General features: G+C 40.2%; 52 protein-coding genes and 2 tRNA genes (2 of these 54 running past the window's edge). 28 read left to right on the plus strand and 26 right to left on the minus strand.

The window, feature by feature from the left end; all coding sequences use genetic code 11:
• Positions 1–573: the 5' end (the start) of a DUF885 domain-containing protein gene (locus tag BMZ55_RS06490; protein ID WP_089819635.1), read on the minus strand. It extends 1,221 nt beyond the left edge of the window; only the first 573 of its 1,794 coding nucleotides appear in the window; its start codon is at positions 571–573; the stop codon falls past the left edge of the window.
• 168 nt (positions 574–741) lie between these two features.
• Here BMZ55_RS06490 and BMZ55_RS06495 point away from each other — a divergent pair, with 168 nt between their 5' ends.
• From BMZ55_RS06495 to BMZ55_RS06530, 8 genes are all read left to right on the plus strand, one after another.
• Positions 742–1,203 carry a hypothetical protein gene (locus BMZ55_RS06495; protein ID WP_089819636.1) on the plus strand — a complete coding sequence of 154 codons (462 nt, stop codon included), beginning with the start codon at positions 742–744 and terminating at the stop codon, positions 1,201–1,203.
• Between the two features lie 91 nt (positions 1,204–1,294).
• Positions 1,295–1,975 (plus strand): MotA/TolQ/ExbB proton channel family protein, encoded by a 681-nt coding sequence (locus BMZ55_RS06500; RefSeq protein WP_089819637.1) that lies wholly within the window; start codon positions 1,295–1,297, stop codon positions 1,973–1,975.
• Entirely contained in the window at positions 1,975–2,373 is a 399-nt protein-coding gene (locus BMZ55_RS06505) for an ExbD/TolR family protein (protein ID WP_089819638.1), read from the plus strand. The genes BMZ55_RS06500 and BMZ55_RS06505 overlap by 1 nt, the downstream gene beginning before the upstream one ends.
• Positions 2,374–2,405: 32 nt before the next feature.
• The gene (locus BMZ55_RS06510) at positions 2,406–3,239 is read left to right on the plus strand and encodes a ferric siderophore ABC transporter substrate-binding protein (RefSeq protein ID WP_089819919.1); all 834 of its coding nucleotides are present in this window, start codon (positions 2,406–2,408) and stop codon (positions 3,237–3,239) included.
• 27 nt (positions 3,240–3,266) lie between these two features.
• Positions 3,267–4,505 (plus strand): bifunctional folylpolyglutamate synthase/dihydrofolate synthase, encoded by a 1,239-nt coding sequence (locus BMZ55_RS06515; protein ID WP_089819639.1) that lies wholly within the window; start codon positions 3,267–3,269, stop codon positions 4,503–4,505.
• A gap of 52 nt (positions 4,506–4,557) precedes the next feature.
• A tRNA-Val gene (locus tag BMZ55_RS06520) sits at positions 4,558–4,632 on the plus strand.
• A 38-nt stretch (positions 4,633–4,670) separates the two neighbouring features.
• Positions 4,671–4,745, plus strand: a tRNA-Val gene (locus tag BMZ55_RS06525).
• A 178-nt stretch (positions 4,746–4,923) separates the two neighbouring features.
• A complete protein-coding gene (locus BMZ55_RS06530) occupies positions 4,924–6,459 on the plus strand; it encodes a YifB family Mg chelatase-like AAA ATPase (RefSeq protein WP_089819640.1) in 1,536 nt (511 codons plus the stop codon).
• Between the two features lie 46 nt (positions 6,460–6,505).
• Here the strand turns inward: BMZ55_RS06530 and BMZ55_RS06535 are convergent, their stop codons facing one another.
• On the minus strand, positions 6,506–7,282 hold the full coding sequence (locus tag BMZ55_RS06535; protein WP_089819641.1) for a DUF4382 domain-containing protein: 777 nt from the start codon (positions 7,280–7,282) through the stop codon (positions 6,506–6,508).
• A 146-nt stretch (positions 7,283–7,428) separates the two neighbouring features.
• The gene (locus BMZ55_RS06540) at positions 7,429–8,538 is read right to left on the minus strand and encodes a DUF3078 domain-containing protein (protein WP_089819642.1); all 1,110 of its coding nucleotides are present in this window, start codon (positions 8,536–8,538) and stop codon (positions 7,429–7,431) included.
• Between the two features lie 147 nt (positions 8,539–8,685).
• On the opposite strand from BMZ55_RS06540, the gene BMZ55_RS06545 reads away from it, so the two are divergent.
• From BMZ55_RS06545 to gdhA, 3 genes are all read left to right on the plus strand, one after another.
• Positions 8,686–9,456, plus strand: coding sequence for a rhomboid family intramembrane serine protease (locus BMZ55_RS06545; RefSeq protein ID WP_089819643.1), 771 nt, complete (start codon positions 8,686–8,688; stop codon positions 9,454–9,456).
• A 29-nt stretch (positions 9,457–9,485) separates the two neighbouring features.
• Positions 9,486–10,595: a DNA-processing protein DprA gene (dprA, locus tag BMZ55_RS06550; protein ID WP_089819644.1), complete on the plus strand. Its 1,110-nt coding sequence runs from the start codon at positions 9,486–9,488 to the stop codon at positions 10,593–10,595.
• Positions 10,596–10,778: 183 nt separating this feature from the next.
• Entirely contained in the window at positions 10,779–12,137 is a 1,359-nt protein-coding gene (gene gdhA / locus BMZ55_RS06555; RefSeq protein WP_089819645.1) for an NADP-specific glutamate dehydrogenase, read from the plus strand.
• Positions 12,138–12,293: 156 nt separating this feature from the next.
• Here gdhA and BMZ55_RS06560 read toward each other — a convergent pair whose 3' ends face one another.
• Positions 12,294–12,788, minus strand: a complete 495-nt coding sequence (locus tag BMZ55_RS06560; RefSeq protein WP_089819646.1) for a YkgJ family cysteine cluster protein — start codon at positions 12,786–12,788, stop codon at positions 12,294–12,296.
• 215 nt (positions 12,789–13,003) lie between these two features.
• Here BMZ55_RS06560 and BMZ55_RS06565 point away from each other — a divergent pair, with 215 nt between their 5' ends.
• Positions 13,004–13,387, plus strand: a complete 384-nt coding sequence (locus BMZ55_RS06565; protein ID WP_039342238.1) for a group III truncated hemoglobin — start codon at positions 13,004–13,006, stop codon at positions 13,385–13,387.
• Positions 13,388–13,528: 141 nt separating this feature from the next.
• Here BMZ55_RS06565 and BMZ55_RS06570 read toward each other — a convergent pair whose 3' ends face one another.
• Entirely contained in the window at positions 13,529–14,449 is a 921-nt protein-coding gene (locus tag BMZ55_RS06570; RefSeq protein ID WP_089819647.1) for a glutaminase, read from the minus strand.
• A 40-nt stretch (positions 14,450–14,489) separates the two neighbouring features.
• A complete protein-coding gene (hflX, locus tag BMZ55_RS06575; protein WP_089819648.1) occupies positions 14,490–15,716 on the minus strand; it encodes a GTPase HflX in 1,227 nt (408 codons plus the stop codon).
• A gap of 153 nt (positions 15,717–15,869) precedes the next feature.
• On the opposite strand from hflX, the gene BMZ55_RS06580 reads away from it, so the two are divergent.
• A complete protein-coding gene (locus BMZ55_RS06580; protein WP_089819649.1) occupies positions 15,870–16,379 on the plus strand; it encodes a GNAT family N-acetyltransferase in 510 nt (169 codons plus the stop codon).
• Between the two features lie 49 nt (positions 16,380–16,428).
• Here BMZ55_RS06580 and hemE read toward each other — a convergent pair whose 3' ends face one another.
• Genes hemE through hemA form a run of 4 tightly spaced genes read right to left on the minus strand, consistent with a single transcriptional unit; the run spans position 16,429 to position 20,384 of the window.
• A complete protein-coding gene (gene hemE / locus BMZ55_RS06585; RefSeq protein ID WP_089819650.1) occupies positions 16,429–17,457 on the minus strand; it encodes a uroporphyrinogen decarboxylase in 1,029 nt (342 codons plus the stop codon).
• 23 nt (positions 17,458–17,480) lie between these two features.
• A complete protein-coding gene (locus tag BMZ55_RS06590) occupies positions 17,481–18,179 on the minus strand; it encodes a uroporphyrinogen-III synthase (protein WP_089819651.1) in 699 nt (232 codons plus the stop codon).
• Between the two features lie 29 nt (positions 18,180–18,208).
• Positions 18,209–19,123, minus strand: a complete 915-nt coding sequence (gene hemC, locus BMZ55_RS06595) for a hydroxymethylbilane synthase (protein WP_089819652.1) — start codon at positions 19,121–19,123, stop codon at positions 18,209–18,211.
• Positions 19,110–20,384, minus strand: coding sequence for a glutamyl-tRNA reductase (gene hemA, locus BMZ55_RS06600; RefSeq protein WP_089819653.1), 1,275 nt, complete (start codon positions 20,382–20,384; stop codon positions 19,110–19,112). The genes hemC and hemA overlap by 14 nt, the downstream gene beginning before the upstream one ends.
• A 249-nt stretch (positions 20,385–20,633) precedes the next feature.
• Here hemA and BMZ55_RS06610 point away from each other — a divergent pair, with 249 nt between their 5' ends.
• The 5 genes from BMZ55_RS06610 to rodA are packed head-to-tail and all read left to right on the plus strand — an operon-like array spanning position 20,634 to position 26,272.
• Positions 20,634–21,659 (plus strand): rod shape-determining protein, encoded by a 1,026-nt coding sequence (locus tag BMZ55_RS06610; protein WP_039342263.1) that lies wholly within the window; start codon positions 20,634–20,636, stop codon positions 21,657–21,659.
• Positions 21,660–21,682: 23 nt separating this feature from the next.
• Positions 21,683–22,534 carry a rod shape-determining protein MreC gene (gene mreC / locus BMZ55_RS06615; protein WP_089819655.1) on the plus strand — a complete coding sequence of 284 codons (852 nt, stop codon included), beginning with the start codon at positions 21,683–21,685 and terminating at the stop codon, positions 22,532–22,534.
• Positions 22,531–23,037 carry a rod shape-determining protein MreD gene (locus BMZ55_RS06620; protein WP_089819656.1) on the plus strand — a complete coding sequence of 169 codons (507 nt, stop codon included), beginning with the start codon at positions 22,531–22,533 and terminating at the stop codon, positions 23,035–23,037. The genes mreC and BMZ55_RS06620 overlap by 4 nt, the downstream gene beginning before the upstream one ends.
• A complete protein-coding gene (locus BMZ55_RS06625; protein ID WP_089819657.1) occupies positions 23,034–25,046 on the plus strand; it encodes a penicillin-binding transpeptidase domain-containing protein in 2,013 nt (670 codons plus the stop codon). The genes BMZ55_RS06620 and BMZ55_RS06625 overlap by 4 nt, the downstream gene beginning before the upstream one ends.
• A complete protein-coding gene (gene rodA / locus BMZ55_RS06630; RefSeq protein ID WP_089819658.1) occupies positions 25,043–26,272 on the plus strand; it encodes a rod shape-determining protein RodA in 1,230 nt (409 codons plus the stop codon). The genes BMZ55_RS06625 and rodA overlap by 4 nt, the downstream gene beginning before the upstream one ends.
• A gap of 646 nt (positions 26,273–26,918) precedes the next feature.
• On the opposite strand, the gene BMZ55_RS06635 is transcribed toward rodA, so the two are convergent.
• Positions 26,919–27,611, minus strand: a complete 693-nt coding sequence (locus tag BMZ55_RS06635) for a C40 family peptidase (RefSeq protein ID WP_089819659.1) — start codon at positions 27,609–27,611, stop codon at positions 26,919–26,921.
• A gap of 330 nt (positions 27,612–27,941) precedes the next feature.
• Positions 27,942–30,140: a glutamine synthetase III family protein gene (locus tag BMZ55_RS06640; RefSeq protein WP_089819660.1), complete on the minus strand. Its 2,199-nt coding sequence runs from the start codon at positions 30,138–30,140 to the stop codon at positions 27,942–27,944.
• A 246-nt stretch (positions 30,141–30,386) separates the two neighbouring features.
• Here BMZ55_RS06640 and BMZ55_RS06645 point away from each other — a divergent pair, with 246 nt between their 5' ends.
• From BMZ55_RS06645 to BMZ55_RS06660, 4 genes are all read left to right on the plus strand, one after another.
• Complete coding sequence (locus BMZ55_RS06645) at positions 30,387–32,063, plus strand: DUF6909 family protein (protein ID WP_089819661.1); 1,677 nt, start codon at positions 30,387–30,389, stop codon at positions 32,061–32,063.
• Between the two features lie 121 nt (positions 32,064–32,184).
• Positions 32,185–34,029, plus strand: coding sequence for a M1 family metallopeptidase (locus BMZ55_RS06650; protein WP_089819662.1), 1,845 nt, complete (start codon positions 32,185–32,187; stop codon positions 34,027–34,029).
• A 59-nt stretch (positions 34,030–34,088) separates the two neighbouring features.
• On the plus strand, positions 34,089–34,847 hold the full coding sequence (locus BMZ55_RS06655; RefSeq protein WP_089819663.1) for a type III pantothenate kinase: 759 nt from the start codon (positions 34,089–34,091) through the stop codon (positions 34,845–34,847).
• A 10-nt stretch (positions 34,848–34,857) separates the two neighbouring features.
• On the plus strand, positions 34,858–35,808 hold the full coding sequence (locus BMZ55_RS06660) for a hypothetical protein (RefSeq protein ID WP_089819664.1): 951 nt from the start codon (positions 34,858–34,860) through the stop codon (positions 35,806–35,808).
• A 2-nt stretch (positions 35,809–35,810) separates the two neighbouring features.
• Here the strand turns inward: BMZ55_RS06660 and BMZ55_RS06665 are convergent, their stop codons facing one another.
• The 7 genes from BMZ55_RS06665 to BMZ55_RS06695 all read right to left on the minus strand — a co-directional run bounded on the left by BMZ55_RS06665 (position 35,811) and on the right by BMZ55_RS06695 (position 42,203).
• Complete coding sequence (locus tag BMZ55_RS06665) at positions 35,811–36,245, minus strand: nucleoside deaminase (protein ID WP_089819665.1); 435 nt, start codon at positions 36,243–36,245, stop codon at positions 35,811–35,813.
• A 66-nt stretch (positions 36,246–36,311) separates the two neighbouring features.
• A complete protein-coding gene (locus BMZ55_RS06670) occupies positions 36,312–36,851 on the minus strand; it encodes a hypothetical protein (RefSeq protein ID WP_089819666.1) in 540 nt (179 codons plus the stop codon).
• Positions 36,852–36,914: 63 nt separating this feature from the next.
• Positions 36,915–37,508, minus strand: coding sequence for a hypothetical protein (locus BMZ55_RS06675; RefSeq protein WP_233701913.1), 594 nt, complete (start codon positions 37,506–37,508; stop codon positions 36,915–36,917).
• A gap of 167 nt (positions 37,509–37,675) precedes the next feature.
• The gene (locus BMZ55_RS06680) at positions 37,676–38,320 is read right to left on the minus strand and encodes a 50S ribosomal protein L25/general stress protein Ctc (protein WP_039342298.1); all 645 of its coding nucleotides are present in this window, start codon (positions 38,318–38,320) and stop codon (positions 37,676–37,678) included.
• 47 nt (positions 38,321–38,367) lie between these two features.
• Positions 38,368–39,306, minus strand: a complete 939-nt coding sequence (locus BMZ55_RS06685; protein WP_039342301.1) for a ribose-phosphate diphosphokinase — start codon at positions 39,304–39,306, stop codon at positions 38,368–38,370.
• Between the two features lie 95 nt (positions 39,307–39,401).
• Positions 39,402–40,952, minus strand: coding sequence for an SGNH/GDSL hydrolase family protein (locus BMZ55_RS06690; protein WP_089819667.1), 1,551 nt, complete (start codon positions 40,950–40,952; stop codon positions 39,402–39,404).
• 12 nt (positions 40,953–40,964) lie between these two features.
• Positions 40,965–42,203 (minus strand): OmpP1/FadL family transporter, encoded by a 1,239-nt coding sequence (locus tag BMZ55_RS06695; protein ID WP_089819668.1) that lies wholly within the window; start codon positions 42,201–42,203, stop codon positions 40,965–40,967.
• A gap of 389 nt (positions 42,204–42,592) precedes the next feature.
• Here BMZ55_RS06695 and ricT point away from each other — a divergent pair, with 389 nt between their 5' ends.
• From ricT to BMZ55_RS06720, 5 genes are all read left to right on the plus strand, one after another.
• Complete coding sequence (gene ricT / locus BMZ55_RS06700; RefSeq protein WP_089819669.1) at positions 42,593–43,894, plus strand: PSP1 domain-containing protein; 1,302 nt, start codon at positions 42,593–42,595, stop codon at positions 43,892–43,894.
• Positions 43,895–43,898: 4 nt separating this feature from the next.
• Positions 43,899–44,351 (plus strand): gliding motility lipoprotein GldH, encoded by a 453-nt coding sequence (locus tag BMZ55_RS06705; RefSeq protein WP_233701914.1) that lies wholly within the window; start codon positions 43,899–43,901, stop codon positions 44,349–44,351.
• Positions 44,352–44,359: 8 nt separating this feature from the next.
• Entirely contained in the window at positions 44,360–46,735 is a 2,376-nt protein-coding gene (locus BMZ55_RS06710) for a penicillin-binding protein 1A (RefSeq protein WP_089819671.1), read from the plus strand.
• A 63-nt stretch (positions 46,736–46,798) separates the two neighbouring features.
• Entirely contained in the window at positions 46,799–48,343 is a 1,545-nt protein-coding gene (locus tag BMZ55_RS06715; protein WP_089819672.1) for a protein adenylyltransferase SelO, read from the plus strand.
• A gap of 32 nt (positions 48,344–48,375) precedes the next feature.
• Positions 48,376–49,650 carry a DUF6080 domain-containing protein gene (locus BMZ55_RS06720; RefSeq protein WP_089819673.1) on the plus strand — a complete coding sequence of 425 codons (1,275 nt, stop codon included), beginning with the start codon at positions 48,376–48,378 and terminating at the stop codon, positions 49,648–49,650.
• Between the two features lie 58 nt (positions 49,651–49,708).
• Here BMZ55_RS06720 and BMZ55_RS06725 read toward each other — a convergent pair whose 3' ends face one another.
• The 6 genes from BMZ55_RS06725 to BMZ55_RS06745 form a co-directional block, all read right to left on the minus strand.
• Positions 49,709–51,079 (minus strand): tetratricopeptide repeat protein, encoded by a 1,371-nt coding sequence (locus BMZ55_RS06725; protein ID WP_089819674.1) that lies wholly within the window; start codon positions 51,077–51,079, stop codon positions 49,709–49,711.
• Positions 51,080–51,177: 98 nt separating this feature from the next.
• Positions 51,178–52,560, minus strand: coding sequence for a phosphoglucosamine mutase (gene glmM, locus BMZ55_RS06730; RefSeq protein ID WP_089819675.1), 1,383 nt, complete (start codon positions 52,558–52,560; stop codon positions 51,178–51,180).
• A 149-nt stretch (positions 52,561–52,709) separates the two neighbouring features.
• Entirely contained in the window at positions 52,710–52,862 is a 153-nt protein-coding gene (locus BMZ55_RS11325) for a hypothetical protein (RefSeq protein ID WP_177179789.1), read from the minus strand.
• On the minus strand, positions 52,862–54,892 hold the full coding sequence (feoB, locus tag BMZ55_RS06735) for a ferrous iron transport protein B (RefSeq protein ID WP_089819676.1): 2,031 nt from the start codon (positions 54,890–54,892) through the stop codon (positions 52,862–52,864). The genes BMZ55_RS11325 and feoB overlap by 1 nt, the downstream gene beginning before the upstream one ends.
• Before the next feature lie 36 nt (positions 54,893–54,928).
• Positions 54,929–55,135 carry a FeoA family protein gene (locus BMZ55_RS06740; RefSeq protein WP_052252105.1) on the minus strand — a complete coding sequence of 69 codons (207 nt, stop codon included), beginning with the start codon at positions 55,133–55,135 and terminating at the stop codon, positions 54,929–54,931.
• A 186-nt stretch (positions 55,136–55,321) separates the two neighbouring features.
• Positions 55,322–56,212 carry a GLPGLI family protein gene (locus BMZ55_RS06745; protein WP_089819677.1) on the minus strand — a complete coding sequence of 297 codons (891 nt, stop codon included), beginning with the start codon at positions 56,210–56,212 and terminating at the stop codon, positions 55,322–55,324.
• 115 nt (positions 56,213–56,327) lie between these two features.
• Here BMZ55_RS06745 and BMZ55_RS06750 point away from each other — a divergent pair, with 115 nt between their 5' ends.
• Entirely contained in the window at positions 56,328–56,825 is a 498-nt protein-coding gene (locus BMZ55_RS06750; protein WP_089819678.1) for a DinB family protein, read from the plus strand.
• Between the two features lie 45 nt (positions 56,826–56,870).
• Here BMZ55_RS06750 and BMZ55_RS06755 read toward each other — a convergent pair whose 3' ends face one another.
• Positions 56,871–57,671, minus strand: the 3' portion of a protein-coding gene (locus tag BMZ55_RS06755) for a TonB-dependent receptor (RefSeq protein ID WP_089819679.1). It continues 1,911 nt past the right edge of the window; only the last 801 of its 2,712 coding nucleotides appear in the window; the start codon falls outside the window, past its right edge; the stop codon is at positions 56,871–56,873.

Raw genomic sequence — 57,671 nt, forward strand, 5'->3', positions numbered from 1 at the left:
AGATTTTGGTAAAACGATGCCGTTTTTCATTCCGGTGCGGAAATTTTCAGTCGCTGTTCCCATCCATTCCGGGAATTTTTCCATTCTTTTCAACCAGTCTTCGTAATCCTTCACGGTTTTAAAGGGCTGACTTCCTTCACCACTTCCCAACAGGGGAAAGTCCAAAGGCAAACCACTGAACTGCGTGAACGGAATATATTCCGGATGATAAGCGTAGCGTTCAATTTTATCCTTTAAAGTATAATCCAAAACATCGTAAACTGTTTTATCATTGTCATTCAAACCGTCATAATCCACTTTTTTCAGCTGGTTTTGAACCGAAGCGTAAAATGAAATTTCTCCGGAAATAAAATCTTTATCAATATTATTCGGTAGCTGATCATTATACCTTGGATCGCCTTGTGCTGTGGCTTCGAGCGGATACAGTTTCAGATATTGTTCGTAATAATTTGCGGCGATAGAATCAATTGAAACCGGTGTGACTTTAGTTAAAGGCGAATCGGTTTTTTTGCATGCTACAGCACCGAATAAATAAGTGATAGAGAAAAGAATGACGTAAAAAGAATTTTTCATCTAAAATGGATTTTGTTATGCTAAATTAATGTTTTTGAATAAAGATTCGAACAATAAAATGCGTCGTGGAAGGCAAAACGAAAAAAAACTTTAAAAATTTTGCGCAATCGTGCAATTTTTTATCTTTGTTCACTAAGTTTTATAAACATTAACACTTTTTTTTTAGCAATGAAAGGGATTTTGAAAATCTACCACCCGGATGAAACCCTGAAATATCACATCCAAAGCACCTATTGCAAAGCCGTTTACAGCAACGCCGAACATCTTTTGGAAGTGGAAATTATTACAGACGATTCTTTGGACCACGTAGATGACGATTCGCTGCAATATCATTTTCCGCAGATCGCGCTCAACATTTCAGATTTTCCCGTGGCGGATAGCGAGTTGAATGGCAAATGCCTTAGCGTAGAAGACAGCGATGAGGAATCCTACACGGCAGTAGACCTTTTCGATGACGATGACGCTTACCTTTCTAATAGCAAACTTTCTTTCCAGAATAATGCTGAAGGCGTACTGGAGCTTTTCTGGGAAGGAAACATCGATGATTTTTATACCGGAAGTTCAGAATCCATTCCTTTTAAACTGAAGTGCAATTTCAAGCCGGATGAAATTGTTGTTGACGAAGATTAAGTCCTAATTTCCAGACCGTTTTCTGTTTTTTCACGTTAATCCGTAATATTACGGTAATTTTGCCGTTCCATTTTTAACCTAAAATAAACTCATGTTTTTACAAACTCCCACACCAATCACCACAACCACTACAGAAAAGCACGTTTTTTCACTTTGGGAAATTCTATTTGGCGGCGGCATGCTGGGAAATATCATTATGATTGCGATATTTTTACTGGGAATTTTAGCACTTTATATCTTCCTTGAAAGGTATTTTTTCATTAAAAGAGCCTCGAAACAAACGCCGAACTTTTTAGAAAACATCAAAGATTTCGTGCAGGAAGGTAAAATTACCACCGCGATTGATTATTGCAAAACTTTAGATTCTCCCGAAGCACGGATGATTGAAAAAGGTTTGGCCCGAATCGGCCGCCCGATATCCGATATTTCAAACGCAATGCAAAATCAGGGGCAGCTGGAAGTTTCAAAACTCGAAAAAAACCTCAATATTTTAGCTTCAGCTTCCGGTGCAGCACCAATGCTCGGGTTCTTAGGAACGGTTGTCGGTATGATTATGGCGTTTTTCGAAATTTCAAATGTTACCGGCGCGGTAAGCCCGAAACTTTTGGCCTCCGGAATTTATACTGCGATGGCAACCACCGCAGTTGGTTTATTTGTCGGTATTCCTGCCTATTTTTTCTATAATATTTTGGTGACCAATGTGGACCGTTTGGTTTTGAAAATTCAAACACATGTGAATGAATTTCTGGACACGTTAAATACGCCGCTATAATGGAGTTAAAAAGAAGAAACCGGGTAAATGCCGAGTTCAGCATGGCTTCGATGACAGATATTATCTTTCTGTTACTCATCTTTTTCATGATTACGAGCTCTGCCATCAGCCAAAGTTCCATTGAAGTGAAACTGCCGAGCGCAGACACCACCAGCGCGAGCGTACAAGATCCGGCCGTAGTTACAATTAAAGAAGACGGCAACTATTTTGTTAATGATAAACGCATTGAAAAAAGCGAACTGGAGCAATATTTGGTAAATACCTTAAAAGGTGAAGAAAATCCCTCTTTCACCATCCGTGCAGACGAAAATACAAAACACAAAGATGTGGTATTCGTAATGGGAATTGCGGAAATGCACCGGTTTAATTTAGCAATTGCTACCATCCAGGAAAACTAGACGATCACTTCTTGCAGAAAGAATTCCGTATTATGAATTACATTCTTCAACATAAAAAAAACGAACAGAAAGACCGCACGAAAAGCCTGATTATCACTTTTCTCTTGTCAGTGCTGGTTTTTTTGCTTATTTTCTTTTATTCCTTTACCAAAGAAATTCAGAAACCTGCCGAGTTTACCACTATGCTCATCAATTTTGGTGATAATCAAAACGGTGCGCAGCTGGAAGAACCTGCAAATCAGGAAGGAAGTTTAGCCGCAGCAGCAGAAGTAGAGCAACCGCAACCTGCGGAAGAAGTAGCAAAACCTGTGGTTCCGGAAAAAATTATCACCGGAAACAATCCTGTGGTGAAAGCGCCAAAAGCAGAAAAAACGGCCAAAACACCGGTAAAAACTGAAACTAAAAAAACAACACCTACAAAAAATTCCGCGACAAAAACCACTACACCAAACGCAAAAACCGGAACCGGAGACGGCAAAGGAACGGCTGCAATTGGAAATCTTTTGAAAGGCCGCGGCACCAAAACCGGCACGCAGGGAACAGACGGAACAACAGGAAATTCCGGTGATCCTCTTGGCGGTGACGGAAACGGCGACAGCAAAATAGGAATTGACCGCCAATTGGTTGGTTTTATTCCCGGAACAATGGGTCGCGGTGGCGCGCAGCCTTCGCATAGCTGTAGCGCAAGTGGCACCATTAACATAGCGTACACTGTAGACAAAGCCGGAAACGTGGTTTCCGCAAGACGCAGCGGTGGTGTTTCAGATGCTTGCGTGGTTTCAACTTCAGTAAGCTGGGTGAAACGTTATGTAAAAGCAGAACGAGCTACGTCCTCCTCCACCGGAACCTACAGCATTACCTTCTAAAACCGCGAAATTTCAAAAATTTCTCACATGACAAACCAGGAATATCAGGAAGCGATCGACTGGCTTTTTGCACAGTTGCCAAATTACCAAAAGGACGGTAAAACTGCCTATAAACCCGGGTTTGACAATATAAAAAAGCTGTGCGAGATCTTCGGGAATCCGCAGGAAAAACTGAAAATGATTCACATTGGCGGCACCAACGGCAAAGGTTCTACCAGCAATATGCTCGCTTCTGTTTTGCAGGAAAGCGGCTACAAAACGGGACTTTACAACTCGCCGCACCTCATCGATTTTACGGAAAGAATTAAAATAAACGGCGAAAACTGCGACAAAAATTTCGTATTTAATTTTATTAAAAAAATGCGCGATTTGCCGGCAGAATTTCAACCTTCGTTTTTTGAATTTACCACAGTGATGGCTTTCGAATATTTTTACCAGAACCAGGTGGATTTCGCCATTATTGAAGTGGGTTTGGGCGGCCGACTGGATTCCACAAATATAATTAAGCCTATGCTCAGCGCAATTACCAACGTGGCGCTGGATCATCAGGAACTTTTGGGCGAAACTTTGGAGGAAATTGCGGGCGAAAAAGCAGGAATTATCAAGCCACATATCCCAATAGTTTCTGGTGATGAAAATGATGTGGTGAAAAACATCATTAAAGAAAAAGCAGCAACTGAAAATGCACCATTCATTGATGCCACTGAGATAAAAACCAATATAAAATCTGATCTGGAAGGAAATTACCAGTCAAAGAATATTCGGGTTGTTTTGGCATTAGTTCAGGAATTGGAAAAACTTGGAATTTCAATTTCAGACGAAAACGTAAAAAAAGGTCTTTTAAATGTTCAAAAAAATACAAACTTTATCGGCCGATGGTTTAAATTTTCCGAAGATCCGCTAATCATTTGCGATACCGCGCATAATCTTGCGGGTTTAGAGCTTGCTTTTGAGCAACTTAACGAAATTCCGGGCTTTAAGCACCTAATTTTTGGTTTTGTCGCGGAGAAGAAAATTGAAGATGTTTTGAAAATTTTGCCCCGTAATGCGGCAAATTATTTCATTAAACCAAATAACAACCGCGGTAGACACCCGAAGGATTATGAAGAATTGCTGAAAAAATTTAAAATTAATTATAAAATTTTTGATCATCTGCAGGATGCCTATCTTTTTGCGAGACAGGAACTTAAAAAAGACGAAATGATTTTTGTCGGCGGCAGCAACTTTGTAGTGGGAGAATTTTTAGAAAATAATTTGGAGAAATAAAAAAACATTGTATATTTGCCGAACCAAAATTTGAGAAATCAATGACGGTATCGGGCTCTTAGCTCAGTTGGTTCAGAGCATCTGGTTTACACCCAGAGGGTCGGGGGTTCGAATCCCTCAGGGCCCACAAAAAAACTTCAGCTTGTCTGAGGTTTTTTTATTTTCGGGCGGTTAGCTCAGTTGGTTTAGAGCGTTGCGTTGACATCGCAGAGGTCGCTGGTTCGAACCCAGTACCGCCCACACTTACAAAGAAATCCCCTGCTGTTTGGCAGGATTTTTCGTTTTTGCTGATGAAAACGGCTTTCTTTTAAACCTGAAAAATCAGCCCTTTTAGCGGCATACTTTTCCTTTTTAACAATCTGAAAATCATTATTTTTGTTTTATAATATTTTACTAATTTTATCCAAAATCACAAAGGATGTTAGTAAAGATTTACGGCAGCGCCATCCACGGTGTTTCTGCGCAAACCATTATTATTGAGGTGAATGTAGATACCGGCGGTATTGGTTATCACCTGGTGGGTCTGCCCGATAACGCGATTAAAGAAAGCAGCTATCGTATTTCTGCGGCGCTAAAAAATATTGGTTTTAAAATTCCGGGTAAAAAAATCACCATCAATATGGCGCCAGCGGATCTTCGGAAAGAAGGTTCAGCCTACGACCTCAGTATCGCGCTGGGGATTCTTGCCGCTTCCGAGCAGATTAAAGCTGAAAACATCGGTGATTACATCATTATTGGAGAACTTTCGTTGGACGGTGGTTTATTGCCGATTAAAGGGGTTTTGCCCATCGCCATTAAAGCCAAAGAAGAGGGTTTCCGCGGGATTATTTTACCGAAACTGAATATCCGTGAAGCCGCAATCGTCAGTGATTTAGAAGTCTACGGCGTTGATAATATTAAAGAAGTTGTCGATTTTTTTAATGATGGAAAACCGCTGGAAAGAACAACCATCGATATCCGGAAAGAATTTCAGGAGAAAATACACTTTTTTCCCAATGATTTTTCGGAGGTGAAAGGTCAGGAAACCGCAAAACGTGCGATGGAAGTTGCGGCAGCGGGCGGACATAATATTATTCTCATCGGACCGCCGGGCAGCGGAAAAACCATGCTTGCAAAACGTGTCCCGACAATTTTGCCGCCTTTGACTTTACGTGAAGCTTTAGAAACCACAAAAATCCATTCGGTAGCCGGTAAAATCGGTACAGAAACTTCATTAATGACAGTTAGGCCGTTTCGCAGCCCACATCACACGATTTCGGATGTCGCGCTAGTCGGTGGCGGCAGTTATCCGCAGCCGGGCGAAATTTCTTTAGCACATAACGGCGTGCTTTTTCTGGACGAAATGCCGGAATTTAAAAGAACCGTGCTGGAAGTCATGCGCCAGCCGCTGGAAGACCGCGAAGTCACTATTTCCCGCGCCAAATTCACTGTAAATTATCCTGCCAGTTTTATGCTCGTCGCCAGCATGAATCCCAGTCCGAGCGGCTTTTTTCCGGATGATCCGAACAACACTTCGTCGCACTTTGAAATGCAGCGGTATATGAATAAACTTTCCGGGCCGTTGCTGGACCGTATCGATATTCACATTGAAGTTCAAAAAGTGGAATTCGACCAGCTTGCAGACCGCCGAAAAGGTGAACAAAGCAATGACATCAGAAAACGCGTTTTACTCGCGCGTGAAATCCAAAGCAGCCGCTATAAAGACTCAGAAATTCATTACAACGCGCAAATGGGACCAAAAGAAATTGAGAAGTTTTGCGAACTCGACGAAGCTTCACAGCAGCTTATAAAAACTGCGATGGATAAACTGAATCTTTCCGCGCGCGCTTACGACCGGATTTTAAAAGTCGCACGTACTATCGCTGATCTCGAAAGCATCGAAAAATTAAATCCTGCACACATTTCCGAAGCAATACAATACCGAAGCCTGGACCGAGAGTTTTGGAATACATAAAAATTGCCTGCTTAAGCAGGCAATTTTTTTACTTTTGGAGAAGCATTTATTTTATTAAAGTCTTAGTGCCAAGGTCTAATACTTTTCCAAAAGTCACCGTTACATCCTGTGTAACATCTTTATAATTCGTGGTGTCTAAAGCGTCGTACATCAGTTTATAATTGCCTTCCGGAATACCACGCAACATAAAATATCCGTTTGCTTCCGGAATCGCAGTCATAATTTCTTCGTTGGTTGACGCGTTCAAAAGTTTAACCGTAGTTTGTGCTTCCGCCGGCGCTACATAACCTTTGATCTGACCATCGGTTTCTTTACTGAAAATTCTGATTACAGGTTTCAGTAAATAATTACCGTTTCCTTGTTTTACCACAGATTTGTCAGCATCAAAATCTAACCAGATTTCATAAGCGCCGTCTGGTTGTAATGTCTGATTCCAGTTTAATTTAATTCCAGATTGCTGCGCAGAAGGAGTTGTCAACGGATAACGTACACCATCAACGGTTACGTAGTTTTCTGTACCTAAAATCATTCGCATCTGCGTAACAGCGCCAGCCGGTAAAACGGTTTCACCTAAAAGTACATCTACGCCGTTATTTAAATCCAAAAGGTTATAGATTCCTATTTTAGCCATGTTTAACGTGGACCATTCAGCATCGGATTTTCCAAGTTCCAGTTTCTGGATGTCAACTTCTACCTTGTCGTATTTCGCCGGAGCGTCGGTTAGGTGCACTTTTAAAGATGCATTTCCATCAGAAGTCCCGTCGTTCTGGCAGGATGTGAATGCCAGAAGCGTTGCGCTAAGCGCCAGAAATAGATTTTTCATTTGTTTTATGTTTTTATTAAACGATCATTTAAGATTTAAGTAATCGAATTATTTTTCAAACGAAAAAAGTGCCGAAATATTTTTTTCGCCCTTAAAAGCGCAGATTTTTGGATTTTTCCAGCTGAAGTTTAATGCCTTGAGAAGTGCTAATTAGAAACAAATGGCTTGATTTGCTTTTTGTTACGTTCTTTAAATTCGTAACCAAGATTGTACGAAAAACCAACACCTAAAGTCTGCTTCATTTGCAGTTTCTGCAGTTGGTCGTGATCATAAATTAAATCCAAGCTGATGACCGTTGTAATAAACTTGTTGAATTTAATATTTAAAGCACCGTTGTACGCAATATCCACGCGCTCCGGATGCGAAACATAATTGCTGAAGAAATTGACCTGGTTCACCAAATTGATGTCTTTGTATATTTTCAAACGGTAAAGCACATTCACCAAGGCACCGAGTTCCGCACGTGCCGACTGACCATCACGTTCCAAACCATATCTGCCGGCTTTCTGCAAAAGCGGATCATTAACAAAGGTAAATTTGCCGTTTACAGGCCGAAAAATTACCTGAAAGTTTTCGCCCGGATTATACAAAATTCCGAGCCCGGCGTACAGATATCCGGGTGACATAAACCTGGAAATTCGGTCTGCAAAAGTTGGATTCGGCGTTGCAGAATAATTATATCCGGCTGCAAACTGCGACAGAAACTGAAAACCCGTAGAAAGGTAGAAATTTTTCCCAACATCGTAACCGTAATTGCTCATGATGTTTATGTAATCTTCGGTTTTCCGCGAAGCTTCATCTTGCGAAGCCACAAAACCATAACCAAGCTGAATATTATTGTCTAAAAAGTGTCGGCGGTTTTTGTAGCTGAGGTTGTAGTTGATTTTCCCGATAATTCCGATGTTGTTGTTTCCTCCGGAATTCCAGTTCGAATAGGAAGACTGGTTGAAAACCAAATTATTCTGGCCGTAATAAAACCATTTTATCGGATCTTTCAGTTGAAGAAGATTGTACGGGGTCACCGGAATCTCCTCATTTTCGGGAATTATCGCGGTTTTGTCTTGGATGACCAAAGTATCTTTAAACTTTACTTCAAATTTTTCGAATTTTGGGTCCGCTAAGCTGTCGAGATCCAAAGCGCGGGCTTTCCAGCGGTTTTGCGAAATAGAGTCGATTTCTGCGAGAATACTTTTTTCCTCTTGCGAAAAAGCAGTTACGGCAAGAAACAGCGACACGAGTACCAATAATTTTCTCATAGTCAGCAAAAATAAGACAACTATTTAAAATTAAAAACCGGAAATCCAAAACTTGGCATTATTTGGCCGATTTTTTTTACTTTTAGAAAAGTATTAGCCATATTTTCTTCAATTATTTTTTGGTCAAAGTTTTGACAAAAACACCGAATGTCTGATAAAACCCTAAACTTTTCCGCTGTCCTGTATGCCGCACTGATGGTCGCTGCGATGTGGTTTGGTTTTCTGCTGCAGAATTTGGGGTGGTTCAGCGGATGTTCCGGCGCCATTATTCCCTTAAGTCCATACGGCTTGAAAGGAATTTTTCTTTCACCTTTTTTACACGGCGGTTTGGAGCATATTTTCGGAAATTCTGTGCCTATTTTTGTGCTTATTTTTCTGCTTTTTCAATTCTATCCGTTTATCGCTAAAAAAGTTTTTATTGTCGGCTGGGTTCTTACCGGCTTTTTAGTTTGGCTCCTGCCGCCGATCGACATTTTTACCGGTGAATATAATCAGGTTTGCATAATCGGTGCCAGCGGAATTGTATATGTTCTGGCTTTTTTTCTGTTTTTCAGCGGCGTTTTCCGCTGGAATATGAAATTCCTCACTGTTTCCATGGTGGTTGCGCTGTATTACGGAAGTTTAATTTGGGGCGTTTTGCCGGAAGAATTATTTTCTCACCTTGAGGAACCGAGCAGAATTTCGTGGCAGTCGCATTTATCGGGCGCGGTTGTCGGAATTATCATGGCTTTTGTTTTCCGGAAGAACGGTGAGCGTAAACTGAAATTTATCTGGGAATTTCCAAATTATTATAGCGAAAAAGACGATAAACTCTGGCAGGAATACAAAGAGAATCACCCCGATGATTTTCTGGAACTACCTCAAAAAAAGAAAGATACCGTCTGGAATCACCTGGATAAAATCCGCCGGAATGAATAATTTTTGATATTTTTATAAAAATTTTTCGCATGCATTCCGAAGAGGTTTTATATTCCATCGCGCTGCGCAGGTGCCCGCTTATTGGCGATGTCATTTTTCAGAAGCTGATAAACGAAGCTGGCTCTGCGAAGCAGGTTTGGGAACTGTCAAAATCCGGTTTGCGGAACATTTTCGGTATCGGCAAAAAAATAGCGCTTGAAATCGGAAATAAAGAGCATTTGCATTTCGCGGGACAGGAAATTAAATTTTGCGAAAAACATGATATTAAAATTAACCTCCGCCATTTAGGAGACTTACCTCAACTTTTAAATTCCTGTGATGACGCACCCGCCATTCTTTACCAAAAAGGAAATTTAGCAAAAACCGCAAATTTCGTGAGCATTGTCGGAACGCGGAATATTTCTGCTTATGGAAAAAGCTTTATCCACGAATTTTTCCATCAAATCAAAGCGCAAAGTGTAGCAACAGTAAGCGGTTTAGCATTAGGTGTAGATTCTGAAGTTCATGAAATTTCGCTACAAAACTCTCTGCCGACCGTCGCGGTTTTAGCGCACGGTTTTCACACCCTTTATCCGGCAAAAAACCGCCGATTAGCCGAAAGAATTTTAGCTGAAGGTGGAATGCTTTTAACTGAATTCAATTCTTCACAAAAACCCGACCGTGAAAACTTCATTCAGCGGAACCGCGTCATTGCAGGCTTGTCGCCGGCAACAATTGTGGTAGAGACCGCATTTGGCGGCGGTTCCATAAGTACCGCAACTTTTGCTAATAATTATAACCGCGACGTTTACGCGCTTCCCGGTAGAATTGACGAAAAATACAGCCAGGGTTGCAACCAGCTAATATTTCAAAATAAAGCTACCGCAATTTCCACCATTTCCGGTCTCATTACAGAACTTGGTTACAACAGGGAAAAAGAAAAAACCGGCGAACTTTTTCCGTCTTCGGAAATTAGGTTGCTTTTGCCCCAAAATCAGCAGGATATTTTAGATCAACTTCACAAGTCGATTCCGCTTTCTCTGGATGAAATTTCCGAAAACCTAAAATTGCCTTCTTATAAAATTTTGCCTGATTTGCTCCAACTGGAAATTTCAGGATACATTCGTGCACTTTCCGGCAGACAATATTTGCTTTTGTAGTTTTTTACCGTTTATAAGAATTTACAATTCACAGCATTACATTGGTTTTTCCGCACCTAAAAAACACTTTCTTTACCGCTAATTTAGGGATTTTAGGGTTTATATGAATTTCTGAAAAGATGAAATTTTGTAGCTAAAGTTTTTAAAAAAAAATTAAATTTGTTTGTAAAATAACACCTTTTTATGGAACAATATAATGTAGAACAAAAAATCCAGGACTTCATCGCAGACATAGAAGCAAGAAATCCAAACGAACCAGAATTTCTTCAAGCCGTAAAAGAAGTAGCTGTTACCGTGATCCCATTTATTGCCGCTCATAGCCAATATGACGGTAAAAAACTTCTGGAAAGAATGGCGGAGCCGGAAAGAACAATCATCTTCCGTGTGCCATGGGTTGACGATTCCGGAGAAATTCAGGTGAACAGAGGATTTAGAATTCAGATGAATTCTGCTATTGGACCATACAAAGGTGGTATCCGTTTTCACCCAACTGTAAATCTTTCCGTTCTTAAATTTTTGGCCTTCGAGCAGACTTTTAAAAACTCGCTGACTACATTGCCAATGGGCGGTGGAAAAGGTGGCGCAGATTTCGATCCGCAGGGCAAAAGCGATATGGAAATCATGAGATTCTGCCAGGCTTTCATGACAGAACTTTGCAAACACATCGGCCCTGAAACCGATGTACCAGCTGGTGATATTGGTGTTGGCGCGCGTGAAATCGGTTATTTGTTCGGACAGTATAAAAAAATCAGAAATGAATTTACAGGTGTTCTTACCGGAAAAGGTCTTGCCTACGGTGGTTCCCTCATCAGACCGGAAGCTACAGGCTACGGTGTGGTGTATTTCTGCGAGCAAATGCTGAAAACAATCGGTCAGGATATTAAAGGGAAAACTTTCGCAGTTTCAGGTTTCGGAAACGTGGCTTGGGGCGTGGTGAAAAAAGTAACTGAACTGGGCGGAAAAGTTTTAACTATCAGCGGACCAGATGGTTACATCTACGATGAAGACGGGATTTCCGGTGATAAAATCGATTATTTGCTGCAACTTCGCGCTTCCGGAAACAACAGGGCAGAAGATTACGCAACCAAATACCCAAGTGCTAAATTCTTCGCTGGCAAACGTCCGTGGGAAGTGAAATGTGACGTTGCAATCCCGGCTGCTACACAAAACGAACTGTTTTTAGAAGATGCTGAAATGCTTGTCGCAAACGGAGTGATCTGTGTAACCGAAGCGGCAAACATGCCTTCAACTCTTGACGCAATCAATTATTTCCTTGACAATAAAGTTTTATTCTCTCCAGGAAAAGCTTCTAATGCTGGTGGTGTTGCCACGTCCGGTTTGGAAATGACGCAAAACTCAATTAGATTGAACTGGTCTTCCGAAGAAGTTGATATGAGATTAAAAGAAATCATGATCGGAATCCACAAAGCGTGCAGTGATTATGGTAAAGATAAAGATGGCTACGTAAATTACGTAAAAGGCGCTAACATCGCCGGATTTGTAAAAGTAGCTGAAGCAATGCTTGCGCAAGGTGTTGTCTAAATAAAATAAAATCCGGTTTTTGCCGGCTTTTTTCGTAAACCTGTCCCGGGGAAATGGGAGAAAAAGTAAAGTGAAAGGATAAAAAGCATTGAATTTTCAATGCTTTTTATTATTTAAAAATTTGCCGCTAAATGTGCATTTTTTTGAAAATTTACGCTATTTATTTTTCAGAACTTTTTCCTGCATGCGTTCTACAAATTCAAAAGCTGCGGGGCAGATGACCGTATTTTTCACGGTTAAATGGTTGATCTGGTAAATCTTTTTGCGGTCAGTATGCGGAAATTCGCGGCACGCTTTGGGCCGGATTTCGTAGATTGAACAGGTGTTGTCTTCATTCAAAAACCAACACGGCAGATTTTGCAAAACTTTGTCCTGGTCTTCATCGGTACGTAAAAATTTCGCCTCGAAATCTGCGGGTTTCATGCGAAAATGTTTCGAAATTCTTTCGATATCTTTTTCCGTAAAAAGCGGTCCGGTAGTTTTACAGCAATTCGCGCACTGCAGACAGTCCACTTTCTGGAAAACCTCGTCGTGGGTTTCCTGCGCCAGATAATCCAGGTTGCGGGGCGGTTTTTTCTTCAGGCCTGCGAGAAACTTTTCGTGTTCTTTATTTTTCGTTAAAGCCTGCTGTTTGTAAAACGCTAAATCCATGCTGCAAAAATACGGGTAAAGTTTTAAAAAAAATGCCTGAAAAGGAGCCAGAATCTGCGGCCGTGATAGCAGCGGCTACCCCGCAGGGAGGCGGCGGAACGAAGTGGAGCCGCCGACCGAGGAGTAGTAGCGGATAGCACGAATTGTCCGCCCGAAAAAAAAATGCCCTAAAAACGGCAAATTTTCCGCATTGAAAATTTGAGTAATTTTGCAGTATGAAACAATTAGAAAGCCGGGAAGATATTGAAAACCTGGTGAATTTTTTTTACGAAAAGGTGCAGAAAGACGCGACAATTGGATTTTTCTTCAATGATGTGGCGAAGGTTGACTGGTCGCACCATTTGCCGAAAATGTATTCTTTTTGGGAAACGCTGCTTTTCGGACAGATTTCTTACAAAGGCAACCCGATGTCGAAACATTTTCCCATCAATGCTGAGGTTCCGATTGAAAAATTTCATTTTGCACACTGGATAAAACTCTGGACGGAAACCGTGGAGGAAAATTTTACGGGTGAAATGGCGGAACTTGCCATTTATAAAGCCACGAATATTGCTAATCTGATGGGCCACAAAATGGAAGTTGCACGCAAACTATCCTGAGCTTAAAGTGCTTAAAACCAGGAAACAGCAATTACGCTAAAACCGGAAAAAAAGGCAGCTGTGCCGGTAATATTTTTTTTAAGCACCACAGCTTTTCACGTGGAACATTGCTGAAAAATTCGGTGCCATTTGATGCTTTTTTTAGAAAATGCTTTCGCCGGTTTTGGTGGTAAATTCTTCCAGAAACTTCATACCGCGATAGGAATTTCCTTTCGGATTCAGCTTCGGACTCCACACCGTAATGCAATAATGGCTCGGATAAATCGCGATGATTCCGCCGCCTACTCCACTTTTTCCGGGCAAACCTACGCGGAACGAAAATTCACCTGATTCGTCGTAAAAACCACAAGTGAGCAAAATTGCGTTGATTCTTTTGACTTTGGTAAAAGGTAAAATTTGTGCTCCTGAGCCCGGAATTTTTCCTTCATTCGCAAGGAACAAAAGACTTTTGCTGAGCTGTTTGCAACTCATTTCTATGGCGCAGAGATAGCAGTAAATTTCGATGACGTCCGCCGGCGAGCTGGTGATGTTTCCAAACGATTTCATGAAATTACATATGGCGGAATTGCGGAAACTGTTCTGCATTTCGCTTTTCGCCACTTTTTCGTTGAAAGTAATATTTTCGTCGCCTGCAAGGTTTCTGATGAAAGCTAAAATTTCTTCTTTCGGATCGGTACATCTTTCCAACAGAATATCGCAGATGACAAGCGCGCCTGCATTAATAAACGGATTGCGCGGAATTCCTTTGTCGGCTTCAAGCTGAACAAGCGAGTTAAACGGATTTCCGGAAGGTTCTACGTCCACGCGGGACCAAAGCTTTTCGCCCAACCTTTCGTAAACGTAGGCGAGGACGAAAACCTTGGAAATGCTTTGAATTGAAAATTTTTCTTCAAAGTCGCCAAAACCAAAATTTTGGCCGTTTAAGCCGGTAAAATTTACACCAAACTTTTCAGTAGAAATATCAGCAATTTCGGGAATATAATCCGGGATTTTACCTAAGTTTTCCTCCGCTTTAACCTGTGTGAAAACTTCGGCAATAATTTTTTCGTAATCGGGCGTCATTGGCTAAACAGAAAAATTGGGTGAAATAGCGGCAAATTTTTTAAAGTTCCTCGGTGGATTCTTCTTCCTCGTCGAAATATTGGAAAAGGAAATCGTTGTACGGGAAACGTGAAATATGAATTTTTAAAACCTCGTCATAAATCATTTTTTTCAGCTCCGGGAAATTTTCTTTTTTCAGTGCGGAAATGAAAACCGTTGGATATTTTGATTTCGACATCCAGGTTTTCATCCATTCTTCAAGTGAGATATTTTTGCGTGTTTCCGGGCTTAAATCATCATCACTTTTTTTCTCGTAAGCAAAAGCATCGATTTTATTGAAAACCATGATCAGCGGTTTTTGATGCGCTTCAATTTCCATCAACGTTTGGTTTACGGAATTGATGTGGTCTTCAAAACTTTCGTGCGAAATATCCACCACGTGAATTAAAAGATCGGCTTCGCGAACTTCGTCCAAGGTTGATTTGAAACTTTCTACCAGCTGCGTGGGCAATTTTCTGATGAAACCTACGGTGTCGGTCAGCAAAAAAGGCAAATTTCCGATGACCACTTTTCGTACGGTCGTGTCTAAAGTTGCAAAGAGTTTGTCTTCTGCAAAAACATCGGACTTCGAAAGCGCGTTCATCAAAGTTGATTTTCCCACATTCGTATAACCAACAAGCGCGACGCGCACCATTTTTCCGCGGTTGTTACGCTGTGTCGCCATTTGTCGGTCGATGGTTTTCAGCTTGTCTTTTAATAATGATATGCGGTCGCGGATAATCCTTCTATCGGTTTCGATCTCCGTTTCACCCGGGCCACGCATCCCGATACCACCCTGCTGACGCTCGAGGTGAGTCCACATTCTGGTAAGTCTCGGCAAAAGATATTCGTATTGCGCGAGTTCAACCTGAGTTCGTGCGTAGGAAGTTTGAGCGCGCTGAGCGAAAATATCGAGGATCAAATTGGTTCTGTCCAGGATTTTTACCTCGATTTCTTTTTCCAGATTTTTTAGCTGCGAAGGCGAAAGTTCATCATCGAAAATTACAGTACCGATTTCATTTTCTTTTACATAATCCCGTATTTCCTGTGCTTTTCCGCTACCGATAAATGTTTTCGAATCCGGTTTTGTAAGCCTTTGCGTAAATCTTTTGTCTACGCTGGCGCCCGCAGTGTACGCGAGAAATTCCAGCTCATCGAGATATTCTGTTAATTTTTCTTCGCTTTGATTTTGAGTGATTAAACCGACTAAAACGGCTTTTTCGTATTGATGGTCGTTTTTTTCTAACATAAATTATTGCAGCATTTACACAAAGATAGCACTTTGCGGTTTTCTTTTAAGAATTGGTGAAAATATCACCTTATAATTCAGCGTATGCACCCATATTTATGCCAAGAATTTCTCTAAATTTGACCGGTTTAGTCGCCAAAATTTAAAGAATATATGGAAACCGAGAGATTAATTTTAAAACCGATCACCACCGATGATGCGCAATTTTTATTTGAACTTTATAATTCGCCTCACTTTCTCGAATTTATCGGTGACCGAAACATTAAAAATTTTGAAGCGGCGGCGGAATATATTGAAGCACGGTTTCTGCCACAATTGGAAAGATTGGGCTACGGAAATTATGTCATCATCCGAAAATCTGATGGCCAAAAGATTGGCGCAGTGGGTGTTTATGAAAGAGAAGGTTTAGAAGTTCAGGATATCGGGTTTTCCTTTTTACCCGCATTTGAAGGACAAGGTTATGGTTTTGAAGCGGCGTCGCATCTTTTAGAAACGGTTTTTCGTGATTTTAAAGTCAGGAAAATTTCGGCAATTACCTCTAAAGCAAATTTCGCTTCGCAGAACCTTATTAAAAAATTAGGTTTGAAATACATTAAAAATGTTTTGCTTCCCGGCGATGAGGAAGAATTGCTGTATTTTGAAATCCAAAATCCTACATTATAAAACAAAAAAAAACGCCCTTTTGAGGCGTTATTTTTTATATTTAAAATAATTAATTCGGTTTCCAGTCCACCACCGCGCGGATAAATGCTTCGGCATTTTCCAGCGGAATATTCGGTAAAATACCGTGACCAAGATTCGCGATATAGCGGTCTTTACCAAAACGGTTAATCATTTCAGTCACCATTTTAGTAATGGTTTCCGGCGAAGAATTTAATCGGTTTGGGTCAAAATTTCCCTGCAAAGTCATGGTGTGATTGGTGAGCGTGCGTGCCATTTCCGGTCTAATCGTCCAATCTACGCCTAAAGCAGAAACTTTCGATAAAGTCATTTCCTCAAGCGCGAACCAGCAACCTTTGCCAAAAACCACCACATGCGTCAGCGGAGCCAAAGCTTCCACAATTTGATTGATGTACGGCCAGGAAAAAATTTGGTAATCTTCCGGCGACAAACTTCCACCCCAGGAATCGAAAACCTGAACGGCAGAAACTCCTTTTTCAACTTTTCTCTTTAAATAGGCAATCGTGGTCTCGGTGATTTTCTGTAATAAAAGATGTGCAGCTTCTGGATTTTTAAAACAGAAAGATTTTGCAACATCCCAGGCTTTAGAACCTTTTCCTTCAACGCAGTAGCACAAAATCGTCCACGGTGAACCTGCAAAACCGATTAACGGAATATCATTATCCAATTTCAGAAGCGTAAGTTCAATAGCGTCGAAAACGTAACCCAAAGTTTCATTTACATCCGGAACCTCAATATTTTGCACATCTTCCAAAGTGCGGATGGGATTTTCAAGCCAGGGTCCCGTTCCTTCGCGCATCTCGAAATCCATTCCCATCGCTTGCGGAACCACCAAAATATCCGAGAAAAGAATTGCAGCATCCAACGGAAATCTGCGGATTGGCATCATGGTAATTTCGGACGCCAATTCTGGTGTACGGCAGCGCGTGAAAAAATCGTAATCATCGCGCATTGCCCGAAATTCCGGTAAAAACCTTCCTGCCTGACGCATCATCCAAACGGGCGGTCTTTCAACCGTCTCACCTCTTAAAGCTTTGAGGTATAAATCGTTTTTTATCATAATTTTTGCACTTAAAACCGAAATTATTCCGGCTTTAAGGTTGAATTTTTAGTAATTTCCTGTTTTACCAGTTTCAGCAAACCTAATAAATCATTTTGTTTGCCCGTAAATATTTTCTGGTCTGTATGTTTAACGATTTCCGCCGTTGTAGTTTCGCCGATTGAAAAAATATATTTAAAATCCAGCGAATTTTCTTTTATAAAACTCCGTACGCCACTCGGTGAAAAAAAGGCCACTGCATCGTGTTTATTTTCTGATTTCGGATAAAGAAGTTCAGTTTCATAAACCACCACTTTTTTATAACCGATATTTTGGAGCGGTAAATTTTTCTGAAGAATATCAAGCGCCAAATCTCCGCAGAAATGCACGAAACTTTCTTCGGGGCAGTTTTCAATGATAAATTCTGCGAGCTCCTGGGCGTTTTTTTTCATTTTGAAAACACCGAAGCCATGCTTTCTGAGCTGAAGTTTTGTTTTCCTGCCGACGCAATAAATTTTATTATAATTTCTGTCGGTGAAATTTTCGTGTGGTAGAAAACCATTTTCAAAAAAAGCTTCAACGCCGTTCACGCTGGTAAAGATCAGCGATTTATTTTCGAGGTTAAAAGGGCTAAATTTTCTGAAATTAATTTTAATGACTTCTAAAAACGAAGGTGAAATGTCCGTTCCCAAAACATCGGAAACTTCCTTTTCATCAAGCATTTTTGTAAACAGAATATTCATTAAAACAGCTTAAAATAACCTGAGATAAATTACTTCATCTCGCGGTTTATTTGTTCCATAATTTCTGCACCGCCATTAGCGATAATCTTTTCCGCCAGAATCTGACCAAAATTATCATCAGGATTCCACTGGAAAATTTCGTCGGTTTCGATGCATTCATTTCCGTCCAGCGAGCAAAGTCGGCCGACAAATCGAACCTCATCGAATTCATTGATCATCGCATAAGCCCCAATCGGCGCGGTACAGCCACCTTCGAGCGCACGTAGAAACTCTCTTTCTATTTCGATACAAATGCGGGTTTCACGATGATTTATATCTTTAAAAATTTCCTTAATTTCTGCGTCGTCAGCACGTCCGCAAACAGCAACCACACCTTGCGCAGGCGCAGAAATCATGAACGGAAGATGCTCATAATCAATATTTAGGCTCATTCGTTCAATAGCAGCTAAAGAGAATAAAGTTGCATCAAAATCCTGATCTTCAAGTTTTTGCAAACGCGTCTGAACGTTTCCGCGAATGTCGCAAAATTCGGTTCCCGGATAAGTTTTTGCCCAAAAAGCGCGGCGACGCAAACTACTCGTAGCGATTTTCAAATCGTGAAGCTCTTTAACTTTTGAAGATTCTTTTCGCACCAAAACATCTTGGGGAAAATCCCGGGCTAAAACGGCAATAATTTCGATATTTTCGGGAAGTTGCGTGGGAATATCTTTCAACGAATGAACCGCGATATCCACTTCTTTATTTAGCAAAGCAATGTCTAAATCTTTAGTGAAAATGCCAGTAATTCCCATTGCGTACAAAGGTTCAGTCAAATTTTTATCGCCGCAAGAAACAATCGGGGTGATATCTGTTTTGTAATTTCTGTTCTGCAGATTTCTGGCGACTTCGCGAGCTTGCCATAAAGCCAGCGGCGAATTTCTCGTCCCAATTTTAATGCTTCTCATTGAATTCGTTATTTGGCTGTTCTACTAAAATCTCGTGCATCAGCTTCGTGATCTCTTCGGCTTTCCACGGATTATCGATGATAAACTTGGCAAACCTGTTTGTGATTTTTTGAATCATACGATCGGAAAGTTGCATATCCGCAACGTCCACATACTTATGTTTTTTGTGGATATTGTGCATTTCATTGCGTTCCATATTTTTCAAAACGGCTTTAAAATGATGAATATTCGGTGCTAACTTTCTCTTTTTTTCCCATTCCAGAAAATCCTTGGTCATTTCCTTGATGATTCCTTCGGCCTTAGGAATTTCTTTCTGGCGCTGCATCATGGTTTCATTGATGTGCAGCGAAAGCTGATCGACATCAACCAAACTTACGTTTTGGTTGTCGGTAATGTCTTTTTCAACATTGTTCGGAATCGAAAGATCAATTACCAAAGTTTCCTTGCCGTTCGGGAAATGCGTTTTATTAATTATCGGGTGTTGCGCGCCGGTGGCAACGATCAAAATATCGGTTTGGCGAAGTTCTTCATCAAAACTTTCAAACTCGATGTATGGAATTTTATATTTATCCGCAATCTTTTCTGCTTTGTCGGCAGATCTGTTGGCTATTTTCACACGAGGTTTATAGACGTGTTTCACCAGATTTTCGACGGTATTCTGGCCAATTTCGCCAACACCCAAAAGCAGAATATTTTTATCTGAAATGTGCGGCTGATTTTTCAAAATATAATGCACCGCCGCGTAAGAAACCGATGCCGCGCCATGCGAAATGCCGGTTTCGTTTTTAATTCTTTTTGATATCTGGATCGCCGAATTGATGGCGCGCTCCATAAAAGGATTAGAATATTTTTTTTCTTTGCGGAAACGGTGGTACGCGTTTTTTATCTGGCCGATAATTTCGAAATCGCCGATAATCTGGCTTTCTAAACCGGCTGCAACACGGAATAGATGATTTAAAGCTTCTTCATTTTTTATAATCTGAACATACTGCATAAAATCGGTGAGCGTAACGCCCACTATTTTGCAGTAGAGTTCAGCGATGAGAAGATAATTTTGGGTCGTGGTGTAAATTTCTGTACGGTTGCAGGTAGAAACCACGAAAGCATCACCCAGATTCAAATCGTGAATTTGGTTGACGAAATTTTTCACATTTTCATCAAAAAAGGCAAATTTGCCCCTTATTTCTGCATCTGCTTTTTCAAAACTGACGCTAAGAGCCGCAAAATTGGCTGTTTTGTGAATGTTAGTATCCTTAATCATAGACCAAGCGCAAAATTAAGGTTTTAAATTGAATTAAAGAAGGATGTTTGCTATGATGATTATCACTTGTCTCTATCGGAAATCAGCTGATTTTCATCTTCCCAAAAAATACAAAATATTTTGGAAATTAAAAAATAAGCGTAAAATATCCGCTAATTTTAATATAATTTTAACCAAAATTGGCGACATTGCAATTTTTAGAACGGTTCTAAATCTATATCTTTGTACACTTTAAAAATTTAGCATAAAATGGGGTTATTTGATATGTTTACGCAGGATATTGCGATCGATTTGGGTACAGCCAACACGCTGATTATCCACAATAACAAAATCGTAATAGATCAGCCATCAATTGTGGCGATCGAGCGATCTTCCGGAAAGCCGATTGCTGTTGGCGAGAAAGCGAAACACATGCAGGGGAAAACTCACGAAGACATAAAAACAATCAGACCTTTGAAAGACGGTGTAATTGCTGATTTTCACGCGTCTGAACATATGATCAAGGAATTCATCAAACAAATTCCGGGCATAAAAGGCAAACTTTTTCAACCTACATTAAAAATCGTTATCTGTATTCCATCCGGAATTACCGAAGTTGAAAAACGTGCGGTGCGCGATTCAGCTCAAAAAGTAAATGCGAAAGAAGTTCGCCTGATTTATGAGCCGATGGCAGCTGCAATAGGAGTTGGAATTGATGTACAGAAACCCGAAGGTAACATGATCATCGATATAGGTGGTGGAACTACAGAAATTGCTGTTGTTGCTTTAGGTGGAATTGTGTGTGACAAATCTGTAAAAATTGCCGGTGATGTTTTCACCAACGATATCGCTTATTATCTGAGAACGCACCATAATTTATACATAGGGGAACGTACTGCGGAACGCGTAAAAATTGAAGTCGGTTCAGCAGTTGAAGAACTTGACGTTGATATCGAAGATATTCCGGTTCAGGGACGTGATTTAATCACCGGAAAGCCGAAAGAAATTATGGTGAATTACAAAGAAATTGCGCGCGCTCTGGATAAATCGATTATCAGAATTGAAGACGCGGTGATGGAAACACTTTCTCTTACGCCACCGGAATTGGCAGCTGATATCTACAAAACAGGAATTTACCTTGCGGGCGGCGGCGCTTTGTTGAGAGGTTTGGCAGACAGACTTCACCGAAAAACAGGTTTGCCGGTTTTCGTTGCCGAAGATCCTTTACGCGCAGTAGTTCGCGGAACAGGAATCGCCTTGAAAAATATGGACAAATTCAATTTCCTGATTAAATAAAATCAAAATTTTTGGCCTAACGGATGGGATTTTTGCTGAGATTATTTTCGAAAAACGGTTTATTCGTTTTCTTTATATTTCTGCAACTCATTGCTTTAGTATTGATTTTCAGCCGAAATTCAATGCAACAGTCGTGGGTTGCGGGGCAGTCTGCAGCATTTAACTCCTGGGTTTCCGGCTATATCGATGAAGGCGCTTCCTATTTAAAATTAAAGCAAACCAACGATCAGCTGGTTGAGCAAAATAAGGTTTTGATGGAACAGCTTTATGGAAAAAATGCCAAAATAACGCCGAATTTCCGTAAAGTCCACGATACCATCGGCGGCGGGCAGATTTATACTTTCGTGGATGGTGACATCGTTTTCAACAGTATCAACCGGAAAGATAATTACTTCACCATCAACCGTGGGAAACGTGACGGCGTACAACCGAAAATGGGGGTAATGGCGCCGGGCGGAATTGCAGGAATTGTCATCAATACCACCGATTCTTACTCGCTGGTGCAATCGGTTTTAAGTTTAAATAAAATTAAAATTAATGCCGCGCTGAAAAATTCCGGTTATTTCGGTACTTTAACCTGGCGCGGTGAAGATTCACGCGTAATGCATCTTGCCGACATTCCGAAATATGTGCCGCTGAAAGTTGGAGACACCGTTGTAACTGACGGAAAATCAGCCATTTTCCCGCAGGGAATTATGATTGGTAAAGTTGCCGGTTACGAAGTAGATAACAAAACCGGCTTTTGGGACATCTCTGTAGAACTCAGCGCGAAAATGGGAAACATCAGCAAAATATTTGTTGTTAAAAACCTAAAAAAAGCAGAAGTTTCTAAAATTCAGGATACACTGCAAGCTACTATACAAAGAGAAAAATGATAAGCCGTACATTATTTACCGACATATTATTAATTGTATTGCTTATTGCGCTGCAGGTTTTTGTCCTGAACAGAATCACGCTTTTTGGGAAATATACTCCGGTGATTTATCCGGTTTTTGTAATGTTTTACCCTTTTTTCCGAAATAAATACCAATTTCTGCTGCTGAGTTTTCTGCTTGGTTTAGGCGTAGATGCATTCCTTTATACGTGGGGCATTAATGCATTCGCCACAACGGTTATAGCGTATTTCCGGACCTTAATTTTCCGGACTTCAACGGATACTTCTACCGACTTTTTTTCGTTTCAGTCCTTACAATGGTCTCAGTTCCTGTTTTTCATTTTGATGAGTATTTTGATTCATCAGGTTATAGTTCAGTATATTGAGATTTTTAAATTTTCGCGGTTCTTTGACGTATTTTTAAATGTTTTGGCAACCAGTGCTATTTCGTTTATCTTTATTTTCATCTACGCATTAGCCTTTAAAATCAAACAAAAAGTTTGAAATCACAGTACATCAAAATTTTCATATTTCTCTCCTTTATTGCTCTGATTTTCATAGCACGGCTCGCTTATTTGCAACTTTTCACGGACAGATATGCGCTGAATGCCGCGAATACCTCGATAAAAACCGAATATATAATTCCGCAGCGCGGTGTAATTTTCGACCGAAACGGTAAAATTCTGGTCGGCAACCAACCTTCTTATGAAATCTCTTTCACCGAAGCTTTGATGAAACCGGATTTCGACACCTTGGAATTTTGCAGTTTATTACGGATTTCGAAGGAAGATTTTATTAAAAATGTCAACGCTATAAAAGCTGAAAAATATTATTCGAAGCTGACGCCGATGACTTTCATTAAAAATTTAAGCCGCGAAGATATTGCAAGAATTCAGGAAATTATATTTAAATATCCCGCGTTCAGCATTGTCTCCCGTCCGCAACGCCAGTATGAAGTTTCAACTTCCGGAAATCTTTTGGGTTATACCAACGAGGTAAACGACCGTGATATTAGAAAAGATTCGCTTTATTATTTACCGGGCGATTTCATCGGAAAAACAGGAATTGAAAAATCTTATGAAAAAGAACTCCGTGGTGAAAAAGGCGTACAGTACATTCAGAAAGACATTCGGCTTCGCAACATCGGCAAATATAAAAACGGTGCTTTAGACCGCGATGTTGTTACTGGCAAAGATCTCACCCTCACCATCGATTATGATCTGCAGAAAATCGCAGAGGAAATGATGATCGGGAAACAGGGCGCTATTGTAGCACTTGATCCGAGCAACGGCGAAATATTGGTTCTTGCAACCGGCCCGGATATCGACCCAAACCTTTTCGTGGGGCCCGAAAAAACGCGAAATCTGTACCGCCTGCAAATGGATACCATTTACAACAACCGGCCAACATTCGACCGGTCTTTGCAGGCAGCGTATCCACCAGGTTCAACTTTTAAACTTCTTACCGCAGCTGCAGCAATGCAAATGGGCGTGATGGATGAAAACACCATTTTCCCATGTGGTGGCGGCTTCAGTTATAAAGGTTTGCGAATTAAAGGGCACGGTGGCGCGGATCCCTTGATTCCGGCGATACAGGTTTCGAGTAACTGTTACTTTTCCTACGCCTACATGGCAATTATGAACAAATATCCCGGTGATCCGAGCCGTGGCGTAAATGAATGGAAAAAAATAATGAGCAGTTTCGGCGTTGGTGAATTTCTAAACAATGATTTGGCGGTTGGTTCTAAAGGCAGAATTCCCTCTGGCGAATTCTACGAAAAAAGAAGTGGGAAAAAAAACTGGTCTTCGGCATACACCATGAATGGTTCTATTTTTAATGGAATGGGCCAGGGTGACGTTTTGTTAACGCCACTTCAAATGGCGAATTCCGTGGCTGCCATTGTCAACAAAGGTTGGTTTTATACGCCGCACATCGTAAAATCAATTGATGGCAAACCAAATCCCGATCCGAGATTTAAAGTAAAACATAAAACTTTGGTAGATCCGAAACACTTTGAACCGATTATTAAAGGTATGGAAGCGGTGGTTTTGCAGGGAACAGCGCGCGGTCTAAAATCCAATGATTTTACAATGCTGGCAAAAACCGGAACGGCACAGGTTCCGCAGGGAAAAGATAATTCCATTTTTGTTTTGGCAGCACCGGCGGAGAATCCCAAAATCGTTATCGCCGCAGTAATGGAACACGCCGGATTTGGTTCCACCTGGGCGGGCCCGGCAGCAACGGTGATTGCAGAAAAATATCTGACCGGCGAAATCAAGCGCGAACATTTGTATAAAAAAATGATGAACGCGACCTTTATGCCCGAATATAAGCGCCAATGGGTGGTGGAATTGAAGCGAAAAGGCTTGTATAAAGAACCGAGCAAAGATTCGCTGTTTCTGCAAACAGTGGAAACAAAGTTGGAAAATGCAAAAACCCAGGCTGAAAAAAAACAGCTGCTCTATCAAAAAGATTCTATCATTAATAAAATTAAAATTTCAGCAAAGAAGTGAAGTGGGCGCAAGGTATTGATAAACTCGGACTAACACTGTATTTTTTGCTGTGTGCTTTTGCCATTGCAAATATTTACAGCGTGGAACCCGCCAGCGGAATCCGCCAGGCCATTTGGTTTGGTGTATCGGTTTTTGTTGGAATCGTGATTTTTATGATGCGAACCAAGTTTTTCGAAAATATGGCCGGCATTATTTATATCGTTGGTTTGCTTTTGCTGATCGGGCTTTTTCCGTTCGGAACAGAAATTCTGGGCCAGAAAAACTGGTATAAATTCGGTCCAGTCAGTTTACAGCCCGTAGAATTTGCGAAAATCGGTACTGCTTTAATGTTAGCGAATTACGTTTCGGGACCGGATTTTAATTTAAAAAACAGGAAATCGCTGTGGACATCTTTAGCCATAATCAGTGTTCCGGCGGTGGTGGTTTTATTAATTCCCGATGTAGGTTCACTCTTGGTGTTCATCGCCTTTTTTATCGCGCTTTACCGGGAAGGTCTTTCGGGTTGGTTTTTCGGAGTCGGATTTATTTTTGCCGCGGTTTTCCTGGTTTCCCTCGCAATCGATCCGCTTTATGTTGTCGCAGGAATCGTATTACTTGCCGGAATTGCGGTTTTTCTGAATAAAAACAGGATTCACTGGAATTTGGTTTCAATTGCCGCCATTGTTGGCAGTGTGGGCATCCTGAGCGGGTTGGCATACACAACACCGACGGTGTTGGAAAAACTGCCGAAGCATCAGCGTGAAAGGATTGAAGTTTTATATAAAGGTGAAAAGGCTTTCCGTGATACGTCTGGTTATAATTTGCTGTACTCGAAAACGGCGATTGGCTCGGGCGGTTTTTGGGGCAAAGGTTACCGGGAAGGTTCGGTAACGCAGGGGAAATTTGTGCCGGAACAAAGCACCGATTATATCTTTTGTACCGTAGGTGAAGAATGGGGATTTTTTGGCAGTACGCTGCTGGTGATCGCCTACTCTGTTTTCATCGGCCGGATTTATTACCTGTCCGAAAAGCAAAAATCAACTTTTAACCGCGTTTTTGGTTATTGTTTCGCATCGATTTTGCTGATTCACTTTTCGATAAATCTCGGTATGGTGATGGGACTTTTCCCGACAGTTGGGATTCCGTTGCCGTTTTTCAGTTATGGTGGCAGCTCGCTGCTGGCATTTTCTACGATGACGTTTATTTTCTTTAAACTGAATTACACTGACCGCAACAGCTTGGTTTAAGTTTTCTTAAAAATTCGGCGTTTTAACGGCGATTTTTTTTGAAATTAAGCGAAACATTTAAATGTGTTCAGCTTTTATTTTAAAACAAAAAGTTTAGGCTTTTAGCGGCTAATTTTTAAAGTTTAGCAAAAAGTTTAAATCCGTTCAGCTTTCATTTAAAAATCAAAAAGATTAGTTTTTTAACGTCAAATTTTGAAGTTTAGCAAGACGTTTAAAATCAGTTCAGCTTTCATTTAAAAATGAAAAATTCATGCTTTTAACGGCAAATTTTTGAAGTTTAGCAAAACATTTAATCAGTTCAGCTTTATTTAAAAATGGGAAAATTGCGTGTTTTAGCGGCTAATTTTTGAAGTTTAGCAAATGAATTTACAGCAGTGTTCGGTTTTAATTTAAAATCGAAAAATCAGTGCTCTTAACGGCTAATTTGTTGAAGTTTTGCAAAACGTTTAAATCAGTTCGGCTTTCATTTAATAATCAAAAAATCCGTGCTTTTAGCAGCAAATTTTTTCGATTTAGAAAAGCATTTACAGCAAGTTCGGCTTAAATTTAAAATCAAAAATTCGGGCTTTTAGCGGGAAATATTTTAAAAGTAAAACAAAAACCATCTCCGAAGAAATGGTTTGAAGTATTTATCAATTATTTACTTTTAGTTATTTTTTGCGAAATTGGTGTTTGCGGTTTCCGGAGAAATAACTCTTTTTGCAAATCTGTATTTCGGTCCCCAGTAAGAATCATTCAGTGAAGAAATCATGACACCTCTGGAAGTTGCAGCGTGGATGAATTTTACGGTCCCGTCTGAATCGATGCTTTCTACGATACCAACGTGTGAAATCCGGCCTCTGCCCTGGTGTGAAAAGAAAACCAAGTCACCTTTCTGAAGGTCGGTTTTTTCAACTTTTTCGCCTTCCTGCGCTTGCGAAGCTGCAACTCTCGGTAAATTTACACCGGCGCTGCTGCCGAAAACTGAAAGTACGAATGCTGAACAATCAATCCCGCTTCTGGTGGTTCCGCCGTATCTGTAAGGAGTTCCTAAATAGGTTTCGGCTTCGGTCAGGATATCGTCAATTTTTTTTGTGAAGTGAATAGCTGAGGCGATTTCCTCGTTTCTTGCTATATTTTCAAGAGTTTTAGCTGCTACAATCTGTTCTTCGCGGATGCTGTTAACCAGTTGTTTTTTAGCTGTTTCTATTTTTTTACTGTCAATTGACGCAAGTTTGGCATTTGATTTGTATTCTGAAACGTAACTTGTTGGAGTTGAAACTACGTAATTTGTAACACAAGACTGCAAGGAAAAAGTAGCGACCACAGCAGTAACATAAAACAAAATTCTTCTCTTCATATATATTAATTCTCAGTGTTAAAATGTAATATCTGTTTTAAAAAGCAATACAAAAGTAGGTATTACGGCAAAAGTGGGGGTGAAATCACCTCTCCTTCACTGGTGTTTTAACACATTTTAACAGTATTTTTTGTAATGTTAAAAGAATTTACAGTGCAATCCCTTTATTTAGGGATTGCCGTTTTCTATTTTATTAAGATTTGTTAACATTTATAAAATCTCTCTATTTAATATATAAGATTGATCAATAATGTGTTATAAACCCAGACGATGAATATAAAAAAAGCCTCTTAATGAGGCTTTTTTTATTATACATATATATATTACGTGCTATCTGGTAAACAACAGTTCTCGGTACTTTGTTAAAGGCCACAATTCATCGTCCACCATCATTTCCAGTTCGTCGGAAGCTGAACGGATTTTAGCAAAAAACGGAATCACCTCATTACAGAAAGATTCTGCCATCTCCATTGAGGAATTTTTTGCTTTTGCTCCGGCTATTGCCTCAAGCAAATTTTCAACTTCAACTTTAATCGTGCTTACATGCCCGGAAATTCCACGGATTAAGCTCATCTGTTCCTGTGCTAAATCTTTAAATTCCGTTTCGCCAAAGATTTCCTTTAAACCTTTTACATTGTCGATCAAACGGTTTTGATATTTCAACGCGCTTGGAATAATGTGATTTCTGGCAATATCAGCCAAAACTCTCGCTTCAATTGCAATTACTGAGGAATATTTTTCGAGTTTAATCTCGTTTCTCGCTTCAACTTCCCGAGCGGTGTAAATTCCGAGCTCTTCGTACAGTGAGATAAATTTCGGATCCAATTCGCGACCCAAAGCTTCCGGCGTAGTTTTCAGGTTGTTCAAACCTCTTTTTAGCGCTTCTTCTGCCCATTCAGCTGAATATCCGTCACCTTCAAACATGATGTTTTTACACGCCTTAATATATTCACGTAAAATATTGAAGATCGCTTCATCTTTTTTTAGGCCTTTTTCTACCAAAGCATCAACTTCTTTTTTAAAGGTCTGAAACTGTTTTGCAGCAATCGCATTCATCACCGTCATCACCTCAGCACAGTTCGCCGAAGAACCTACAGCGCGGATTTCGAATTTGTTTCCGGTGAAGGCAAATGGTGAAGTCCGGTTTCTATCTGTATTATCCAAAAGAATATTCGGGATTTTTCCGACGACGTTTAGTTTTAAATCTGTTTTTTCTTCCGGTGAAAGTTTGCCGTCTTTTACTTTTTCCAGTTCTTCTAAAACCCCAAACAACTGGGAACCGATAAATGCTGAAATAATTGCTGGCGGCGCTTCATTAGCTCCCAAACGGTGATCGTTCCCTGCAGATGCAATGCTTACGCGCAAAAGATCGGCATAGTCATGAACCGCTTTTAAGGTATTTACAAAAAAAGTAAGGAATTGCAGGTTTTTTTTCGGATTGGCACCCGGGCTCAAAAGATTTTCACCTGTGTCCGTCGCCAAACTCCAGTTGTTGTGTTTTCCACTTCCGTTTACACCAGCAAATGGTTTTTCGTGGAAAAGAATGTGGAAGTGATGTTTGTGAGCAACTCGCGCCATTAAATCCATTAGCAATGAATTGTGATCAACCGCGACGTTAACTTCTTCGAACATTGGAGCCAGCTCAAACTGGTTTGGCGCCACTTCATTATGTCTGGTGGTAACCGGAATTCCTAATTCAATGGAACGGATTTCCAATTCCTTCATGAAATTCATCACACGAGTCGGAATGGAACCGAAATAGTGATCGTCAAGCTGCTGACCTTTCGCAGGCGAATGTCCCAGCAATGTTTTTCCGGTAATTACCAAATCCGGTCTTGATTGGTATAGCGCCGAATCTACAAGAAAATATTCCTGTTCCCAGCCTAAAGTCGGGCTTACCTTCGTAACATTTTTATCAAAATAGGAGCGGCAAATATCTGTTGCAGCCTCATCTACAGCGTGAAGCGCGCGTAGTAACGGCGCTTTATAATCCAGCGTTTCGCCGGTATAAGAAATAAAGATCGAAGGAATACAAAGTGTAGTTCCCATGATGAAAGCGGGTGAAGTTGGATCCCAGGCGGTATAACCACGCGCTTCAAAGGTATTTCTGATGCCACCGTTTGGGAAAGATGACGCATCCGGTTCCTGCTGAATCAGCATGCTGCCGGAAAAGCGGTCAATTGCGCGGTCGCTTTCAAATGGTGTAAAAAAAGAATCGTGTTTTTCTGCAGTGGAACCTGTAAGCGGCTGAAACCAGTGTGTATAATGGGTAACGCCTTTGCTTAAAGACCAATCTTTCATGGCTACAGCAATCTGGTCGGCAACATCGCGCTGGATTTTGGTTCCCCGTTTTATCGCGTCCTGAATCGAGGTGAAAGCCTCTTTAGTTAAATATTCGCGCATGGTTTCTTCAGAGAAAACCTTTTTGCAAAACAATTCGGATAAGCGGGAAGGAACTTCCACGGCGTTTTCTTTTCGAAAGTCTTTCTGAGAAAGCAATTCCAAAGCTTTAAATCTTACATTTGCCATTTGATGTTGTTTTATTGAGGCAAAATTACAACAAAATGATAAAATATTGCACTACTGCCCCATATTTTTTGGGGGTGATTTGAAAATATTTTAAAATAAAGTTGAATTCTAAAAAATTAGTCGCTAAAAGGCCGAAATTTTTTATTTTGTAAATAAATAAGTCAGTTCGATTAATTTTTGTTCATGAACCATTTACCTGAACGGCTTTAAAGAGAAAAACCCTATATTTGTGTGAAATTTTACATTATGGTAAATTCACGCGCTAGAGAAACCACTGAAGCAATCGAAAGACTTTACGTTTCCATGCGGCACTTGTTTTATAGAGGTTTCTTTAAACCTGCCGGCATCTCCGGCGAAAGTCTACGGTCACTACTGACCACCATTAATCCAGAAATCTACGGAACCATGAGCGCGCCTAATAAAATAGAGCTCGATGGATTGCTGTATGTTTTAGACCGACTTCCGGAAGGAATTGAGGAATGTTCTTTTATTCACCTGACTTCTGATGAAGGTTTTGAAAAGGGAAGTTTTGAAGTAATCGTTCCGAAAAAACGTCGCAGAAACTGTTACCGGATTGATGAGCATCAAATGAATATTGAGGTACTTTTGGGTCGTTCGGAAATCTATGATATTTTAACGCACCTTACCTTCTTATATATAGAAGCGGATAAAATCCGGCAATTGGCTTTTATTTCCGACGAAAATGACAAATCAACGCGCGCCTGGAAAGAAATTGAAGCGGTGGCGATTGGTGACAAGAAATTAAGCAGAAAAGAAAAAGAAGTTGCGCTTGTTCATCTTTCCTCGCTTCTGGGAAGAACTTTTGATGAAACACTGAATGCTTACAACAATTTCGGCGACGACAAAAATCCGGACCGGTTGTTTAAAATCATTTATCATCTGGGTGACGAAAGTTTTAACGATTATAAAAAAATCCGAGAAAGAGAAGTGCATTTTTCCGCCATCCTGCGCGAACGCGTCGGTCATCATTTTTTCGGGGAGAAATGGGCAAATAATGTAAAAGCGGTTTTGGCAGAAAACGGTTTGCAAATGCGACCGCTCCATATTATTTCCGCCAACATGCATTCGGTGAAAAATATGCTTTTTGCTAATGATTCCATCGGAAAAAAAGTGAGCAAGAAGGTAGATTATAAAATGTACGAGGAAATTTCTAACAAGAGATCGCTTCAGGAAAAAATTCTCACGCACTCTCAGGAAGCCGGACTTATTTACATTGACGATGAAAGCGGAAGCAATATCGATGTTCAGATTATCGATTTAGCCAAAACCGATTTAAGCAATACTCCTTTTGCAGGAATGAATTATTCCGGTGACGATGTCATCATGGTCTTCGATTATGCTTTTGGTGAACAGGCTTATGAGGTAATGGACGAACTGCTGCGGCCGTACGAATTCAATGAAGAAGTTTACACGATGAAGGTGAAATCCATTTCAATCATGGGGAAAGCCGGGATTTTGATGGGTGGAAAAGGCGATATTATGATTCCTACCTCGCACGTTTTTGAAGGAACAGCAGATAATTATCCGTTTGAAAATGCTTTGAGCCTCGCCGATTTCGAAGATGACGAACTGCAGGCTTTCGAAGGTGGAATGGTAACTGTTTTGGGAACATCACTTCAAAATAAAGACATTTTAAAATATTTTATGGACACTTCCTGGAAAGCCATTGGACTGGAAATGGAAGGCGCGCATTATCAGAAAGCGATTCAGGTTGCTTCGAAAATACGCCACCATATTTCGGAAGATCTGTTTGTAATGTATGCTTACTACGCGTCAGATAATCCGCTTGAAACGGGTTCCACTTTATCATCTGGCGGTCTGGGACTTACTGGCGTAAAACCGACGTACCTTATTACATTCAAAATACTTGAAAAAATTCTGCAAAGTTCAATGAACGACTAAAAGTTAGAATTTCTCGGAACTAAACTTCACCTTTCAGCTCGTAAAGCTGAAAGGTTTTTTTAAGCGTTATTAGCATATAAAATCTAAAATTCTTATCTTTAAAGCTTCAAAATAATTTTGTATGAATAAAAGTTTACTCTTTATTTTTTCCTTCTTTTTCGCTTTATTTTCCGCACAAAAAGGTCCATATTATCAGCAACGCGCTGAATATAAAATGGACATTGATGTGGATGCAAAAAATTTCACGTACAACGGTCAACAAACTTTAAAATATACCAACAATTCACCAGACGAACTGGATGTCGTTTATTTCCATCTGTATTGGAACGCTTTTAAACCAGGTTCCATGATGGATCAGCGCGTTGCTTCACAAGGTAAAAATGGCGATTCGCGTTTGCAGATTAATGGTGTTTCGCGTTTAGCTTCCATTCCGAAAAGTGAGGAAGGTGCACAAAATATTCACTGGATTAAGCAAAACGGTAAAAACTTGAAATTCGAACTTCAGGAAACCATCATGAAGGTTTATCTGGACACTCCAATTAAAGCCAATTCTACAACAACTTTCACCATGGAATGGGATGCTGTCATTCCTATGCAGATACGCCGTTCAGGTAGAAATAACCGCGAAGGTGTGGACATGACCGTGACGCAGTGGTATCCTAAAATTGCGGAATACGATTACGACGGTTGGGCAACTTTTGATTATATCGGAAGAGAGTTCCATGCGCCGTTCTCGGATTTTGAAGTCAATATTAAAATTGATAAAAATTATGTCGTAGGTGCCGGCGGAACTTTAGAAAATCCTTCTGAGGTGAAAGGTTATGAAACGAAACCTTCCATTAAAGCTGATAAAAACAACAAAGTAACCTGGCGCTGGACCGCGAAAAACATGCTTGATTTTGCGTGGGCTGCAGACCGAGATTATACCGTAGAATCTTTCGTGATTTTAGACGGGCCAAAAGTTTATTTCGTGTATCAAAAAAGCGATAAGACAAAATATTGGTCGGAAGCAAAACCTTACGTTACCAAATTTTTCCAGTTAATGAATGCGACTTACGGCCGCTATGTTTATCCTTCGTACTCCTTCATTCAAGGTGGCGACGGCGGCATGGAATACGGCATGTGTACCATGATTTTAGGTGAAGCGAAGTCACTTGAAGGATTGATTGGTTTAATGGTTCATGAAGGCGGACATTCCTGGAACCAGCAGATTATGGCGTATAATGAAAGTGTACGACCATGGATGGATGAAGGGTTTACCAGTTATTATGACGACATGATTATGTACCAGCTGTTTCCTCCCGCGACAGCGAAACCCAATCCGTTTACCGAAAGTATCGAAGGTTACCGAAGATTTGTAAAACGCGGAATTGAAGAACAAGCTGGCTGGCTCGGCGATCACCATGATAATGGTTCTGCTTACTCCGTAGCTTCTTACACCAAAGGTGAACTGTTTTTAGTTCAGCTCGGTTATATTATGGGCGAAGAAAATCTTTCGACCGTGATGAAAGATTTTTACAAAGAATGGAACTTAAAACATCCTACCGACCGCGATTTTATGCATATCGCGCAGAAAGTTTCCGGCATGGATTTAACATGGTTTCACCATTACTGGATCAACACAACGAAAACCATCGATTACGCTGTAAAAGATGTTAAATACGATGAAAATTCCACCACAATTACTTTAGAAAATAAAGGCACCGTTCCAATGCCTGTTGATTTTTCAATTTTAACTTCCGATAAAAAAGTGGTGAATTACCAGATTCCGCTCAACATGACGCATACCTGGAAAAGCAAGGATATTTATGGTGATTTTAAAACCATGAATTATTGGCCATGGACGCAGAAAGAATATACACTGACCATTCCGTATAACAAATCTCAGATTTCAGCATTAGGAATTGATTTTTCGCAAAGATTAGCAGACATCAATCCCGAAGACAACTTCGTAGAAGTTAAGTAACAACGATTGGTTTTGCTCTTTTTAAAAAATTAGGCGCAAAACAGACCAAAAAAACACAAATGAATTCCATCGTTGTAAATATAGGAAATACCAATATCCGGTTCGGCTTGTTCCATGAGGACAAGTGCGATATTTCGTGGATTTTAAATACCAAACCGTACCGCACCAGTGATGAATTGCAAATGCAGTTCATGATGATGTACCAAACCCACAAAATCGCTCCGGCGGACATTGAGAAGATCATTATCGGTTCTGTGGTACCACAGCTTACCTACGATATTTCGCGCGCACTCCAGAAAATTCACGGTAAAAAACCAACTGTTGTTGATCGCAATACACCTTCGGAAGTCCAGCCGAAATCTAAACAAATGGGTACCGATATTTATGCGAATCTGGTTGCCGCATATCATCTTTACCCGCACGGTAAAAAAATTATTTTCGATTTCGGGACCGCGCTTACCGCAAGTTGCATTGATGAAAACGGTGAAACTATCGGCGTAATTATCGCGCCGGGAATTATTACTGCTTTAAATTCATTAATTCACGATACCGCACAACTCCCGGAAATTGAGTTGGTTAAGCCGAAATCTGTTTTGGGATTAGATACGGTTTCGTGCATGCAAAGCGGCATGGTTTACGGATATCTCGGCATGGTTGAAGGCTTTATTGACCGCATAAATAACGAGGTAAAGGACGAATGTTTTGTAATAGCAACCGGCGGTGTCTCGCATGTTTACAAGCCATTAACCGATAAAATTAACATCGCAGACCGGCTGCATACTTTGAAAGGTCTGTATTATTTAGGTAAAGATCTGTAAGAATGGAAAAATGAAAAAAATAGCCCTTTTAACCCTGTTTTTTTTATTTACGGTTCAAAATATTTTGGCTCAGAAAAGTCTTGTGGGCAGTTACCAGATTTCTTCCACCAATCCGTACGATGTGGCCTCGCACTGGCTGCTTTTCGATAATGGTGAATTTGCTGTAGTTCGTGCTTCGATGGTGGTTTCCGGTACTTACGAGGAAAAAGATGACGGAATAGAATTCACGCCGTCAGTACCAAAAGAACCTTTCCATGTCTTTGGCAGATATAACAGGGAAATCAGCGGCACAAGAATTATGCTGAAAGGCGTCGATTTACGGGAAAAAATCTACGTCGCCACATCTTCTGACCAGATTTATTCCGTTTTCAGGAAAGACGCGCGATGTCTGCCCGCTACTTTACGGAAGATTTATGACGAACCGATTTCAACGCTGATTCTTGCGAACTATTTAGGTGATGGTGATGAACCGGTAAATAAGTTCAATTCAGAATACGATATTGGGAATTTCAACGATTTCATTATCATATATTTTAATTCGCAAACAATTTTACCGCCTTTCAAGGGCAAAATTTCTAAAAATAAATTACGTGTTGAGTATGGATTATCATCATACGATAACCTCATCATTTCCGAATCTGATGAATTTAATGTAGGAATGTCCGTAGAAAAACAGCAGAATTATTATAAGCAAGATTCTTTGATCTGCGATAATGAATACAATTTTGTTACTTTCTCACCGGATTTAAATACCAATACCGTTCAAAGAATTGTGAATGATGAAGATTATGAATTTAATACCGACGAGGAAATTTTCACCATGAAAGCTTTGGCAGCAGGTGAAGAAAAAATGCCCGCGGATTTCGAAAAACTTTTTGTGTATAAAATGCTGCAATATAAAACAACATCTACTCCACCAGCTTTAGCCAAGAAAAGTTTATTTGATGCTAAATGCCATTAATTTTATCTTTTACTTCTAAAAAATTCTTTCACGATTTGTGAGCATTCGTTTTCCAAAATACCCAGGACAATTTCTGTTTTCGGATGAAGGTACAGGTTTTTATTAATAAAACCGCGCTGCTCGTCTCGCGCGCCGATAACCACTTTCGAAATCTGAGACCAGTTTAAAGCGCCCGCGCACATCACGCAGGGCTCAAGCGTTACGTAAAGCGTACAGTTATGCAGATATTTACCACCAATAAAATCTGCGGCAGAAGTAATAGCCTGCATTTCAGCATGAGCGGTTACGTCATTTAAAGTTTCGGTGAGGTTGTGTGCTTTTGCAATAATCCGGTTTTGTGAAACGACGACACAACCCACGGGAACTTCATCTTTTTCCAGTGCTTGAGTGGCTTCTGCCAAAGCCATTTTCATAAAATATTCGTCGTTAAAAGCCATTTTTTTTAAATTTCGTATTAACAAAAAAATAAGCCATTAAAACGGCATTTTTTTGCCTTTTACTGACTAGAAGCGATATCCAATTCCCAGCATCCCTTTGCCGGTAATCTTATCGAAATTCCCGCTCCCAAATCTTCTGGCGATTCCCGCACTTGCTTCAAACAGGATATTTTTGCGCGCAATCCATTTTCCGCCAAAACCAAAACCTAGACCAAAAGTCGTATTATCTTCAATTTCAAACGAAGAATTTCCGTACGGATCCGAATAAAAATAAGTGTCGTAATTGCGGTCGTTTGACATGGTAATAGGCGCGAAACCCTCAATAAAAAATCCGGAGGCGTATTTTTTCCCAAAATACATCCGGTAATAAGGTGAAATTTGCGAGGTTACACCGTCAATGCTATCATCGCTGTTGAAAAGAAGAGCAACGTTAATACCTATTCCGGAGCTTTCATTAAGCAATCTTTCGTAAGAAACGTTCAACGCTGGACCTGCGATCAGCTCGATTGGGCTGATCATAATATCATTTTGTTTTTCTTCACCTTCCTGTGCGTGCAGCTGTAGAAAAGTGGCAAAAAATGCCGAAATAAGGAGAAATTTTTTCATAGGTTATTTTTACCAAATGTAATAATATATTTGGCACCGACTGTGTTTTTTTTAACAACGTGCTTAGTCAAAATTCATTGCTAAAGGCAGGCGGAAACGGTAGCGCACGGGAGTGGAATTAATGTACGCCGGCGTAAATTTATTCGGTAAAAGATAGAGTGCAATCTCGGCCTGGCGGTTAAAAGTAAAATTTTCACCGTCTGCTTTCACGCTGCTGATGCTGCCATCTTTTTCCACTACAAAAAGAATATTTGTACGAATGATTTTTTTATCGGCAAGCACAGCGTCGGTATAGAAAATGTTGGAAATCTGCTCGCGCATTTTGTCAAAACCTCCGGGATATTGAGCGTCTGTGGTGAGGTCGGACTTTCGTGCATTGTATTTTGTTCCCGGCTTGTTTTCTTCATTTGGAAAAATTTGCCCTAAATCTTCCCGAATTTTCACTTTTACCAAAGCATTGATGAGCGCGCTGTTCTGGATGCTGTCCATCTTTACCATAAACTCCTGAAAAACGTTTCGTACCAGCGCTTTCTGTTCGACGTCCGGTTCTTTATCAAAGCGCTTTTTAAACTCGGTGTTCAGCATGCTGCGCTGATAATCGTAATAATTTATTACCTCTTTAAACTCGGAATTTTGCTGCCCGAAAATAAGGGACATTAAAATAATAAAGAAGAATTGTAAATATTTTTTAAGCACAGCGGTAAATAAGAAAGTAAAAATAATTAAAATAAACGAGAATAAATTCTAAAGCACAGGGTGAAATCACTATTAAATAAAAGTCCCGCTCATTAGAACGGGACTTATTATTATTTATTGAAGATTAATTATTCTGCGCTTGTAGCTTCTGCAGCAGGAGCATCACCTTCAGCAGGAGTAGCTTCACCTTCTTCATCTTCATCTTCAGCAGCTGCACCACCTTTAAGAGCTGTTCTTGCCATTTTCACAGCTACAACTACGGCGTTATCAGGATGCATAAATGTAAATCCTTCTGCTTTTACATCACCAACATAAAGTTTGCTACCGATTTTCAATGGGGTAATATCCACCACGATTTCATCCGGCAAGTTAGCAGGAATCGCTTTAACTTTAAGTTTACGGAATGACTGACGAAGTGCACCACCCGCAACAACACCTTTAGAACGACCTGTTAATTTCACAGGAACTTCCATAATCACCGGCTTGTCTTCTGACAACTGGTAAAAATCTACGTGTAAAATTTTGTCTGTTAATGGGTGAAATTGAATGTCCTGAAGTACGGCAGGAATAGTTTTTCCGTCAACCTCAATAGATACCGTGTGTGCTTCAGGAGTATAAACCAAACCTTTGAATGCTCTTTCTTCTGCAGAAAAATTCAGGGTTTCTTCACCTCCGTAAACAACACAAGGAACTAATTCAGCATCACGTAAAGCTTTAGTAGACTTTTTGCCCACGCTTTCTCTTTTTGTACCTTGAATTGTAATTGATTTCATTATAGTAAATTAATAAATTTTAAGGCTGCAAAGATATAAATTTAATATTAAATAATGAATTTATCGCTGATGGATTTGTGCTGATGCACCATATTCATGACGTCAGCAAACAATTCTGCACATGAAAGCACTTTTATCTTAGAACTTAATTCGGTTTTCACCGGAATGGTATCCGTAACGATAACTTCCGAAAGCTGAGAATTTTCAATATTTTCATACGCATTGCCGGAAAGAACTGCGTGTGTTGCCATTGCACGAACGCTCAGCGCGCCGTTTGCCATGATAATTCCTGCAGCTTTACACAACGTACCTGCGGTGTCAATCATATCATCAATAAGGACGACGTTTCTACCTGCAACATCACCAATAAGGAACATTTCATCAACGACGTTCGCTTTTTTACGCTCTTTATAAGCAATTACGACATCGGCTCCGAGGTGGCCGGCATAATTTTTAGCTCTTTTTGCGCCTCCCATATCTGGTGAAGCGATGGTAAGCGAGGGCAAATTCAGTTTTTGGATATAATCGATGAAGATTGTGGAAGCATACAAATGATCGACTGGAATTTCGAAAAAGCCCTGAATCTGATCAGCATGTAAATCCATGGTCATGATTCGCGTTGCACCGGCGGCTGTAAGTAAGTTTGCCACCAGCTTTGCTCCGATTGGCGCTCTTGGCTGATCTTTTCGATCCTGGCGCGCTAATCCATAATATGGAAGAACCACCGTGATGCTTTTTGCTGAAGCACGTTTTGACGCATCGATCATCAGTAATAATTCAAGCAGATTATCTGCCGGCGGAAAGGTGGAACCAATTAAAAAAACCCGCGCACCACGCACGGATTGGTCTAAAACAGGTTCGAATTCGCCGTCGCTGAACTCCTGAAAATTAATTTTTCCCATTTCCTGCCCATAAAAATGAGCGATTTTTTCTGCCAAAACCTTACTGGTGCGGGTAGAAAATAAATAACTTGCCTGGTCAGCCATTTTTTCACTTTATTAGATGTGCAAATTTAAAAAAAATAAAACCACCCGAAGAACTCAAGTGGTTTAATTATTTGGTTTAATTAGTCCCGATTTTTTTAAGGGAAAGTAACGCCGGAATAGCTGTTTACATTTACTTTTGGTAAAGTAGATTTGTATTTATCATTAATAGCTTCGATAAATTCATTAGCTAAGATTGCGTATCCGCGTCCTGTTGGATGTACACCGTCCAGTGAGAATGAACCACCGGTTACAAATGTTGAAGTATACTTCACGCCATCAAACTGGATACCGCCGGTTGCGTTAAGTTCACCCATTGTAGTATTAGCATCTACGAAAGCAAGCCCGTAAGTACCCGCTAAAGCAACAATTGATTTATTGTATGCTGTTACAGCTTTTGCCACTTTACCAACTTCAGTTGCTGTTAAAGAGTATTGATCGCCTACTGGGAAAGATGCTCCGTAAATAAACTGTGAAGTTGCTGTTGCAGGTGCATTTGTAAGTGCATCAAGACCTAAAACATTTGAAGCGGTAAGAAGAATCAATTCTCCTTTTTTCGCCTGTCTAGCCTGACCAAAAGCATTTCCTAAAAATGCTGCCTGTGTTGCCGGATATCCGTTTGCTGCTAAAACTGCGGTTAGCTGTGCTGATAAGTTCGGTAAAGAATTATCTACAATAATTACCGGATTATTTCCTGCTTTTACCATTGAAAAACGGTCTGGTGCACCTAAGTATGTAAGCGCTCCGATTAATGGCTGATATAAGCCAGCGTTTAAAGCCTGTGCTTTTGCAGCGTCTAAAGGGACTGCATTATAAGGAACACGGTTGAAGTAAGGAATTTTTGTTACATCCGGAATGTTAGCAATTACGCCTTTTGTAGCTCCTACACTTTTCAAACCATCAAGCATGTTTTTGATTACACCCGCAACGAGAGTAGGATCAGAAATATCATTAGACTTATAGGTTGCAGGGTTCATATTACCTGTTTGGTCAACTGCTGCAACAATTTTGTTATCTGATGTGGTATTTGTTCCGCCACTTGTTGCGTAAGAAAGAACATCGTTATTACCAATCCACAGCGAGAAGAACGTCGGTTTTTGCTCCATTGCATCACCAATGACGCTTGAGGTTGGTGTTTTGGCAAAACGCACGAAGTACGGATTTGCTGCTCCAACAGCTAAATTTGCTGCGCTACCGTAACCCGGTGCAACAAGGTGAAAAGATTTTGCTCCCGGAACTCCCATATTATTATAAGGACCCGCGCTATAAATATTTGCTAAAGTTGTCGCGCCCGTTCCCGGTGCGATCGCCAAACCAAGTGTTGGAGTTAAAATTCTTTTGTTGGAAAATCCAACAGACGGAATACCACCTAAATTATCTGCCATCAAAGGTTGCTTGAAGACACCACCACCGGCTAAGGCCATCTGTTGAGCGATCATTGAAGGGAAAGATTGAGTTTGTCCATCAATGTACAAAGCACCATCTTGGTAACCTGAAGTCAATGAATTACCAATTGCCACATATTTGCTGAAATCTGCGGTGCCGCTTGTTACAGCAATATTTGCAACATCTGTTTCAAAATCTGTCTTACAACTCGCAGTGCTCAATAATGCTGCTACTGCCAGGGTTGAATATACTATTTTTTTCATAATTTATTAATCTTAAAATGCGTTATATGAAAGACCTAAACCAAAATAATAAGCTTTCGCTTTAGCCTGTCCGTAGAAGTTATTGTAATCGTTTTCAACCATTCTGGTTTTTGGGAAAGCAAGTCCACCTGCCAAATCAACTCCAAAACCTTTGAAAACATTAATTCCTAAACCTGCAGTAAATACATTAGAATCGAATGATGGCGTTTCTGCCTGGAAATTTTTGTCAGAGTATGGTGACTCGTCATAATAATATCCTGCGCGTGCAGCAAACATATCATTAATCTGGTATTGAGTTCCGATTCTGTAGGTGCGTGTGCTTTTGAAGTTTTTCGGGCTTACCAAAATGGTTGCATCATTTGGCTGATTACCGATTGGTGCGTTTTCGAAATCTAAAGTAAGTTCGTTATAACGGTCCCAACCGCTGTAATTAAAGTCTCCGGAAACCAACCATTTCGGTGTAATTTTATAAGTAAGACCTACTGTATATTCATCAACCAAAGGTAAAGTTGCTTTAAATGAATCTGTACCGGCAGCATCAAGACCCAAGTTCGGATATAAAGCCTGAGAAATATTGAAACTTACGGTTCCGTTATCCGCTTTCATATCGATTGGGGAACGGTACGCGATGCTTACATCTAATTTTTCGGTTGGTTTAATATAGAATCCCACACCGAAACCACTTCCGGAAGCCTGGTCATCGGTAAGATTTAAACTTCCGCCCAACTGCGTTACCGCTTTGTCCCAGTTTACACTTCCTTTTGCGTAGATATAGCTACCACCAACAGATGCCCACGGTGATAATTTAAAGGAAACCATCGGCTGGAAATAGAAAGCTTTCAGCTCCAGACGCTGTACGATCTCGCGACCCGCCCAGTCAGAAGGCCATTCAATAGTACTTCCGAATGGCGTAGAAAAGTTGAAACCAACTGATACATTATCTAAAACTCTATATGCAATTGCAGCATAAATAGGTGTTCCAAGCGGACTGTCTGTTTCATAAGACTGTAGCGTTGACATATTTTGGTAAGTCACTGTGGACTGTGCGCCAAAACCTCCAGCTGCAACACTTAATTTTGCCGGAATGAAAGACATTCCCGCAGGGTTGAAAAATGTTACACTCGCATCTTCTGTATGTGCACTGGTGTGAGCCATGGCCAACTGCTTTACACCCTGTAAAGAAACTCTAAAGCCTCCGGCATAGGAAAGAACGCCGGCCAACAATGCTGTTGTTACAACTATTTTTTTCATAAAATCATTATTAATGTTCCAAATATAAAATTATTTTTTAAACAATTGTTAATTATTCTTAATTTATTTCAAACATATTTGGTTAAACGCCAGCCGTTTAAAAACTACCATTAGAAATTAGTAAAAATTTCCCTTTAGAACAGGCAATTTCTGCTTTTTAGCTAAAAATGCAAAAGCACTTGTTTAATTTAAATAAAACGCCTTTTTAGCACCGAATTTTTAAATTCAGTAATTATATGATTAGCATAATAAACGGACAATATTTAAACATATCATAAATAATTAGCATTTTTAATGCATTTTGAAAAATAACCGATGGAAATGAATGCCCTTTAGCCGATACCAAAAAAATTATACTAAATTTGCAGCTTATTACAAAAAATAAAAATATGAGTTGTGGATGCAAAACATCCGGCGATTCTTCCCATTCCTGCGGAACGAAGTCTGCAAATGGGTGTGAAAGTGTAGATACGTGTGGCAATAGTTATAAATTAAGTGTTTTTGATTGGCTTTCGGATATTAACAATCCGTCGCAGTCACAAACTGATTTTGTGGAAGTTAGATTTAAAAACGATCATAAATTTTTCTATAAAAACGTAAATAAATTGCCGCTTCATATCGGAAGCATCGTCACAGTAGAATCCAGCCCGGGTCACGATATAGGTGTAGTAAGCCTTACAGGAGAACTGGTTAAAATTCAGATGAAGAAAAAATATGTCACTGAAGATAACCCACTGAAAATTTACCGTTTAGCCAACCAAAAAGATATTGAGGTTTGGCAGGAATACCGCGCGAAGGAAGAAAGCGTAAAAATACAGGCACGTAAAATTGCGTATGCTTTAAACCTGGATATGAAAATTTCTGATGTTGAATATCAGGGCGATGGTGGTAAAGTTACGTTTTATTATACTGCAGAAAATCGCGTAGATTTTCGGCAGTTGATTAAAGAATACGCGTCACTTTTCCGTACTAAAATTGATATGAAACAAATCGGTTTCCGTCAGGAAGCCGCAAAAATTGGCGGAATTGGCTCCTGCGGACGCGAACTTTGCTGTTCTACCTGGTTGACAGATTTCCGTTCGGTGAATACCAACGCCGCGCGTTATCAGCAATTGAGTATTAATCCGCAAAAATTAGCTGGCCAGTGCGGAAAATTAAAGTGCTGTTTAAATTACGAGCTCGACAGTTATTTGGATGCGCTCAGCGATTTTCCTTCTTCAAATTCTACCATTGATACCATTAAAGGAAAAGCGTTCTGTATTAAAATCGATGTGTTCAAAAAAAGAATGTGGTTTGCATATGTAGATCATTCCATGGCTTGGTACGATCTTGACGTACAGGAAGTTAAAAAATTGCTCTCTCAGAATAAGAAAGGTGAAAAAGCGCCGCCACTGGAAGAATTAAAAACCAACGATATTCCGGTAAAATCTGTAGATTTAATTCAGGAAAACAATGTGGACCGTTTCGAACGACGAGACAGAAATTCTGGAAAAAACCAGAAAAGAAGGCCGAATAACCAAAACCAAAATCAGCCTCGCGGAAACCGAAAACCAGCTGAAAACCAAAATCAAACGGAAAAGAGAAATCAGCCGCGCCGCGAAAAGCAACCAACCGAAAATGCGAAACCTGCTCAACCGCAGGCTAAAAAATTTAAAAAGAAGACTCCGCCCAAACGTGATGAAAATACATAACATTTTGAGCCTTTTTTTCGTTATTGCAATTTTGCTAAGTTGTGGTGATAATTCAGAATATGTGGAACTCAAAGGTCTTAACGGCACTTGGGATAAAAATGCTGAACAGAAGTTTAACTTTAATATTACCGATAATCAAGAGCCCAGAAATATTATATTTGTGGTAAGAAATAATAATGATTATCCGTACAGCAATATCCGCTTAATCGTTGATTTTCTGAACAATAAAACCAAAACCAAAAGCACTGATACGCTGAATTATATTTTAGCGGAACCAAACGGCACCTGGTTAGGTAAAGGCTTTGGAGATACCAAAGAAATCCTTTTTCAGTATAAAGTAAATTATAAATTCCCGAATGTGGGTGATTATTCTATCGGCATCAAACAGGCGATGCGTCAGGAAAAATTGCCGGGTATAGAAGATATTGGCGTTAAAATTAATACAGCGAAACCGTAAAAGTATTTATGGAAAACACACAGAATAAAGGAAATAAAACACAGTTTCCGCTTCCTCCCAAAAAAACCCGGAATACCGGCTGGAAAAAGTGGGTAAAAATGATCTGGATGGGACTTGCCATCCTGGTTGTAGGCATTGCCGGATTATTTTTTGCGGTTTCACAGGGTTTTCTTGGTGATATGCCCGATGTGAAGGAACTCGAAAATCCAGATATCTATGTTGCTTCGGAAATTTACTCTTCAGACGGTAAACTTTTAGGAAAATTCGAAAAAGAAAAAACGCAGCCTGTTACTTACAAGCAGCTTCCACCGTATTTAATTTACGCTTTACAGGCAAAAGAAGATGAGCGCTTTAAAGAACATTCAGGAATTGATTTACAGTCCGTTGCGCGTGCCGTGGCATTTGGTGGTCAGCGTGGTGGTGGTTCCACCATTACCCAGCAGTTGGCAAAACTATTATTTACCGGAACAGCTTCGCAGAATACCGTTCAGCGTGTTTTTCAAAAACTGAAAGAATGGGTTGTGGCAGTAAGTCTTGAAAAAAGATATACCAAAGAAGAAATTATTACCCTCTATTTCAACAAGTTTGATTTTGTAAACAACGCAAATGGAATTGAAATGGCTTCGCGAATTTATTTTAACAAAAAAACGCCGGAGCTTACACTTCCGGAGGCAGCTACTTTTGTGGCGATGTTGGAAGCGCCGGTTGCGAATAATCCCTTGAGAAATCCGGACCGCGCGAAACGCAGAAGAGATGTGGTTTTAGACCAAATGCTGAAAACCGGATATTTGGATCAGCAAACTTATGAAAAAGCCGTAGCAACACCAATTGAAACAGATTTTCATCCGATAAAAACCATCGACGACGGATATTCCGCGTATTACAAATCTTATCTGAGACAGGAAATCGAAGGTTATATTAAAGATTTTGAGAAAAAAACAGGAAAAAGACTGAATATTTTTAAAGATGGTTTAAAGATTTATACCACGCTGGATTCACGAATGCAGGTGTATGCTGAAGAAGCTATTAAAGAACATTTGACCGACCTCCAAAAAAGATTTGATGCTGAACAGCGCGGCCGTAAAGACCGTCCGTTCTACTTAATTGATGACAAACAGATCAATTCCATCATGGTTCAGGCCATGAAGCGTACAGGCCGCTATAAGCAGCTTAAAAACGCGGGCGTTTCCGAAGATTCCATCATGATCGATTTTAAAACCCCGATCAAAACCTCAAGATTTACCTGGGATGGTGAAGAAGAAGTAGAAATGTCGCCATGGGATTCCATCAGATACCACAAGCAAATCGCGCAGGCGGGATTAATGTCTATGGTTCCTGGAACCGGCGAAATTAAAGCTTGGGTTGGCGGGATTAACTGGCAGCATTTCCAGTACGATCACATCAAGCAGGGAAAAAGGCAGGTTGGTTCTACATTTAAACCATTTGTTTACGCTACTGCGATTATGAAATTAGGGATGACGCCTTGTTCAACCGTTTCTAACGCAACTTACACCAAAGGAACGTGGCGCGTAGAAGGCTCCGGCGGAATGCTGACACTTCGTGATGCCTTAGCCCACTCTAAAAACCCGGTTGCCGTGCGCCTTATTGAAATGACCGGCGTAAAAAGTGTAATCCAGACAGCGCGTGATTTGGGCGTCACTGAAGAAATTCCGAACGAATACGCCGTTGCTTTAGGTTCTTCTGATATTACAATTTACGAAATGCTTGGCGCCTACAGTACTTTTGCAAATTACGGAAACTACATTAAACCCGAAATGATCTGGCGTATTGAAGATGCCAACTCCCGTTTGATTAAAGAGGTGAAACCAGTGACCAAAGAAGTAATGAATGAATTGTACGCCTACACCATGATTGATTTAATGAAAGGGGTTGCCGAATATGGTACCGGTGCAGGCGAACTCGGTCGTCGCGGAGTTCCGCAAGGAATTGAAATTGCCGCCAAAACCGGAACAACACAAAACAACTCTGATGGTTGGTTTATGGGTATTACACCAAATCTTGCGACGGGAGTCTGGGTCGGCTGGGAAGACCGCGCGGCGCACTTCCGCGGAACGGGTGAAGGTCAGGGTGCGAAAATGGCGCTACCCGTTTGGGCAATTTATATGAAAAAAGTCTGGGCCAATAAAGACCTCGAAGTTTCACCTGAAGACAAGTTTGTAAAACCTTCCAACTGGACCGGAAGCTGTACCGACTTACAGGGGCTTGGCGGTTATGGTGACGAAGGCGCGCTGCAAACTATCGATGAAATTAAAAATCCAAAAGCTGAAGAACCGGTTAACGTTCCGAAAAAATCTCCGGCGAAAAAAGAGGAAAATGTCAACGAAAAAATCAATACCGGCGAGGAAATTGATTTTAATAAATAAGTTCTATTTTACTCATAACATCCTTTCAAAGTAATTTGGAAGGATTTTTTTTACCTTTGATACATGAATTTAGACCGTATAACACAACCATATTTCGAAATTTTTCCGGGTGATTTGTCCGGAAATCCTCAGCAGCGCCAAACGCCACAAATGGTCTTTTCAACCGTTAAAATCGTAGGTTTTGAAAAGCCGGAGCTTATAGTCTTTAATGAAAAACTGGCGCAGGAAATCGGTTTGGGTGAAATTGAAAACCAGGATGATCTGAACTTTTTAAATGCTTCTGCACTTCCGGAAAATATTAAAACGTATTCTACGGCGTACGCCGGACATCAGTTTGGGAACTGGGCGGGACAGCTTGGCGATGGACGCGCAATTTTTGCCGGTGAAATAACCAATGAAAATGGCAAAAAAACAGAACTTCAGTGGAAAGGTGCGGGCGCAACTCCGTATTCCAGACATGCTGATGGTCGTGCGGTGCTGCGCTCTTCCGTGCGGGAATATCTAATGAGTGAAGCGATGCACCATCTTGGCATTCCGACAACGCGCGCACTTTCGCTTTCGCTGAGCGGCGAGCAGGTTGTTCGCGATATGTTGTATGACGGACATGCGGCGTACGAAAAAGGCGCCGTCATGATGCGGACAGCACCGAGCTTTTTGCGCTTCGGTCATTTTGAATTATTATCAGCGCAGAAGGAAACAGCTACTTTGCAAAAATTAGCCGATTTTGCCATCAAAAATTATTTCGCGGAAATCGATGAAAGCAGTTCAACAAAATATGCGGAATTTTTCCAGAAAATTTCTGATTTAACCGCGGATATGATTGTAGAATGGTACCGCGTGGGATTTGTGCATGGCGTGATGAATACCGACAACATGTCGATTCTTGGTCTTACGATTGATTACGGGCCGTTTTCATTTTTAGACGAATATCACCTGAATTTTACACCGAACACCACAGATTTACCGGGCCGACGTTATGCGTTTGGAAATCAGGCGAAGATTGCGCAGTGGAATCTTTGGCAATTGGCGAATGCGCTTTATCCATTAATTAAAGATGAGCAACAACTGGAAGAGACGCTGAATAATTTCAACGAACGTTTTTGGCAAAAACACGATGAAATGATGGCGAAAAAATTTGGTTTTAATGAACTTTTGGATGAAGATGCAGCTTTTTTCACCGAAGCGCAGCAGCTTATGCAGGATTTAAGCCTCGATTATACCTTATTTTTTAAACAACTTGAAACTTACACGGAAGAAAGCGACAGTAAACTTCATTTTGAAAGTGTCTTTTACCATTCAATTACAACTGAAAACAGAGAAAAATTAAATGTTTTTCTTGGCAAATATTTAGAAAGGCTTGAGAAAAACAGCATTTCAAAAGAAGAATCTTTGGAGCTGATGCAAAAAACCAATCCAAAGTTCATCCTTCGAAATTACCTGCTTTTTGAATGTATCAATGAATTAAATGAAGGCAAAAAAGATCTTTTAAATAAATTGCAACACGCTTTAGAAAATCCATACAAAGAAATTTACCCGGAATTTTCGGTGAAAAGACCTTCATTTTACGATGGGCAAACCGGAAGTTCTACCCTGTCCTGCAGTTCCTAAAATTGCCTATTTTTGCAGCTAAAATTTCACTTTTGGATTTCAAACAAAAATTTACCGATTTGCTGCGGACGGTTTTCCCGGAAACAAAATTTGAGCTGCTTTTATTTCTGATTTTTATCAGCGTCTACGGCATTCTGGGAACCATAATCGCCTTAGATTACCGCATTATTTTTGATAACAGAATTCCGTGGGACGCGTATTTCAGCTTTGATAACCGTGCGATTGTGATGACCGGCGGCGGTTTTGAAAGACATCCGCTGGCCAATTATTTTTTTAGCTGGATCCGGGAGTTTGCTCTCTTGTTTTCAAACGGTGAAAAAAACGAAATTTTTCGGCTGGTTTTGGCAGGTTGCAGCAATCTGGGGGTGAGTTTAAGTTTAATCCAGATTTATAAATATCTGAAAAACATTATCACTTTACCGAAAAAAATTTCGAGCTTAATCACCATTTTTTTTGCTTTTTTCAGCACACCGATTTTGCTTTCTTTTACGCCGGAAACGTACACTTACACCTTATTTTTTCTGACGCTGTTTAATTATTACGCGGCGCTGAAACTCAGGAAAAATGAAAAAATTCCGGCCTCCGCGCTGGTTTTTTCCGGAATTGCTGTTGGAGGATTAACCGTGACCAATATTGTTAAAGTGTATATTCCTTTGCTGTTTGAAGAAAAAGTGTTCCGGGACTGGCGAAAATTTGGCAGTTTGGTTTTACGTGTAGCACTTTCGGTGGCAGCTTTTGTTTTGCTGTTTATGTATCGCTTAAACTTTAAATTTCTACATTTTTTCGAAAAATCCACAGAACAGTTGGAAAAATTTTCAAACCCGAAAGTTACGCCCGTTTGGGATATGATAATTTCCTGGTTTTTCGGTGGAAATATGCTTTTCAGCTCTTTTATTCTGCGCGATTATCACAACAAAAAAGGTTTTGAATACAAGGCACTTTTTATGGACGTTTACACCGGCGTGTTCCCCTACATTTTTGTCGGAATCGTTCTATTTTTGGTTGTTTGGAGCTACGCAAAAAATTTCAAAAATAAGCTGGTTCAGGTTTTAATGCTGTCGTTTTTAGTGGATGTTTTAATTCACTGTATTTTAAAATTCGGGCTTCACACTTCGTATATTTACGGTGGACATTTTATTTTCATTGTTCCGCTGATGATCGGCTGGCTTTTTTACGCTTACCGAAATTCTGCTAAAATGATTTCAATTTTATTCGCCACTGTTTCGGTGCTTTTCTTTTATTTAGCACTCAATAATTTTTATCGGATGACGGAATTTTTCCAATTTCTGGATTTTTACTATCGCTAAATATTAAACCAAAAAAACGCGCTAAAAGCACGTTTTTTTTCATTTTAACCACAAGTTTTTATTTCTTTTTGGCTTTTACTTTATCAACTTCCTCTTTAATAAAAGGATATTTCTGCTGCATATCATCCAAAAGCTGCGGATCGAGTTCCAGCGCTTTTGCGAGTGAGTTTCTGCCTTTTTTCTGGTTGTTCAGGTGGAAATAGCAGTTGCTAAGCTGATAATACAGTTCTGCTCTGTTATGTAGTTTTGTACCATTTAAAAGCACCGCAATTGCTTCTTCATATTCACCAATCAGCATCAAAACTTCCGATTGCGCGTACCAGTTATAAAAGCGGTTCGGCTCAAAATCCACCAGTTTTTTAAGGCAAATTAAACTTTCTTCAAACTCACCAGCTTCAATGTGAAGATACGCCAACCTTTTCTGATATTCCATATTGGTGTCGTTCAGCGAAACAGCCTCTTTTGCAAAATGCAGCGCTTCCTTCATGCTGCCCATTTCTTCGTAGACATACGACTGTTCGATCATCGACATATAAAATTGCGGGTCATCGCGAAGTGATTTTTGGAAAAAATTCAGAGCTAAAACAGGTTGTTTATTCTCTTTGTAACACAGCCCGATTTTATAGAAAGTGAAAGATTTGGTATATTCTAGCGCCAACATTTCTTCATAGACTGCGATGGCTTTTAACCACTCTCCCATCGCTTCATAACATGCTGCTTTGTTCGCATAAACGCCAACGGATTGGGAATTGATCGCCAATAAATAATCAAAACCTCTGATGGCTTCTTCGTAATTTTTCTTATTGAAGTAAAACTGACCGTATTCGTACCACGCAGTTTCCGAAAAAGCATATTTATCCAAATAACCATTCAAAAATTCGATGGCTTCATCGCCTCTTTTCAGCTGGTTGTAGCAAAACATAATGTTTTCTAACGAATATTCATCCTGCGGATCGAATGTCAGTGCGAGTTTATAATGTTTCAGTGCCTTGAAAGGATCTTCAAGGTTTACGTATTCGTCTGCGATAAAGTTGTGCAGGAAGTTTTCCTCTTCACCGAGTTCTAAAGCAAATTCACAATATTCAATGGAACGTCGCGGGTTTCCAAGATTTGAATAATATTTCGCACAGCACACCAGAAAATCTGTTTTTTCCATGCAGCTTTCCTTTAGTTCAGCCATTAATTCTTTGGCTTCCGCGTATTTTTCAAGTTCGAGAAATACTTCGAACTGCTTTACTTTAAGGTCGATAGAATTGGGATGGATTTTAAGGCCATATTTTGTCGCCATATCGGCAAACGAAATATCGCCCATTTCCAGGTAGTGAATAATGATTTCTTCGTATTCTTCGGTTTCGAAGTACAATTCGTCATTATTTTCTATCATTGCTTCGAACCGTTGTACTAGTTCGTTTTCAAAAAATTCTTCCAATAGTATATTTTACGGTTATTTCCGATGGAGGAATTGCGCTTGCAACCTTCGGAAAAACCTTTTACTTAAACATTTATTAAATTTAATAAAAATTCTGTTTAAATCAGACTTCTTATTTTTGCAATCATCTGGTCGCCCAGCTGATCTGCTTCTTCCTGAGAAAAAGCTTCAGTGTAAATCCTGATAATCGGTTCGGTATTCGATTTTCTGAGGTGCACCCAGTTATTTTCAAAATCGATTTTTACGCCGTCCACCGTAGAAATTTCCTCCTTTTGATACTCTTTTTTCGCTTTTGTTAAAAGTGAATCCACATCGATGTCCGGCGTGAGTTCAATTTTCTTCTTACCCATGAAATAGCTTGGATAAGTTGCGCGAAGTTCGGAAACCATTTTGTTTTCTTTTGCCAAATGCGTTAAAAAAAGCGCTACACCAACCAAAGAATCGCGGCCGTAATGCAAATCCGGATAGATGATTCCACCATTTCCTTCACCGCCAATCACCGCGTTTTTTTCTTTCATTAAAGTCACCACATTTACTTCGCCCACCGCGCTCGCAAAATATTCGGAGCCCGAATTTCTTGCAACATCTCTTAAAGCGCGGCTGGAAGATAGATTGGAAATTGCTACGCCTTTTTTATTTTTCAAAAGGTAATCTGCAACCGCGACCAAAGTGTATTCTTCACCGAAAAGTTCACCATTTTCATCTACCAAAGCCAAACGGTCAACATCCGGATCGACCACGATGCCGACATCAGCTTTTTCGGTTTTCATTAATTCACAAATATCACCCAAATGCTCTTTCAACGGCTCCGGATTGTGCGGAAAATGCCCGTTTGGTTCACAATATAATTTTACGACGTCGCAGCCCAATTTTTCCAATAATTGTGGAATGGCAATTCCGCCCGTAGAATTTACGGCATCAACAACAACCTTAAATTTCTTGGCTTTAATGGCTTCTGCGTCAACCATTGGTAAATCTAAAATCTTCTGGATATGAATATCAAAAGCGTCGTCGCGCGTTTCATATTTTCCTAAATCATCAACTTCAGCGTAATCGAAATCCTGACTTTCAGCCAAAGCCAAAACATCAGTACCGTTTTCACCCGAAATAAATTCGCCTTTTTCATTCAATAATTTCAGAGCGTTCCACTGCTTCGGGTTGTGTGAAGCGGTAAGAATTATTCCACCATCAGCCTGAAGTTCCGGAACCATCACTTCCACTGTTGGCGTGGTAGAAAGTCCAAGATCGATGACATTAATTCCTAAACCTTGTAAAGTTGCAGTGACCAGTGAATTTACCATTGCGCCGGAAATGCGCGCATCGCGGCCGACAACCAGGGTTAAATCTTTTTTATTTTTATTCTTCTGAAGCCAGGTTCCAAAGGCGGAAGTAAATTTTACCACATCAAGTGGCGTAAGATTTTCATCAACTTTACCGCCGATGGTGCCGCGGATTCCAGAAATAGATTTTATTAAAGACATATTTTCAATTTTTTAGCACGAAGTGCGTGTGTTTTTTCGATGTGCAAAATTACGAATTAAATGGAAAAGAAAATAGCGCCTTAAAACGGCTTTTTTTTCAAAATGAAAATTTTAAAAAGGTAAAAATCAAGCTATTTAGCCCGGAATTTTTAACTACAGCAATCGCGGTCGCAGCCGGCTTTTCCTTTGGATTTAAATTTTTTCGAGCTGAAATTGCGCGCGATAATTTTAAACAGAGAATATCCTGCAATTAAAACAATTGCGGCAATAATAAGGTATTGAAAAAGAAGTGAATTATCCATTACTTTAAAATTTGGTAGACAATCAGTGAGGCAACATACGCCAGACCAGACATGCCGAAAAGTTGTGCCAACATCCATCTCCAGGACTTGGTTTCCCTATATACAACGGCTAAAGTGGAAACACATTGCATGGCAAAAGCATAGAAAAAAAGGATTGAAATTCCCGTGGCAAAACTGAAAACTTTTTCGCCGTTCGGTTTTACGTCGCTGCGCATTTTATCGATAATTGTTCCTTCGGGAGCTTCTTCATCTAAGCTGTAAAGCGTTGACATTGTGCCAACAAACACCTCACGCGCCACAAAACTGGTAAGGATTCCGACGCCCATTTTCCAGTCATAACCCAAAGGAGCAATTGCCGGTTCGATGGATTTTCCCATTTTCGCGAGGTAAGAATTTTCAAGTTTCACATCGGTCGCCACAAATTCCTGGGCGTTCTGTTTCGGACCGATATAGCTGAAAAACCAAATCACGATGCTGAAAAGGAAAATAATTTTTCCGGCTCCGGTGATAAATTCCCAGACTTTACCGAGAACGATCTTAAAATCATAACCGAAAAGCGGCATTTTATACGAAGGCAAATCCATGACGAGAAAAGAAGTTCCCTTACTTTTAATAATTTTTTTCAGGATTAATGCTCCCATTAATGAGGTGAAAAATCCGAGGAAATACATCGCCATCAAAGCCAGCGCTTTATAGCTCATTCCTATAAAGTACTTGTCAGGAATAATCAGTCCGATGATGATACTGTAGACGGGAAGCCGCGCCGAACACGTCATAAAAGGCGTAACGAGAATGGTGATAAGTCGTTCTTTTACGTTTTCAATATTACGCGTAGACATGATGGCAGGAATCGCACACGCTGTTCCAGAAACCAGTGGTACGATACTTTTTCCGTTCAGACCAAACGGACGCAGAAAACGGTCCATGAGAAAAATGACGCGCGCCATATAGCCGGAATCTTCCAGCAAATAGAGAAAATACAATAAAATGCCAATTTGAGGGGCAAAAACTACGATGCCGCCAATGCCGGGAATTATACCGTTTGACACGAGAGAATTTATCGGACCTTCCGGAAGCTGCGCGCTAACGAAAGTTGAAAACCAAAGGAAAAAATCGGAAATCCAGTTCATTGGATATTCCGCGAGGAAAAAGACACTTTCGAAAATAACGAGCAAAACAAGCCCGAAAATTACGTAACCCCAAATCGGGTGAACCAAAATTTTGTCCAGCTTTTCGGTGAGTAATTCCTTGAATTGTGGTTTTTTGGCTAAAACTTTAGCAATAATTTTATCGATTTCCTGATAGCGCCGGATGGTTTCCTGAGTCTGTAATCTTTTAGGAACCAAACATTTAACCTCATCATTATTGATTTGGTCATTCACCGTTTCCAGTTTTCCCAAATAGGTGTCGGAGGAAAGTAAAGTCCAGATTTTGTATTGATTTTCTTCCTTTGTTTCCTCTAAAATTTTGAAAACGAGACCTTTGTGCTCCGTCGGAATATCAAACGACACCGTTTCCGATTTGGTAAAACTTTGTTTAAAAACTTCCTCACGCAGCTCGTCAATTCCCTGATTCAGCTTTGCATTTGCCTGTAAAACCGTAACATTAAGCTCTTTGGAAAGCTGTTCGGTGTCTATTTTAATTCCGCGGCGGTGCGCCTGATCGATTTGGTTAACGACTAAAAGCACGGGAATACCTAAATCCTGAATCTGCTGAAATAAAAGCAGTCCTCGTTTGATGCTTAAAGCTTCTAAAATATAAACAACACCCGTATAATTTTGCTGCTCGTCGATCAGATATTTAGAAAAAATTGCTTCGTCTTCGGACGTTGGATAAATGCTGTAAGAACCCGGCAGATCGATAACTTCTACTTGCTCGCCCTTATATTCATAACCGCCGGAATGGCTGGCAACAGTAACACCAGCGTAATTACCGGTTTTCTGCTTTTTGTTGCACAATATGTTGAAAACAGTGGATTTACCTACGTTAGGATTTCCGACTAAAAGAATTTGTTTTTTTGAAGTGTTCATTCTACGCTCCGCGATCTGCAAGAATTGGGAGAATATTTAAGTTAAACTTTCTACAATAATGAAGCGTGCTTCTTCTTCGCGAAGAGCGATCCTGCTTTTCTCGTCACCGAATTCGATATACAGCGGCCCTTTGAAAGGCGCCTGATAAAGGACTTTAAAAACAGTGTTCGGCAGCAGGCCCATTTCAATAATTTTGTTGGGCATGATGAGGTCCTTATTTTCGTAACCCAAAATCTTCCCCATTTTTTTCCGGGGAAAACAACATAATTTATCGGAAATATCTCTTTTCAAGGCTAAAATTTTGAATGGCAAATATACGTTATTTAAATTTAATCTAAATAAGGATTATAGGAAAAATTACAGCACAAAAAACCTCAAAACAGTAAATGTCCCGAGGTTTCAACAATTATAATTTAATCTATCTGAAGTCTATTTTTTTGGTTTTTCGACCGGAATTTCAATTGGGTTGTTATTGGACTTATAAAACTCTATAGTGGTTTTTTCCTGCTGTTTCAGGTAATCTCCCATCGTACCGTCCATTCCGGGCATTTTCATCGACATCATTTGCGGCGTAAGCATTGGTCTCATGGAAGCAAACGGATCTTTTTTATAGTCGCTGAGCGTTTTGGTAAATTTTTCACGCGAAAGCTCCTGAACTTTCCCACCGTTTCCGCCCGGCATTACCGATTCGATGTAAGTTACTTCATTGAAGTTAGGTATTTTTTTATTTCCCTTTAATTCCCAGGAATAATTATTTGCGTCGTCGCTGATTTTTACAATAAGTCCCGGTAAGCCGTGAAATTTGTACGGCCCGTCCTGCAATGGAATATCCGTGGTAAACCACGCGGTATACTTTCTTCCGCCATATTCTGTTGTGGCTTTTTGGGCGTTATATTCACCAATTTTTTCTTTTTGCGAATCGATCTTCCAGTTGAATTTCAAATCTTCGTTGTAACCAATATTCACCGGCGTAAAACCACTGCTGATTTGGTCCACAAACTGAACTTTCATTTCCGGGTAAAACTTGTAAATCTTCTCCGTAAACTTCGGCATCGTCATCGTTTTCGAAATATCTTTAAACGTGCCCGATTTCTGCATCGCTTCAACCTGAACTTTTAGAATGGAATCCTGCGCTACAAGCGTATAATCTCGGTAAATGCTTTTGTTTTTGGTTACGTCCAAAACAGCCATCACCTTTTCTACTTTTGCTGAATCTTTTTTCGGCTTATAGCTTAATTCATAAAAAAATCTATTGGCAGTTTCCTGTGCATTAATCGCAAAAAACGCCGTAAACGCTACAAAAGCAAAAATTTTTTTCATCTTTCTATTTTACAATTAGTAAACAACGGGCGGTAATTGTTACAGAATTTTAGAAAAAAATTGCTTTTTTTAGTTTAATTTTAATCTTCATTTACCACACCTTAAAAATATTAACATGGAAACTTTACCGCTATTAAAGCAAGAATTTGAGCAGGAGTACGAAACCACGAAAAAATTCCTGGAAATTTTTCCAGAGGGAAAAAACGATTACAGCCCGCACGAAAAAAGTATGAAACTGATGAGTCTTGCCACGCACATCGTAGAAATTTTCGGCTGGCCCGAAGTCGTAATGAAAACCGAAAAAATAGATTTTGCCGCGGGCGATTACAAACCGACAATTTTGCTGAACCGCAAAGAACTTCAGCAAAAATTCGAAGAAGTTTCCGCAATCAGCAGAGAAATTTTGGAAACCAGCAAAGAAGACGACCTGACCGGAAAATGGAGCATGAATATGGGTGAGCTGGTTTTAGCAGAATTCGATAAATATGGCGCTATACGTCATGCGTTGAACCAGATTGTTCACCACCGCGCTCAACTTGGTGTTTATTATCGGCTGAATGATATTCCGCTGCCGGCAAGTTACGGCCCGAGCGCCGATCACGAAACTTTCTAAAATAATTCAAAAAAATTCCCGCCTTTTAGGCGGGATTTTTTCGTTTTACTTAAAGTTGAATTTCACGGTAAACATCACCTGGCTTGGCCGTATTTCGATGCTGTTTCGTGTGGTAGAAAAATACGTCGTGTTGTAACCGATGGTTTCGTACACTTTTTTATTGGCAATATTCAGCCATTTTATTTCAAAATCTATTTTCTTTTTCGCCCACGTATATTGGTAAGACAAATCGTAGAAAGGATTTCGTAACGTGGTTGCGCCTTGCGTGGTCGAAATATCATCCCAGACAAAACCGATGGTATGATTTTCCAGCGGGTAAAGATAAAGATTCAGATTATGGTTCCAGCCCGAAGATTTATTCACATTATTCCGGTAATCGTCGCTGTTTTTGTTCCAGTTCAGTGAAATATTGTAATCCAGACTCATCCAGCTGAAATAGGTATTATTAAATTTAAAAGCCACACTTTGCGTGTTATTTTTGCTTTCAATAAGATTGTCAACGTTATTATTATCCACCAAAATGCTGTATGAATTTCCATCGCGGTTGCTGAAACTTGCCGACGCATTTGTTTTAAACTTCGGGAAATATTTACCGATTTCAGCACTTTCGGTTTGCGAATAAGAATTATTATCGAAATATTCCAAAGCTACAGACGAAGCGCCAGAAGCAAACGGCCGCGTTTTCGTGATAATATTTCGGTTCGAAACATTATAGCCGTAACGTAAATTGAAGAAAAGGTTATTCAACGGATTTCTGTACTCCAAACGCGCGGTAGAATTGATATTTCTGTTTTCCGGCAAAAGATTGCTGTCGCGGAAATTCAAAGATTTCGGACTTGTCAAAAT

This window comes from Kaistella treverensis (assembly GCF_900114045.1).
In the GTDB taxonomy this organism is placed as follows: Bacteria; Bacteroidota; Bacteroidia; order Flavobacteriales; family Weeksellaceae; genus Kaistella; species Kaistella treverensis.

Bases quoted from the DNA above. Each gene is read 5' to 3' on its own strand.
- BMZ55_RS06690 (WP_089819667.1), bottom strand. From the start codon at position 40,952: ATGAAAAAAATAGTATATTCAACCCTGGCAGTAGCAGCATTATTGAGC.
- BMZ55_RS06510 (WP_089819919.1), top strand. From the start codon at position 2,406: ATGAATTACATTCTTCAACATAAAAAAAACGAACAGAAAGACCGCACG.
- BMZ55_RS06750 (WP_089819678.1), top strand. From the start codon at position 56,328: ATGGAAACTTTACCGCTATTAAAGCAAGAATTTGAGCAGGAGTACGAA.
- BMZ55_RS06660 (WP_089819664.1), top strand. From the start codon at position 34,858: ATGAAAAAAATAGCCCTTTTAACCCTGTTTTTTTTATTTACGGTTCAA.
- feoB (WP_089819676.1), bottom strand. From the start codon at position 54,892: ATGAACACTTCAAAAAAACAAATTCTTTTAGTCGGAAATCCTAACGTA.
- ricT (WP_089819669.1), top strand. From the start codon at position 42,593: ATGAGTTGTGGATGCAAAACATCCGGCGATTCTTCCCATTCCTGCGGA.
- hflX (WP_089819648.1), bottom strand. From the start codon at position 15,716: ATGTTAGAAAAAAACGACCATCAATACGAAAAAGCCGTTTTAGTCGGT.
- BMZ55_RS06590 (WP_089819651.1), bottom strand. From the start codon at position 18,179: ATGAATATTCTGTTTACAAAAATGCTTGATGAAAAGGAAGTTTCCGAT.
- mreC (WP_089819655.1), top strand. From the start codon at position 21,683: ATGGGATTTTTGCTGAGATTATTTTCGAAAAACGGTTTATTCGTTTTC.
- BMZ55_RS06570 (WP_089819647.1), bottom strand. From the start codon at position 14,449: ATGACGCCCGATTACGAAAAAATTATTGCCGAAGTTTTCACACAGGTT.
- BMZ55_RS06680 (WP_039342298.1), bottom strand. From the start codon at position 38,320: ATGAAATCAATTACAATTCAAGGTACAAAAAGAGAAAGCGTGGGCAAA.
- BMZ55_RS06610 (WP_039342263.1), top strand. From the start codon at position 20,634: ATGGGGTTATTTGATATGTTTACGCAGGATATTGCGATCGATTTGGGT.
- BMZ55_RS06540 (WP_089819642.1), bottom strand. From the start codon at position 8,538: ATGAGAAAATTATTGGTACTCGTGTCGCTGTTTCTTGCCGTAACTGCT.
- dprA (WP_089819644.1), top strand. From the start codon at position 9,486: ATGCATTCCGAAGAGGTTTTATATTCCATCGCGCTGCGCAGGTGCCCG.
- BMZ55_RS06635 (WP_089819659.1), bottom strand. From the start codon at position 27,611: ATGAAGAGAAGAATTTTGTTTTATGTTACTGCTGTGGTCGCTACTTTT.
- BMZ55_RS06505 (WP_089819638.1), top strand. From the start codon at position 1,975: ATGGAGTTAAAAAGAAGAAACCGGGTAAATGCCGAGTTCAGCATGGCT.
- BMZ55_RS06530 (WP_089819640.1), top strand. From the start codon at position 4,924: ATGTTAGTAAAGATTTACGGCAGCGCCATCCACGGTGTTTCTGCGCAA.
- BMZ55_RS06740 (WP_052252105.1), bottom strand. From the start codon at position 55,135: ATGGGGAAGATTTTGGGTTACGAAAATAAGGACCTCATCATGCCCAAC.
- BMZ55_RS06545 (WP_089819643.1), top strand. From the start codon at position 8,686: ATGTCTGATAAAACCCTAAACTTTTCCGCTGTCCTGTATGCCGCACTG.
- BMZ55_RS06640 (WP_089819660.1), bottom strand. From the start codon at position 30,140: ATGGCAAATGTAAGATTTAAAGCTTTGGAATTGCTTTCTCAGAAAGAC.
- BMZ55_RS06710 (WP_089819671.1), top strand. From the start codon at position 44,360: ATGGAAAACACACAGAATAAAGGAAATAAAACACAGTTTCCGCTTCCT.
- BMZ55_RS06500 (WP_089819637.1), top strand. From the start codon at position 1,295: ATGTTTTTACAAACTCCCACACCAATCACCACAACCACTACAGAAAAG.
- BMZ55_RS06670 (WP_089819666.1), bottom strand. From the start codon at position 36,851: ATGAAAAAATTTCTCCTTATTTCGGCATTTTTTGCCACTTTTCTACAG.
- hemA (WP_089819653.1), bottom strand. From the start codon at position 20,384: ATGATTAAGGATACTAACATTCACAAAACAGCCAATTTTGCGGCTCTT.
- BMZ55_RS06620 (WP_089819656.1), top strand. From the start codon at position 22,531: ATGATAAGCCGTACATTATTTACCGACATATTATTAATTGTATTGCTT.
- BMZ55_RS06685 (WP_039342301.1), bottom strand. From the start codon at position 39,306: ATGGCTGACCAGGCAAGTTATTTATTTTCTACCCGCACCAGTAAGGTT.
- BMZ55_RS06580 (WP_089819649.1), top strand. From the start codon at position 15,870: ATGGAAACCGAGAGATTAATTTTAAAACCGATCACCACCGATGATGCG.
- BMZ55_RS06745 (WP_089819677.1), bottom strand. From the start codon at position 56,212: ATGAAAAAAATTTTTGCTTTTGTAGCGTTTACGGCGTTTTTTGCGATT.
- BMZ55_RS06560 (WP_089819646.1), bottom strand. From the start codon at position 12,788: ATGGATTTAGCGTTTTACAAACAGCAGGCTTTAACGAAAAATAAAGAA.
- BMZ55_RS06715 (WP_089819672.1), top strand. From the start codon at position 46,799: ATGAATTTAGACCGTATAACACAACCATATTTCGAAATTTTTCCGGGT.
- BMZ55_RS06535 (WP_089819641.1), bottom strand. From the start codon at position 7,282: ATGAAAAATCTATTTCTGGCGCTTAGCGCAACGCTTCTGGCATTCACA.
- BMZ55_RS06675 (WP_233701913.1), bottom strand. From the start codon at position 37,508: ATGTCCCTTATTTTCGGGCAGCAAAATTCCGAGTTTAAAGAGGTAATA.
- BMZ55_RS11325 (WP_177179789.1), bottom strand. From the start codon at position 52,862: ATGGATAATTCACTTCTTTTTCAATACCTTATTATTGCCGCAATTGTT.
- glmM (WP_089819675.1), bottom strand. From the start codon at position 52,560: ATGTCTTTAATAAAATCTATTTCTGGAATCCGCGGCACCATCGGCGGT.
- BMZ55_RS06665 (WP_089819665.1), bottom strand. From the start codon at position 36,245: ATGGCTTTTAACGACGAATATTTTATGAAAATGGCTTTGGCAGAAGCC.
- BMZ55_RS06565 (WP_039342238.1), top strand. From the start codon at position 13,004: ATGAAACAATTAGAAAGCCGGGAAGATATTGAAAACCTGGTGAATTTT.
- BMZ55_RS06515 (WP_089819639.1), top strand. From the start codon at position 3,267: ATGACAAACCAGGAATATCAGGAAGCGATCGACTGGCTTTTTGCACAG.
- hemC (WP_089819652.1), bottom strand. From the start codon at position 19,123: ATGAGAAGCATTAAAATTGGGACGAGAAATTCGCCGCTGGCTTTATGG.
- BMZ55_RS06495 (WP_089819636.1), top strand. From the start codon at position 742: ATGAAAGGGATTTTGAAAATCTACCACCCGGATGAAACCCTGAAATAT.
- BMZ55_RS06695 (WP_089819668.1), bottom strand. From the start codon at position 42,203: ATGAAAAAAATAGTTGTAACAACAGCATTGTTGGCCGGCGTTCTTTCC.
- BMZ55_RS06650 (WP_089819662.1), top strand. From the start codon at position 32,185: ATGAATAAAAGTTTACTCTTTATTTTTTCCTTCTTTTTCGCTTTATTT.
- BMZ55_RS06645 (WP_089819661.1), top strand. From the start codon at position 30,387: ATGGTAAATTCACGCGCTAGAGAAACCACTGAAGCAATCGAAAGACTT.
- BMZ55_RS06655 (WP_089819663.1), top strand. From the start codon at position 34,089: ATGAATTCCATCGTTGTAAATATAGGAAATACCAATATCCGGTTCGGC.
- gdhA (WP_089819645.1), top strand. From the start codon at position 10,779: ATGGAACAATATAATGTAGAACAAAAAATCCAGGACTTCATCGCAGAC.
- hemE (WP_089819650.1), bottom strand. From the start codon at position 17,457: ATGATAAAAAACGATTTATACCTCAAAGCTTTAAGAGGTGAGACGGTT.